The organism is Azospirillum sp. B510 (assembly GCF_000010725.1).
GTDB lineage: Bacteria > Pseudomonadota > Alphaproteobacteria > Azospirillales > Azospirillaceae > Azospirillum > Azospirillum lipoferum_B.
Genome location: NC_013857.1, coordinates 286,848 through 344,518, shown reverse-complemented (window position 1 = coordinate 344,518; position 57,671 = coordinate 286,848). Strand labels below are relative to the sequence as shown.

Sequence of the window (57,671 nt, the reverse complement as noted above, 5' to 3'; positions counted from 1 at the left end):
CTGGCTTGCGTGCTATCCGGTCTTTGGTGTCGCGCCGGTCAAACCGCCTTCGGTTTGATCAGAGATTCAATCGGCACGCGATTTGCCAACCGTATCGTCGTATGGAAACATGCCGTTTTCCGCCAGTCCACTTGGGAGTGGACTGCCGCACAGCCTTGCTTCTGCCTAAAGACTGTGCGGGCTTGAATAAAAAACAACCACTCATCCCGCAGCTGCCGTGAAACCGAAGAGGCGAGCCGCCGTGTCGCCAGGGTAAGCTCGCGCGAATTTTTCAGATTTTTAATAGGGTCATGGATTTCTACCCTTTGATATCAATAGCTTGATGGGAATCAGCCTGAACGCAAATGGCGGTTGGTCAGTGTCGGTTACCTTTTTGTTATATTTTCGCTTCGCACTATGAGACAGTATCGACGATGGTGCTTGACGGCGCTTATCGAACCAGCGTCTACTTTGCCGCATTGCGGAAAGGTGGCAGTTTCACAATCGTTGTTTGAGTTGTGCGCTTATGTTGTTTCCAGGCGGCATTGGATCGGCGTCGGATGAGGCGCGTGGCATGAGTTATGAGACGGAAGAGCAATATCGCAGCATCTTCGAAAATGCTGTCGAGGGCATTTATCAGACCACCGTCGACGGTCGTTACCTTCGTGTCAATCCGGCGCTCGCCGAAATCTATGGCTATGCTTCGCCCGAAGATCTGATCGCCAACCTTACTGACATCGCCTGTCAGCTTTATGTCGATCCGGGCAAGCGCGAGGCCTTCGCCGACTTGATGGCCCGGCAGGATCGCGTCCTCAGTTTCGAGGCGCGCGTCTTTCGCCGCGACGGATCGATCATCTGGATCTCGGAAAGCGCGCGGTGCGTGCGCGACCCGGCCGGCCGCATCCGCTATTATGAAGGCACCGTCCAGGACATCACCGAACGCAAGCAGCATGAGGAGAAGATCCGGCTGCTCGCCACCGTGTTCGACAGCGTCGCCGACGGCATCCTGATCGTCGATCCCGAACTGACCGTCCAGGCGATCAACCCCGCCTACGAGATCATGACCGGCTTCCAGCGCGAGGAGCTGCTGCGTCGTCCGCTGGTCCTCTTCGCGCCCGGCTCGCACGAGCGTGATTTCATCGATGCGATCTGGACCACGGCGCGGCAGTCCGGGCGCTGGCAGGGGGAGGTCACCAGCTTCCGCCATTCCGGCGACGCCTTCGCCGCCGCCCTGTCGGTGACCTCGGTCCGGGCACCCAACGGCGTGCTGGAACATTATGTCCTGACCATCGCCGACATCAGCCAGCGCAAGTCGCAGGAACACCAGATCCGCTATCAGGCCAGCTTCGACCGGTTGACCGACCTGCCCAACCGCTGGCTGGTCTGCGAACGGCTGGAGGAGGCGATCATCCGGGCCCAGCGCGGCAAGAGCAAGGTCGCCGTCGCCTTCCTCGACCTCAACCGTTTCAAGCAGGTGAACGACACGCTCGGCCATCATGCCGGCGACGAGTTGCTGAAGCTGGTGGCGCGGCGCATGCGCAACTGCACCCGCATGACCGACACCGTCGGCCGGCTGGGCGGGGACGAGTTCCTGATCGTGGCGCCCGACGCTGCCGACCGGTCCGCCGGCGCCCGCTTGGTGGAGAAGGTGCTCTATTCGATGTCGGAGCCGTTCAGCGTCCACAATCAGGAGCTTTTCTGCGGCGCGTCGATCGGCATCGCCTTCTACCCCGACGACGGCGACACCGCCGACCAGCTCCTGCGCAACGCCGATCTCGCCATGTACCATGCCAAGCGCAACCCGGAGCACAAATACGTCTTCTACGACAGCGGGATGCGCGAACGCTCCGGCTTCACCCTGGGGCTGGAAAGCGATCTGCGCCGGGCCAGTGGCGGCGACGAGTTCGAGTTGCATTTCCAGCCGAAGATCGACCTTGCCGGCAACATCACCATCGGAGCGGAGGCGCTGATCCGCTGGCGCCACCCGGTCCGCGGCATGGTGAGCCCGGCGGAATTCATCCCGCTGGCCGAGGAAACCGGCATGATCTGGGAAATCGGCGCCTGGACGCTGATCGAATCCTGCCGCCGGCTGGCCGATTGGATCGAACGCGGCCTGCCGATCCCGTCGGTATCGGTGAACCTGTCGCCGCGCCAGTTCCAGGACGCCCGCCTGGTCGGCTTCGTCCGCAGCGTGGTCGAGGCCGCCGGCATACCGGCCGAACGGCTGGAACTGGAATTGACCGAGGGGGCGATGATCGGCGACATCGAAAAGGCGGTCACCATCCTCAACGGGCTGAAGGATATCGGTGTGCGCCTGTCGATCGACGATTTCGGCACCGGCTACTCCTCGCTGGCCTATCTCAAGCGCTTCCCCATCGACACGCTGAAGATCGACCGCAGCTTCGTCCGCGACATCGTCAAGTCCACCACCGACCCGGCCATTGTCGGCACCATCGTGAATCTGGCCGAAAGCCTGGGCTTCGACACCATCGCCGAAGGGGTGGAGACCCACGAACAAGCCGAAATGCTGCGGCAGCAGCGCTGCACCCGCATCCAGGGCTATCTGATCAGCCGGCCGCTGCCGGTCGACCAGTTCGAAGCCTTCCTCCGCAACAGCGTGGTGCCGGCCTGACGCGGCGGGGACAGGGATGACGATCGTTTCCAGACCGGCGCGGGAGCCCAAGGGCGGGGCCGGCGCCAAGCCGGTGAATGCCCTGGTGCGTGGTCTGCGCGTGCTGGCGGTGGCGAATGAAATCCAGCGGCCGACCGTGGCGGAGCTGGTGCGCCGGTCCCGCCTGCCCAAGGCGACCGTGATCCGTCTGGTGCAGACCCTTGTCCATGAGGGCTATCTGGAGGAGTCGGGGGAGGCGGAAGGCTATCAGGTCACCGCCAAGGTCCGCAACCTGTCCCGCGCCCTGGTCGAGCGAACCCCCATCGCGCAGTTGGTGCAGCCTCTGCTGGACGAGCTGGGGGCGCGGGTGAAATGGCCGTCGGAGTTCTTCCTGGCCGAAGGACGCTCCGTCGTGATCGAGGTGTCCAACCGGTCCGCCGCCCCGATCAAGCTGAACCTGTTCGAAACCCGCCGCTTTCCGATGGTGGCATCGGCCACTGGATTGGCCTATCTGTCCGCCCTGCCGCCCGGCGAGGCGGCGCGCATCGTCGAGGATTCGGTGGCCGACGGTGCCGTCAGCGGCTCGGTGGAGGGGACGCTCGCCCTGATCGCCGCCGCGCGGGAGCGAGGCTATGCCACCTGGGAATATCCAGCCTTGGCGCCGGGGCTGCGCATGGTGTCGATTCCGGTTCCGGCCGTTGGTGGGGCGGCGGGGAAGCTGCCGGTGGGTGGCCTGTCGCTGGTCCATTTCCGTGATCTGGTCCCGGCGGAGCTGATGGACGGCTTTCTGCTGCCGGAGATGCGGGCGGTGGCGGCGCGGATCGGCGCTGTGCTGGATGACGGATGGTTCTGAAAGAGCGTTCCCCCCGTCGGCGCCGGTCTATGGGACCGACCGCTCCAGGAAATACTCCATCTCCTGGATGATCCCGCTTTGCGCGGCCCACAGCGCGGCCTGGGTGCGGTTGCGGACATTGATGGTCTGCATGATGTGGCGGACATGCAGCTTGACCAGATCCTCGGTCATCGCCATCTCGCGGGCGATCTCCTTGTTGCTGCATCCGTCCATGATCAGCTTGAGGATGCGCGCATGGCGCGGATAGAGGCCGGGGTAGCCCAGCAGTTCGGTTTCATGCTGGGGCACCGACCCGTCCTCCGCCCCCCGGCGCAGGGCGCTGGGCGAGAAATAGTCGAAGCATTCCTCCGGCACCACCGGCTCGCCGGCGTGGATCAGGCGCAGCGACAGGACGAAGGCGGCCGGCGCCATCCGGTTCAGAAGATACCCCCGCACGCCGAAGCGCAGGGCCATCCGCATGTGATGGGCGGAAAACTCGTCGGCGATCATCGCCAGCTTCGCTTGCTCGCCATACCAGCTGCGGAAGTTCCAGGCGTCGGTCTTCAGCGAGGCCAGATCGAACAGCACGATGTCCGCCGGCCGCTCGGCGCCATGGCCGCCGTCTGGCGGTTCCAGCGTGACGACGGCCCCGCCCGTCGAATGGCGGTCTCCGCTTGCGTTGACCCGTCCGCTCCAGAGCGTCTTCGGTGAAAGCCCACTGACCAGCCTGCGTTGCGGGTCGATGACCTCGAAGCAATCGTCGAGGATGTTCAGGATCGATTCGCGTAACAATCGGCTTTGATTGTGAACAATAACCCGAATACGGTCGGACATGTCGTCTCCCCCAATATAGACGAAAGGACCTGCGACATCGCTTGGTTGGAGGTCGAGTATTATCCCCCTGGACGCTCCTCGGCCCCCCGTTCGAGCGGTAGCCTCCGCGGTCGGCATACCGCCGTACGGTCCTATGCGATGCCGCGATTTCGATGGACGGGCTCCGTCGTATCGGTGGTTCCGTGCCCGTCCGATCGAATTTAGATCAAACTATGATCCAGCACTCACGGCATTGTCTGCTGCACTTTTGGGATCGCCGCAGGCTCAGTGGGGAATAGGTCCACACTCTCCAGTCGGAAATCTCCGCCAGAAGGCAGGCAATAATATGTCATTTTCACGCGCGACTATGGAAGTGATTACCCGATGAAGGAAGACTCGTTCTCAAGGGAGATTGACGGGTTGGGGTAGGGATGGAAAATGGTTCCAATAGATATCGCTGGGTATAGAGTGAATTATTTTCTTAAAGAACAACTTATAATATTATAGATATTCTCTGATCCTGGCGATCAGGCTCCTTTCCTGTACAAATTAGATAGACTCTTAATCAGAGATCGCCAGAGGGATTTTTCGTTGAACATGGAAACGAAAATGGGGGGGCCGCCGGAACGGCCTCCCCAATGTCATTCCACCGTTCTTTTGCCGTACCCCCGTCCTACGCCGCGATGTCGTGGGTGATGGCGTAGACGCCGGTGTCCCAGCGGGCAATGGTGGTGTCGAAGCCGCCGACGCCGTTTACCACGTCGAAGCCCTGGCTGCCGTTGTGCATCAGGTCCTGGACCGTGTAATGGCCGTCGGCGAGCTGGAGTTCCACATGGGTCGCCACCGCCTTGCGCGCCGCCGTGTCGTTGAAATCGACGCGGTCGGAAGCGACGACGATCAGCCGGTCCTTCTGGTCGTAGAAGCCGTAGCCGGTGATCTGGGCGTCCGGATCCTTGTCGGTGAAGGTCAAGGGGTGATGATAGGTCAACGCCTCGTCGCCGATCAGCACCGGGGCCTTGGCCTTCAGGGCGGCGATCTCGGCATCACTGAACAGGGCGTGGCCCTGATAGGTCGCCTGCGGGATGATCCAGGCGCTGGGGGCGCCGGCCTTGGTCATCGCCGGCAGGGCCGCGTCGCTGACGTAATAGCCGAAGGGTACGCCGGCATCATGCAGCTTGGTGATCGGCTCCAGCAATTCGCCGAGATAGGCGTTGCCGATGGAGTTGCCGGCCGGCTCCAGCGCGTTCATCGCCTTCTCGGCGTTGGCGCTGTAATAGAGCGCCGGGCCGAAGGGGCGGGTCGGCACGATGTCGCGCAGCATGTCGAGCCAGGGTTGCTTCACCTCGCCCCAGTCGTGATAGCTGCGCGACCACTGCTCCGCCGCACGGCGCACCCCGCCCTGGTCGTCGGCGATCATGGTCCAGCCGCTTTGCAGCCAGGTCTGTTCCAACCGGCCCCAGCCCAGCTCGTCGCGCGCCGTGCCGCTGACGCCGGTGTAGAGGCTGTTCACCGCCCCCCAGTAATCATTCTCCGACGAGGACATCATATGGCCGAAATGGGCGTCCGGCGCGCGGGCGGCGTGGATGCCCAGCATCGCCTGCTCGTAGGAGGCCGGCGCCTGCTTGTGCTGCATCTCGAAGCGTTCGAGGGTCTGCACGTTGAACAGGATGTCCTTCGCGTTCATCGTTGCGGCGATCACGCGGGCGTCGACGCCGGCGAACTCGCGCATCGCCGCCGGGGTGAAGGAGACCTGGGTGGTCAGCCAGGCGGCATGGCCGGTGTTCTTGACGATGGCCTCGTCCAGCGCCTTCCAGCCATAGGCCCAACCATCGACGAAATAGTCCAGCCATTGGGTCGGGTGATTATCGACGATGTCCTGCGCCTGCTGCGCCAGCGTGCCGCCGGCGACCTTGATGCCGGTCTTGGCGCTGAACTCCGCGATCATGCGGGTGTTGAAGGAGTTCATCACGCCGGAATGCGGATTGCCGTCGAAGAAGTCGGCCAGCTCGTAACCGCGGGTGCCGGTCAGGGCGGACAGGCGGCCCAGCTTGTCCGCCATCCAGTCGGCGTAATGGGCGGTGCCACCGGTCCAGCCCGCCGGCGCGTCCTCGGCGTCCAGCGGCATCAGCGGGCTGACATAGCCCCAGCCATAGGGGTTGCCGCTGTCGGCGTGCAGGACATTGCCGTCGCTGTCGCGCCCCAGATATTGCGGATGCGCCTTCACCCAGGACACCCAGGCCTGATGACCGCCAAGATTGGCGAACGCGCCGCCATTCTGGGAGGAGACGAAGGTATCCTCCCACAGTTGGAGGCCGATCAATGGCACCACCCCATCCGCCAGATGTCCGGCGGCGATGTCGCGGGTTTCCTTCAGGTGTGCGGCATTGGCGTAGTCGGGCACCGACTCCCAGAACAGATGCTGCGGGGCCAGTCCACGGTCGGCTCCCCAGGAGATGGTCGAAACGTCGGAGGCCAGCGGCGGCCGGTCGCTGCCGACCCCGGCGTTGGCGCCATGTTGGTTTTTCGGCAGAGTGGGAATCGGCGTGCCGGTGACGGGCGGCGTGGCGGCCGGGTTGTCGGCGAGCATGTCCTTGCTGACGGGAATGCTCAAGGTGCCGTTCCACCACAGACCCTGCTGTCCGGCGATGACGTCCTTGCCATCCAGGGCGCCCCGGTCGTAGGTGACCCCGGCGGCGGTCGAGGCGACGCTGTGTCCGTTCACCACCACCGAGCCGACGAAGAGGTTGCGGTCCTGGCCGTTGACCGCCGCGTCATTGTCGTACTGGATCTGGATCTTGTGGGCCGCGGCCGGGTCGAGATCGACGGTGAATTTATAGGCGGTCTGGCTGGTCGCGGCCACCTTCGCCTCGCCCACCGGCTTGCCGTCGACCAGCAGCTTGAAATGCGGCGGCACGCCGCCGGCGCTGGCGCCCCAGGCATTGACCACCACGCTGTAGGGCTTGGTCACCGCCGCGATGGCGGTGATCGTCTCGGCCACAGGCGGCGGCGGGAACAGCGAGGCCGGCAGCGGCATGGTCAGGGCGCCGCCCCAATAGAGACCCTCCTGCCCCTTTACCACATCCTTTCCATCGACCGCGCCCCTGTCGTAGGTGACCGAGGGGTCGGTCGTGGCGATCGATGTGCCGTTCACCGAAACCGCGCGGACGAACAGGTTGCGGTCGGCGCCGCCGGCCGTCCCGTCATTGTCATAGACCAGTTGGAGGTTGTGCGCGTTTCCGGCGGCGACCTTGGCGGTGATGGTGTAGCGACCCGGCGTGCCGCTGTTCACGGTCGCCTGGCCGATGGTCGCGCCATCGAGCTTGAGCGCCAGGTGGGGCCAGACGCCACCCGCCGCCTGTCCCCAGGCATCGATCGCGAAGGTGACATCGATGAGATTTGATCCGGTCAGTGACATCGGCACGACTCCTGTTAATACGATATTAAGGGTTAATCAAAATGGTCTACCCGTATCGGTAGGATTACCCTTCTCGTTGGGAGTAGTGACACGACAGTTTCTGTAATCGAGAGAGTCATTATTGAGACATGACTCCGACTCATCTTTGACTCTCCCCAAAATATCGATATTGGTTTTGCTGATGCTTCAGACACTGAAGGACTGAGTCGGGCACCGGCAGTCTTAAGCCTGTTGCAGGCGGCCGCAATCTTTCGTTTGTTTGGCGCGCGCCCCGGCGCCGTGGTCCACTTCGGCTCGAGCCGTCGGCGATACCGCCGATCAGACCGGGCAGGAGGATTTCCCATGAGCACCGCCCCCCTGCGCATCGCGATCGTCACGCAGAAGATCGTCCATCATGACGGACAGGGGCGCGTGAACGCGGTGGTGACCGACGAGTTGCTGCGCCGCGGACATCAGGTCGTCGCCATCGCGTCCGAACTGGACGATGATCTGGCGCGGCATCCCCGCCTGCGCTGGGTGCCGGTCGGCGGTGGCGGAATGCCGACACAGCTGGCGAAGGACCAGCTGTTCGCATGGCGGACGAGCCGGGCTCTGGCGCGGGAGCGGCGGAGGGGCATCGACCGGGTGATGGTGAACGGCTTCGTCAGCTGGGCGTGGTCGGATGTGAATGCGGTGCATTTCGTCCATTCCGCCTGGATGCGTTCCCCCACCCATCCGATCCGCAAGGGGATTGCGCCGCTGTCGCTCTACCGGCTGCTCTACACGCTGTTGAATGTCGGGTTCGAGCGCTGGAGCTTCCGCCGCGCCGGTCGGTTGGTGGCGGTCTCCGGCACCGTGGCCGACGAATTGCGGCGGGACGGCACCGATCCCGCCCGGCTGCGCGTCATCGACAATGGCGTCGATGTCGGGGAGTTCCGGCCCGGCACCCCCGATCCGGCGGTGTTCGGCCTGCCGCCCGGCCGTCCGGTGGCGCTGTTCGTCGGCGATGCCCGCAGCGACCGCAAGAATCTGGACGGCGTGCTCCGCGCACTGGCCGAGGTGCCGGATCTGGCGCTGGCGGTGGTCGGTGACGAAAGCGGCGGCCCCTTTCCGGCCCTGGCGCGGTCCCTGGGGTTGGAAGCGCGGGTCCGCTTCCTCGGCCATCGCCGCGACGTGGCGGCGCTGATGCGAGCGGCCGATCTGTTCGTCTTTCCAACCCGCTATGAGCCCTTCGGCCTCGTCCTGCTGGAGGCGGCGGCCAGCGGATTGCCGATCGTCACCACCCGGCTGGCCGGCGCCGGCCGGTTGCTGGAGGACGGGGCCGCGATTCTGCTGGACGAGCCGGACGATCACGCCGCGCTGGTGGGGGCGATGCGCCGTCTCGCCGCCGACCCGATGCTTCGCCGTCACATCGGCGATGCCGGCCGCCGGGTCGCCGAACGGCAGGACTGGTCGGTGACGGCCGGGCGATATGCGGATCTGCTGGAGGAGCCGTCCGCTCAGGCGGTCGGGGAATGGCGGCGGTTCGCCGGATCGTTGTCCTGAGCGGCGGCCGTCATCGCAGGTCGAGCCGCAACTCCATCAGCACGCTGTCGCTTCCGGCCGGCGCATCGGTCACGGCGACGCCGACCGGTGCCGTCGGGCCGGAAGCGGGGTCCACCCTGTGCGGGAAGCCGGGGCTGGAGCGCAGGACCGTGCCCATGCGGATGGTGCCGCGCGTCTTGCCGACCGGGGCGGTGCCGCTGGTGGCGACCGGCACGATGCCACCAGCGGCGGCGGTGGTCAGGGCGACGCCATCGGCCGGGTGGTCCTGCTCCAGCCGGCGCACCCGGTCGTAATCGCGCTGGACCAGATTGCCGGCATCGATGCCGCCGGTGCCGACCTTGCGGAACTCGCCGGCGCAGTCCACCGCTTCGAACCGGTTGGCGCGGCAACTGCCGGAAACGGCGAGCGCCGGGGCGAAGCCATCGCGGCCGAGCCGGATCAGCCGTTCCGCATCCTCGAACCGGTTGCCGACGGCGGACGATGCGACGATGGCGGCGGTCTCGATGGCGGCGGCGCGGTCGTTGGTGCCATCGCCGAAGCTGGCGCTGCCGCCGGTGAACCGGTTGCGTTCCAGCACGCGCACCACGAACAGCCCGGTGACCGGCCGGTTCGGCAGGCGGTAGTCGGGCAGCAGCGACCCGCTGCAACCGATCAGGATGTTGCCGTACATCTCCGCCATCGGCCCCTGGATCCAGCCGTTGCCGCAGGCTTCGAAGGCGCAGTCGAGGAATTTGTTGTTGGACAGGAAGGTCCGCGTCGGCGGCCCGTCCTCCGCCAGGATGGCATAGGGCGAGAAGCCGAAATGGCAGGAGATGAAGCTGGATTGGTCGATGCCGTTCTCCGGCGCCACCAGGATGGAGGTCAGCGTGTTGCCGGCGAGATCGGTATCGAGGAACAGATGGTCGCCGAAGCTGTCGGTTCCGGCCGACCAGTGGGCGCCGATGTGGTTCTTGGTCAGCTGGCAGGAGATCAGCGAGGAATGGTCGCGCCAGACATCGACCCCGGCGTGGAAGCCGGACAGCCCGACCCGTTCGAGCAGGAAGCGGGAGGTCAATGCCACCCCGCCCATGCCCGGCGGCGGATCGCCCGGCCGGTTGCCGGGCTTCGGCCCGCGCAGGCTGAGATGGGCGATGCGGCTGCGCTGATACCCCTTGTCGTCGTCGCGCGCCGCCTGCCGGCTGCCGGCACGGATGGCGAAACGGCCCGGCCCCAGATCCTCCGGCCAGGACAGCAGCGAGGCGCGCATGCCGGCGCCGACGATCTCGACCTCGTTGAAGGCGTCGTCATTGCGGTCGAGGTTGGGCAGGACGATCTCGTCATCCAGCCGGTACCGGCCGGGCGGCACCAGCACCGTTCCGCCCCGGCCGGCGCGCGACAGCTCCAGAACGGCGCCTTGCAGAGCCGCCCAGTCGCATTCCTGGGTCAGGGAACGGACATGCGGATGGACCCGCCGGGCCGCCTCCAGGCTTTTGTGGCGTTCCGACAGCGGATGGCTGCGTCCGTCGCCGATGGCGCCACGGTCACGGATCGACAGGGCCGGACCATTCCCCGGCGGCGGATCGGCAGGCGCGCGCGCGGGCTTGTCCTGGGCGCTGCCGGCGGCGGCCCTGGCGGCGGCGCTGGTCCCGGCCGTTGCCGGCAGGGCCAGCGCCGCCGCCAACAGCGCCCGCCTGCCGAGGCGATGGCCGGCCCCGTCCTTCACGGCGCACAAGCCCGCAGCGGATGGTCGGGCTCCGCCAGCGCGCCCATGCCGCCGCGAAGTGCGGCACGATAGACCTCCTCCAACCGGTCGAGATGGCGGTCCAGCGTGAAGGGGGCCTGCCAGTAGAGCCCATACGCGCGGTGTCCCATCCGCTCGACCTCCGGATCTTGGGAAAGCAGGCGGAGGCAGCGGGCGAGGTCGGCGGCGTCGCCGCTGCGGAACAGCAGACCGTTTTCGCCCGGCCGCACCGCCTCCGCCGCCGCGCAATTGTCGCTGACGATCACGGGAACGCCATTCGCCAGCGCTTCATAGGCGGCGAGGCCGAAGGTCTCGTACCACAGCGATGGAACCACCAGCGCCCGCGCCCGCCTGATCTCGCCCTGCACGGCATCGGGCGGCAGCCAGCCGGCAAGCTCCGCCCGCGGATTCAGGCGGCGGACCGTTTCCGCCTCGTCGCCGTCGCCGATCAAGCGCAGCGGGCAATCGGCTTGCGCCGCCGCCGCCGCCAGCAGGGCCGCCCCCTTCTCGCGCGACAGGCGGCCGACGAACAGAACGGGGCGGTTGCCGGAAACCCCGGCGGGGCCGCGGTCCCGAACCTCGACCGGATTGGGGATGGACAGGGTGATGGCGCCGGGAGCCAGATGGGGGGCGATCACCGCGCGCTGGCGGTCGCTGAGCGTCACCAGCGCCATGCCGCCGGTGAAGCCGCCGGCCAGCGCCCCCGCCGCATGGCGGGCCGCCCGCCACCATTTGTGATGCCGGGCGCGGGCGTCGCAGTCGGTGGCGAGACAGCCGGCGGACAGCGCCCGGTGGGCGCAGTTGACGCCGTCGGGAAAGATGAAGAAGGCGCCGTTGGGGCAGAGCGGGAAATAATCATGCAGGGTCAACAGCACCGGCAGCCCCGATTTCCGGCAGACCGGGAAGATGCTGGGCGACAGCGCCTTCGCCCAGCCATGGATATGGATCACCGTGTCGTTGGCCGGGCAACCGGCGAGCAGGCCTTCCAGGGCGCGCGCCGCCTCGCGGTTCCAGATGCCGCGCAGCGCCGCCTGCACCCGGTCGGCATTTCCCCTCAGGTCTGGCTGTTCCAGGCAATGGACGATGATGCCCTCGGTCAGCAGGGCGGGATCGATGGGTGGCACGGCGGTGAAGAAATGGACCCGGTGGCCGCGCCGGGCGAGACCGGCCGCTCCGGCGATGGCGACCTTGGCCAGCCCGCCGCCGGGATGGGCGTGATCGCAGAGAATGACGGCCGTGCTCATTGGATGGCGTCCCGGTAAACCGCCGCGGTGCGGGCGGCGATGACCGGCCAGTCGAAGCGGCTGCGCACCAGCATCCGGCAGGCGTCGGCATCGGGCAGCCGGCGGGCACCGGTCAGCGCCTCGGCAAGGCCGGCGGCGATGGAGCGGGCATCGGTCCCGGCCAGCACGAGGTCGCCGTCCAGCCCCTCCACCACCTCCGGCAGGCCGCCGACGGGCGTGACCATTACCGGCGTGCCGGCGGCCAGAGCTTCCAGTGTGGTCAGGCCGAAGCCCTCCAGGGCCTGCGACGGCATCACGCACAGATCGGCGGCGCGGTAGGCGAGCGGCAGATGGGCGTCGGGAACGAAGCCTAGCAGCCGCACATGCTCCTCCAGCCCCAGCGCCCCGATGCGGTCCCGCAGTGCCGCCGCCTCCGGCCCGCGCCCGGCGACGACCAGCAGCGCGTCCGGCACCCGGCGGCGGAGCTCCGCCATCGCGTCCAGCAGGGCGGTGAGCCCCATGCGTTTCACCAGCCGGCGCACCGTCAGCAGGATGGGCCTCCCCTGTGGCCAGCCCAGGCGGGCGCGCGCCTGTTGCCGGCTGTCGGGCAGGTCGTAACGGTCGGCGTCGACTCCCCCCGGCACAGGGTGGATGCGGTCGGGCGGCACGCCGTAATGCTCGGCCAGGATGGTGGCGAAGGCGCGCGACAGCACGATGAAACGGTCGGCACGATGATAGACCAGCCGTTCCACCAGGAATTTCAGCCGCACCGCCAGTGGCCCGGCTCCCTCGGCGGCGCTTTCCAGCGCCCAGGGGCCGTGGAAATGGACGACCATCGGCCGGTTGCGCAGAGCCGGCAGGGCGCCCACCGTGGTCAGCGCGAAATGGGAGGCGACGAGGTCGGGGGAATGCCGGCGCAGCGCCTCGGCGATGGCGCGCCGCGCCGCCGCCAGCCGGCGCGGCAGCGGGGCGGTCGGCGGCGCGAAGCTGGCGATGCGGGCGCCGTTGTCCAGCGTCCCGGATATCTCGCCCAGCACCAGACCGGAGAAGGCGAAGCCTTGTTGCGGCAAATGGCGGGCGAGGTTGTAGAACATGTTCTCCGCCCCGCCATGGGTTTCCGGGAACCAGCCGAGCCCGAGTTGCAGCACGCTGGCATCCCGCATCTCCCCCGGCAAGGTGCCGGGTGGGATCAGGCTTCCGTCCATCGCTTGTCCTCTCGGAAATGGGGGGATGTGGGAGTGGAGGGCAAGGCGTTCCGCCGGCCGGCGAGCCCATGATTCTTCGCCGCCATCGCCATCCCCAGGAAGAACCAGAAGCCGACGCCGGTGACCTTCACCAGCGTGTGTTCGAACACCATGCAGCCGAGGATCGTCAGCGCCGCCGCTTCGGCGCAGCGGGCGAACGGGTCGGGCGGGGCGCCGCCCCGGCGCAGCATGCCCACGGTCAGCGCGATGATGCCCGCGACATAGCCGAGGGTGCCGGGCCAGCCCAGCTCATAGGGCACGCGCAGCAGGCCGCTGTCGAAGAAGGCCATCGCGCCAAGCTGTCCGTCCTCGTTGGTCAGCTTGGTCGCGGTGTCGATGGTGCCGAGCCCGGCGCCGCGCACCTCGGTCAGCGCCTGGATCAGGAAGCGGTCGTAGAACTCTTGCCGCTCCTGATAGCTGCGGTCGTTCTCCATCGAATTCAGCGAGTCGAAACGCGAGGCGATGGCCTGACCGATCATCGGCACGCTCAAAAGCGGCAGGGAGCACAGCGCCAGCGTGAGACCGACCGCGATCAGCCGCAGACGATGCCGGCCGGGCATGGTCAGCAGCAGCCAGCCGAAGGCGAACAGCCCGGCCAGCCACGCCGCCCGCACGAGGCTGAGCAGCAGCGATCCCAGCGCCAACGCGCCGGCGAGCGGGACCAGGACGCCGCGCGCCGTCGGCAGCAGGACCAGCCCGGTCACCAGCAGGAAGGCGAGCGGGCCGGAGGAGTTCAACGTGCTGAAGACCCGCACCTGCATCGGCAGCGGCATGCCCTGGTTGGTCATGCCGACATTGATCAGCCAGCGCGCGTCCCAGGCCGGCATCACGAAATACTGGATCAGGCCATAGCCGCCGACCAGCGTCAGCCCCAGCACGAAGGCGCGCAGCACCGCGTCGCGCATCCGCGGATAGAGCGGCCAGTGCAGGGCGACATAGAGCCCCAGCGTCACCGGCACCAGCCAGTTCAGCAGGGCGAAGGTCGCCGCCGCCGCGCCGGCCTGGGTGATGCCGTTGAGATAGGCGTAGAGGATGCCCAGCATCACCGGCACGAAACCGAAATAGGCGCGGTAGCGCAGCATCGGCAGATGGTGCGCTATCACCAGCCAGCTCATGGCGCCGACGGCGAAGGGTGTCACCATGACCGGGCTGATGACGCTCCAGCCGGCCTGGTAATCGACCAGCCGGCGGACTTCCGGCGTGAGGAACCACAGCCACCAGGTGAAGGCGGCGAAGCGGGCGGGATCGCGCGTCACCGTCAGCGCGCCGACGGCCAGCGCCCCGACCGGGAAGATGATTTCCAGCAGGCCGGCCTTGCCCATCAGCACCGGCATCGCCACCAGGAACCAGAAGACCGGCGCCGCCAGCCGGCCGAGCGACGGCAGGCCGTGATGGCTCCGCTCCGGACCGGTGGCGGCGAGGCCGTTGGCGAGGTTGGCGGCGAGGGTCATGCCGGCGTCTCCCGCCAGTCGCGCATGCCGGCCAGCCGGCCGCGCAGCGTGGCGCGCAGCTTCGCCCCGGCATGGCGGTCGCCGCGCAGCGCCAGCCGCGCCCATTGCGCCAATCCCGGAAACTCGCCGGTTCCCACCAGCATGGCCCAGGCGGCGAAGACGGCGCGGTTGAACGGCCCGAAATGCCCCATCAGCGCCAGCGTGTCGTTGAAGGTCGCGTTCTCCTGCGCCAGCGGATGGAAATGGTCGGAGCCGCGCTGGTCGATGTCGAAGCGGACGGCCGGGAAGTGATCGACCGCCACCAGCGGGTCATAGACCAGCCGCCAGCCTTCACGGGAAATGCGCAGGCAGAAATCGACCTCGTTGTGGACCTGGGCGCCGCTGCCGCGCAGCCGGGTGTTCAGCCGCCGGCCCGCGATGGCCGCCCCACGGAAGCTCCAGTTGACGCCCTTCAGCACGTCCACGTCCCGGGCGGGGCCGGTGCCCAGATGATGGTTGCCGATGACGCGGCCGAACCATTGCAGCCGGCCGACGACATCCGCCTCCCCGGTCTCAGGCACGCCGTCGTGATAGACATGGTCGCGGCCGCCGACGCCGCCGATGCGGGGATCGGTGCGATACCAGGCCTCGATCCGCTCGATCCAGTCGGGATGGGGGACGGCGTCGTCGTCGGTGATGGCGATGATGTCGCCGTGGGCATGGTCCATGCCGCGGTTGATGGCGGCAACCACTCCCGGCACCTCGATGCCGACGATCCGGATCGGCAGGGCGGGAACATAACGGCCGGCGACTTCGGCGGAGGCCGGATCGGTGTCGCGGACGGTGACGATCACCTCGACCGGCGCCAGCGTCTGGCGGCGCAGCCCGTCCAGGCAACCGGCCAGCCGGTCCGGCCGGCGGTAGGTCGGAACGATGACGCTGACGCCGAGCCGGGACGGGGAGGGGGAAGGGGTTGCGTCGCTCATGCCGGGGCCAGTTCCCGCCCGCGGGCGTCGTTGGAAAAAGCGCGGGCGGGGACCAGGGACGCCTCCTCGCCGGTCATCCAGCCGTCGATGGTCTCGTGCAGCCGTGCCTTGAAGACGTCGCCATCGAAGCGGGCGGCATGGGCGCGGATGGCGGCCGGGGTGAAGCGGTGTTCCTGCGCCTCGAACCGCTCCACCGCCTCGATCAGGGCTTCCGGCGTCTGCTGGTCGAAGAATAGGCCGGACAGGCCGTCCCGCACCGTTTCGGTGGCGCCGCCGCGGTTGAGCGCGATCACCGGCCGTCCGGCGGCCATCGCCTCCACCGGGACGATGCCGAAATCCTCGTTGGCGGTGAAGACCAGCGCCCGGCAGGCGGCATAGTGGCGGTCCAGCTCGGCCGGGGAGCAATGGCCGACCAGTTCGACCGTCGGCCCGGCCATCTGTTTCAGCCGCCGGAACTCCTCGCCCTCGCCGACGACGACCAGCTTGCGGCCCATGCGGTTGAAGGCCTCGATGGCGATGTCGGCGCGCTTGTAGGCGACCAGTTGGCTGACGAACAGGTAGTGGCCGCTCCTGTCGCCGCCGTCGGGCGCGCTTAGGCCGGCGAAGCGTCGCGTCTCCACCGGCGGGTGGATGACGGTGGCGTCGCGGCGATAGACCCGCCAGATGCGCTGCGCCACCGTGTGCGAATTGGCGATGAAGCGGTCGACCCGCGCCGCCGTGGCCAGATCCCATTGCCGCAGCCGATGGATGGCATAGGGCATCAGCGGCCGCACCATCGGACCCGCCGAGGACAGGTAATCGTGATAGCCGCTCCACACGTAGCGCATCGGCGTGTGGCAGTAGCAGACATGCAGCGCGTCGGGCCGCGTCAGCACGCCCTTGGCCGGTCCGGACTCGCTGCTGATGACGAGGTCGTAGGCGCTGAGATCGAGCTGTTCCAGCGCCAGCGGCATCAGCGGCAGGTATTTCTGATACATCCGGTGCGCCATCGGCAGCCGGTCGATGAAGGTCGTCGTGACCCGATGGCTGCGGATGATGGGGGAGATGCGTTCCGGCCGGTAGACATGGGTGAAGATGTCGGCCTCCGGATACAGCTCGCACAGGGCTTCGATGACCTTCTCTCCCCCGCGCATCCCGACGAGCCAGTAATGGACGATCGCGACTTTCATGATGGGTCCTCCCGGAAGGGACAGGTGCTCGCTTGCAGCCAGGAACCGGGCTCAGGCGATGCGGCGCAGACGGTAGGAGCGGCCGCCGGTCGGGCGGACGCCATATTCGAGGTTCGCGTGATCACGGGCGTTGACCATCGACAGCACCGCCCCGCCGATCCGGCCGCCGACCTGCCGCACCTGCTTGATGCCGGCGTTGGCCAGGCTGGAGGCGGTGCGTGCCCAGCGCACGACATAGAGGATCCGGTCGGCCAGCGGCGCCAGGATCAGCGCATCCGAAACCGACAGCACAGGCGGCGTGTCGAGGACGACGACGTCGTAGCGTTCGGCAAGCTCCACCAGCAGCGACAGCATGCCCTTCGAGCCGAGCAGGATCTGCGGCCGGTCGACCGGCCGGCCGGCGGCGATCACGGCCACCCGGCGGCGCTCGTCGACATGCACCACCTGATCCAGCGTCGCGTCGCCTTCCAGCAGATCGGTCAGCCCCTTGGGCGGGCCGCCGCCACCCAGAAACCGGTGCACGGCCGGGCGGCGGGTGTCGCAATCGACGATGACGACCCGGCGGCCGGTATCGGCCAGGAAGGCGGACAACGCCACCGCCAGGGTCGTCTTGCCCTCGCCCGCGACGGAGGAGGTCAGCATCACCACCTCGCCGCCCTTGACGGTGGCGGATTGGGCCCCGGCGCGGACCAGATGGAGCCGGGCGCAGAGCCGCCAGACCCCCTCGGCGAAATCACCGCCGCCGGTGTCGGAATAGGGATCGCGGGTGGCGTCGCCACCGGTGGAGCGCCTGGCCCGGCCCAGCAGCGGTACGATGCCGACCGCCGGCAGGCCAAGCAGCGCCTCCACTTGATGGGAGCTGTGGACGCCGCGCTGGCGCATGCTCCGCAGCAGGGCGACGCCGGTGGCGATGGCACCGCAGACGACGGCGGCCAGTCCGGCCATCACCGTCTTGCCCGGCCCGACCGGTCCGGTTGGAACGGCGGCGGCCGAGACGATGCGCACGTCCGGCGCCATCTCCATCGCTTGCAGCACCTGGGTCTCCTTCAGGCGGCTGACGGCGCGGCGGTAATTGTCGTCGGAGGCGTCCGCCTGGCGTTGAAGATCGCGCAGCCGGACGTCGGCTTGCAGGGTATCGAAGGTTTCGGTGCGCAGCGCCTCCAGCCGGCGCGACAGATCCTGGATCTTGGCGACCTGCTGTTCCACCTCGCCCCGCAAGCTGCGGACCAAGCGGTCCAGCTCGGTGGCGAGGGTGGCGTTCAGTTCGCGCAATTCGGCGGTGGGCCGGTTCAGCGCCGGGTGGCGGTCGCCATACTGGGCGCGCAGTTCGGCCAGCTGGGCGTTCAACGCCGCCTGACGCTGGCGCAGGCCGGTGATCAGCGGATCGCCGCCGATGTCGGTGCCGGTCAGGGATTCCGGATTGCCGGGCCGGACCGACTGGAGCTGACGCAGCCGGGCCTGGGCGTTGGCCTGGGCGGTGCGCGCCTCCGCCAGCTGGGCGTTGAGGGCCGACATCTCCTCGTTCACCAGCGGGGCGTCGCGGCCCTTGACCATACCGGTCTCCGACCGCATCGCCTCGACCGCGGCGCGGCCGGTGACGGTCATGTCCTGGCGCAACTCGTCGAGGCGGCTTTGCAGCCATTCGCTGGCGTTCTGTGTGGCGGTCCGCTTCGCCTCCACCTGGATGGCGATGTAGGCGTCGGCGACCGCGTTGGCGGCGCGGGCGGCGAGCTGCGGGTCCTTGGCATCGACCGTGATACGGATCGCCCGCGATTGCACGCCGGGGCTGATGCGCAGGGTCTTCTGGAAGGCGTCGATCAGGCGGGCGCTTTCCATCTCCTGGGTGGTGCCGCCCGCCGGACGTGGCGGTGGCGTCACCTGGGCGGCCAGCGGTGCTGGCAGCATCGCCGCTCCCTCCGTCAGCAGGGCGCGGCCTTCCTCCAGCCATGACGTCAGCAGGCCGGGCTTGCCGGTGGGGGCGGCATATTCCGGCTCCTGCCCCAGGTTCAGCATCTCCACCACACGGCGGGCGAGATCGCGGGAGCGCAGGATCTCCACCTCGGTGTTGACGGTGTCGAGATAGATCCCCATCGGTTCGGACACGGAGGGGATATTGATGACGCGGTTCGGGTGCGGGTCGATCACCACGACAGTGGAGGCGCTGTAGAGCGGCGTCATGGCGTTGATCAGAAGCAGCGCCGGCAGCCACAGCAGTGCGGTCAATCCGAGGATCAGCCATTTCCGGCGCCAGAGCATCTGGACCAGCCGGCCGACATCGACCTTGTCGGCGCCCATTCCGACCGGCGGGGCGATGAAGCCGGCGGGGAAACCGGCCGAGCCTGACGGCAATCGGTGTTCCGGTGTGTCCATGGGCTGAACTCCTTCCTCTCGGGCGAACGATGCGCGGTATTGCCGGGCAGCGTGGATCAGGCGACCTCCGCCGGGTCGCGGGTGGGTTGGCGGGCGGGTGGGAGCGACTGCGGAACCGGTGCGCCGCCGATCAGCGCGGGTTGCGCGGTCGCGAAGACGGCCTTGGTCCACATGTCCGCGCTTTCCCCGGTGTCTGAGGTTCTTCCTGGGGGGCGGTCATTCGCCCACCGGGCCGGCCGGAGCGGCGGCGACCGCGGACGGCTTTTCAAGCAGGCGACGCAGCAGGGTCGTCAGCATCGCCGGGTCGGGCAGGAAGACGCGCCAGGGCAACCCGGTCGCATGGCGGTACAGCGTCGCCGCGGTGGCGAAAACCAGCGTGTAGGCCACCGTCGAGACGATGGCCGCGGCCAGGATGCCGCCGCTGCGCAGGAACAGCAGCAGGCCGCCCAGCGTGACCACCATTCCCAGAAGATTGGCCAGGGTGGCGGTGAAGGGCCGGTTCTCCGCGTACAGCCCATTCAGCAGGATCGACGCGGCCGCATACAGGACCGCACCCGGCAGCAGCAGCCGCAACGGCAGCGCGCTGTCGGCGAAGGACGGGCCATAGACCAGGCGAATGGCGATGTCGGCGAAGACGAACAGGCCGCCGCCGAGCAGGCCGCCGATGGCGAAGGTGGCCTGCAAACTGTTCAGCACGAGCTCGCGCCCCGAGCGGCCCCGCCGGGTGGCGGCCGGCATCACCACGGTGGCGAGCGCGCTGGACAGGCTGACGATCACCCAGGACAGGCTGGTCGCGAGCGCATAGAGCCCGACCTGGGCCGCCGGGAGAAAGGCGGGGATGACGAGCAGATCCAGCCGTTGGGTGATGACGCCGCCAACCACGTCGCCATGGGTGCGCAAGGCGTACCAGACGGTTTTCCGGGCGAGCACCGGGTCGGGCCGGCCGATGCCGTGACGGCCGACCAGCAGAACGGTCGCCAGCACCAGCACCAGCGTGCTCATCGCCGCCTGGATGATGACGGCGGACTCCACCGTGAAATGGCCGGCGACCCACAGCGCGGCATAGGCGACGGCGACACCGGCTGGTTGCAGGAAGTTGAGCGCGTTGAAGCTGCGGAAATCCTGGTCGCCCAGGATCAGTCCGAGCATCAGTTCCGACAGCAGGGCCATGGCGATCATCGGAAGATAGAGCCGCGCCAGTTCCAGCGTCTCCGGCGGTTGCGCCGCCAGCAGCAGCGGCAACAGCAGAGACCCGGTGCCGATCGCCAGCGCCGCCAGCGGCAGCAGCATCAATGCCCATGTGCTCAACAGCCGTCCGCCCGCCGCCGGATCCCGCGACAGCGCATAGGTGACCGCCTTGCCGCAGCCCATCCCGAACAGCCAGCCGAGCAGCTGGACGGTGGTGAGGACGGCGGTCAGCGCCCCCCGTCCTTCCGGACCGATGGTGCGGGCGACGAGGACCCCGGTCACAAGCCCGAGCGCCATCGTGGCGGCGGTAACCAGCACCGTCGTCACGCCGTTCCGCGCGAAGCCGTCAGCCTTGGTCACCAAGGCGGTCCGTCCGGTCAGATCTTTCAGCATGGCGCCGTCACCCCCGTTGGCATCCGTGAAGCGTGGGCATGCGTGGCTCCCCGAATTGTCGGTCGATTCTTCGATTTCCGGTCAACTCGATCTTGAATCGGCCGTTGGACGCAGGATCACGCCCAAAAAATCGTTTGAAGCTCCAACAAAACGAAAATCTCAGGAATATCCCTGACCAGTAATTATCAAGAAAAGCCGCAATTTGTTGTCAGCGCCGATCATTTTTGTTGTGCACTGCAAACCGGACGGTAGTTGGGTGCCGGACGATGGTCAACGCCGCTTTCGGAACTGTTCTTCCCGCACACCGGGAGAGTGGCTTCGCTTAAACGTCCGGGGCCAGGAATCGGGGAATCTAGCGTAACTTTCGGGTGTCGGTTATCGGTGTCGTCCATGGTCCGGCATCGGGATTAATCCGTTGCCTGAACGCTCACACACGGAGGGGTAAGGAGGAGGGCCCTTGCGCCCCGGCGACCGGGATTATCAGCGGGCCAGTCAGCCGGCGTCGGCCATCCGCGCGGCGGTGGAGCCGCGGACGATGCAGGTACCGCCCAGGACGAGGCGGCGGCTGGGCCGGTCGGGGGCGTCCAGCCGTTCGAACAGCAGGGACATGGCGGATTGGCCGATGTCCTGCACCGGCTGTTCGATCACGGTCAGGCCGGGGCCGACCAACTCGGTCCAGGGCTCATTGTCGAAGCCGGCGACCGCCAGACCATCGGGAATCGACAGCTTCAGCCGGTGGGCCGCCTTCACCACCCCCATCAGGAACAGGCTGTTGCTGACGATGAAGGCTTCCGGACGGTCGGGCTCCGCCATCCAGGCCACCACCGCCTCCTCCGCCGCGTCGGCATAGGGAGCGACGAAACGGGCCGCCGGGGCCAGGCCATGCGCGGCCATGGCGGCGCGGTAGCCCTCGTGCCGCTCCTGGCCGGTGGTGCTGGTGTTGCCGAACAGGCCGGCGATCCGGCGATAGCCCTGGGCATGCAAATGCTCCACCAGCATCGCCGCGGCGCGCGGATTGTCCAGAACCACGGCGTCATGGCCGCCGGTCGGCGCGTTGCGGTCGATCAGCACGACGGGAAAATCAAGGTCGAGATCATCCAGCCGGTCCAGCGTGGCGCGGGTGGGGGCGAAGATCAGCCCGGTGATCCGCTCCTCCTGCATCAGGCGGAGATACAGTTCCTCCCGCTCCGGATTCTCGTCGCTGTTGCACAGGATCACCCGCATGCCGGCGCGATAGGCCGCATCCTCCACCGCGCGGCTGACGGCGGTGAAGAAGGGGTTGCGGATGTCCGACACCACCAGCCCGATGGTCTGGGAATGCTGCGAACGCAGCCGCCGCGCTGACAGGTTGGGGCGGTAGCCGGTGGCGCGCACCGCATCCTCCACCCGCTTGCGCAGGGCTTCGCTGACCGGGCCGTTGCTCAGCACGCGCGACACGGTGGCGACCGACACGCCGGCGGCCAGGGCCACGTCCTTGATGCTGGCGGTTTTTCCCGTGACGCTCATGTCCAGACCGATCCTGTGGAGGGTGCCCCCCGGTCGGGGCGGCGACCTTGGCGCGCCGGATAGACCCCGGCCGGGGCACGGGCCATATCTGAAAACGTTTCCAATCGCTTCCTCGAAACATCCCCCATTTTTGTGTGCCTGACAAGCGATTCATCAAGAAAAACCGTTATGTTGCAATGCAACAAGCGTTGACAGACGCACTGTAATCGTTTTCACTTGATTCAAGAGGACAGACAAGAACACGCGGAGGAGACGGTCGCCATGGCCACCGACACGCACCCCTTGAGCCTTCCCCCGGACCTGATCCGCCTGGGCGCCGCCCCGGCTGGGAAGGAGGCGGCGATCCGCGAGGCGGCGCAGCTGCTGATCGCCGCGGGCTGCATCGATCCCGCCTACGCCGACAGCATGATCCGCCGGGAAACGGTGGCGAACACCTTCCTCGGCCACGGCGTCGCGATTCCGCACGGCATGGTGGACGACCGCGATCTGGTCCGCCGCAACGGCATCGCCATCCTACAGGTGCCGGCCGGCGTGGTCTGGAACGAGGGTCAGACGGCCCGCCTGATCGTCGCCATCGCGGCCCAGTCCGATGCCCATATCGCCATCCTGCGCCGACTGACCCGCCTGATGCAGGACGAGGAGCGGCTGAACGTCCTGTTCACCACCGGTGACGCCGCCGACCTGATCGCCGCCCTGTCGGACGAAGCCGCCGCTCCGGCCGCACCCGTCACCGACGCCGCCGACCTTGCCGAGAGCTTCGAGTGGGTGGTCGATTACCCGACCGGCCTGCATGCCCGTCCCGCCGCCGCCTGGGTCGAGACCGCCCGCGCCGCCGCCGGCCGGGTGCGTGTCCGCCATGGCGGGGAGGTGGCGGACGGCAAGACCCTGGTCGCCCTGCTGCAACTCGGCCTGCGTGCCGGCGACCGCGTCACCGTTTCCACGGACGGCCCCGACGCGCGCGCCGCGCTGAACCGGCTGCGCGCGACCATCAGCGGCCTGACCGCGCGTGAGAAGGCGGACGCCGCCGCCGCGGCGCGCAAGGCGAAGGCCGTGGTGCAGGGCTGGACCCCGCCGGCCGCCACCGGGCGTGAGATGCCGGTGATCGCCGGCATCGGCGCCAGCCCCGGCCTCGCCATCGGTCCGATCCATGTGATGCCCAAGGCCGAGCTGACGGTTCCCGACCGTCCGGCCCCGCTGCTGGAGGGCGGCAACCGCCTGCATGAGGCGCTGAATCTGACCCGCCAGCAGTTGAAGGCGCTGGCCGACGACACCGCCCGCCGTCTTGGACCGGCCGAGGCCGGCATCTTCGCCGCCCAGGCGGAGCTGTTGAACGATACCGATGTCATAACGCTGGCCTGCCAGCTGATGGTGGAGGGGCATGGACCCGGCTGGTCGTGGAACGAGGCGGTCGAGCGCAACGCCGCGACGCTGGCCGCCAACCCTAATCCGGTGCTGGCCGGGCGCGCCGCCGACCTGCGCGACGTCGGCCGCCGCGTGTTGACCCGCATCGATCCGGACCTGCATGGCGGCTCGATCCGCGACCTGCCAGAGACCCCCTGCATCCTGGTCGCCGACGACCTGTCGCCGTCCGACACCGCCGCGCTCGACATGGGCCGGGTCATCGGTCTGGCGACGGCGCAAGGCGGCCCGACCTCCCACACCGCGATCCTGGCCCGCACGCTGGGGCTGCCGGCGGTGGTGGCGGGCGGTGGTGCTCTGACCGGGATCGCCAACGGCACCATCGCCATCCTCGACGGCCAATCCGGCCGCCTGTATCTGGAGCCCGCCGAAAGCGACCTTTTCGCCGCCCATGGCTGGATCGAGGAACAGAGCGTCAAGAAGGCCCAGCAGGAGGAGCGGCGCGGCCTGCCCGCCCGCACTCGCGACGGCCACATGGTGGAGATCGGCGCCAACGTCAACCGCCCGGATCAGGTGCCGATGGCCCTGTCCCAGGGGGCCGAGGGCGTCGGGCTGATGCGCACCGAGTTCCTGTTCCTGGAGCGCGGCGACGCCCCCGGCGAGGAGGAGCAGTATCAGACCTACAGCGCCATGCTGGCGGCGCTGGACGGCCGTCCGCTGATCGTCCGCGCGCTCGACATCGGCGGTGACAAGCAGGTGCCGCATCTGCACCTGCCGCATGAGGAGAACCCCTTCCTCGGCGTGCGCGGCGCCCGGCTTCTGCTGCGCCATCCGGAATTGCTGGAGCCGCAGCTGCGCGCCCTCTACCGCGCCGCCAAGGACGCCAAGCCGGGTGCGCTGCTGATCATGTTCCCGATGATCACCACGCTGCGTGAAATCGAAGCGCTGCGGGCGGTCTGCGACCGCATCCAGGCGGAACTCGACGCTCCGGCGGTGCCGTTGGGCATCATGGTCGAGGTGCCCGCCGCCGCGATCCAGGCCGACGTCCTGGCCCGCCATGTCGATTTCTTCTCCATCGGCACCAACGACCTGACGCAATACGCGCTGGCCATCGACCGCCAGCATCCGGAACTGGCGGCGGAGGCCGACAGCCTGCATCCGTCGGTGCTGCGCCTGATCCGCCTGACGGTGGAAGGGGCGGAGAAGCATGGCCGCTGGGTCGGTGTCTGCGGCGGCATCGCCGGCGACCCGTTCGGCGCCGCCCTGCTGGCCGGCCTCGGCGTGCGCGAGCTGTCGATGACCCCGCGGGACATTCCCGGCGTCAAGGACCGCCTGCGCGACAGCAGCCTTGCCGATCTGCGCGCGCTCGCCCAGCGCGCCCTGGACTGCGAGTCGTCCGACGAGGTGCGGGCGCTGGAGGGGGAAGCGTCATGACCGCTCCGACCGGGACGGGCATGCCCGTCGTCACCGTCACGCTCAACCCGGCCATCGACCAGACCATCACGGTCGAGGCGCTGAAGCCGGGCAGCGTCCACCGCGCCAAGGCCGTGCGCCACAATGCCGGCGGCAAGGGCGTGAACGTCGCCAGCTGCCTCGCCGACTGGGGCGTGCCGGTGGTCGCCACCGGCCTGCTCGGCGCCGGCAATGCCGCGCCGTTCGAGGCGCTGTTCCAGGCCAAGGGCATCGCCGACGCCTTCCTGCGCCAGCCGGGCGAGACGCGCGTCAACATCAAGATCGCCGATCTCGCCGCCAACGACACCACCGACATCAATCTGCCGGGCCTGAGCGCCGAAGCCGGCGCGCTGGCGAAGGTGCGGGAGACGGTGCGGAGCCTGGCGGAACCGGGAACGCTGGTCCTGCTCGCCGGCAGTCTGCCCGAAGGGCTGTCCAACGATGCCTATGCCGTCCTGACCGCCGAATTCGCCGCCGCCGGCGCCCGCGTGGTGCTGGACAGCAGCGGAGCGCCGCTGGCGGCGGCGCTGGCCTCCACCGGCGCGCTGCCCTTCTGCATCAAGCCCAACCGGCACGAGCTGGAGGATTGGGCGGGCCGACCGCTGCCGACCGATACGGACCTGCTGGAGGCCGCGCGCGGGCTTCAGCGACGTGGCGTGGCGGTGGTGGTGGTGTCGCTGGGGGCGGACGGTGCGCTGTTCGTCGATGGCACCCGCGCCCTGCATGGCCGGCTGCCGCCGGTCAACGCGCTCAGCACCGTCGGGGCGGGCGACGCGATGGTCGCCGGGCTGATCGCCGCCTTCCAGCAGGGGGGCGATCTCGACGAGGTGGCCCGGCTGTCGGTGGCCTTCGCCGCCGCCAAGCTCGGCTGCTTCGGGCCCAACCTGCCCGATCCTGCGATTGTTCGGTCGCTTGCCGCCGAAGTGGTGCTGAGATGGTGTTGACCCGGACTTGACTGATTGCGCCGATGGTATCGGACTTGGCTTCAACACAGTGACAGGCGCGGGACGAACCCGCCAGGAGGAAACAATGGCGAACCTGTTGGCCGTGATCGCGGCTGGTGACCTCACCACCCAGGCCGTTCTGGCGGCCGAGGCCCTGCGAAAGGCGGCGGCGGCATCCGGCCACCGCATCCAGGTGGAGATCCGCACCAGCCTCGGCATCCAGTCCCCGCTCGACTCCGCGGCGCTGCCCGCCGCGAACGGGGTGATCCTCGTCGGCGGCGGGGATCTGGATGACGGACGATTCGGGACGCTGAAGCGCGTCCCCGCCTCGCTGGACGAGGTGCTGGGCAATGCCGGCGCCGTGCTGGACAAGCTGCTGGCCGCCGCACCGGTCCCGTCCGCCGCGGCATTGGCGCCGCGCCGGATCGTCGCGATCACCTCCTGTCCGACCGGCATCGCCCACACCTTCATGGCGGCCGAGGGCATCCAGCAGGCGGCGACCGCCCTGGGGCACAAGGTCCGGGTCGAGACGCAGGGTTCCGTCGGTGCGCGCGACACGCTGACCGACGAGGAAATCCGCGAGGCCGACATCGTCCTGATCGCCGCCGACACCCAGATCGACCTGTCCCGCTTCGCCGGCAAGCGCGTATTCCTGAGCGGCACCAAGCCCGCCATCAACGACGGCAAGGCCCTGGTCAACCGCGCCCTGGCCGAGGCGAGGATGCATGGCGCCGCTGTTCCGCTGGCCGATGCCGTCGCCGCCGGCAAGGCGGAGCGGGCCGCCCAGCGCACCGGCCCCTATAAGCACCTGATGACCGGCGTGTCCTTCATGCTGCCCTTCGTGGTGACCGGCGGCCTGCTGATCGCACTGGCCTTCGCGCTTGGCGGCATCTACGTCTATGATGACGCCCATGCCGGCACGCTGGGCAACGCCCTGTTCGTGATCGGCGCCAAGGGGGCCTTCGCCCTTATGGTTCCGGCGCTGGCCGGCTACATCGCCTATTCCATCGCCGACCGCCCCGGTATCGCCCCCGGCATGGTGGGCGGCATGCTGGCCGGCAGCATCGGCGCCGGTTTCCTCGGCGGCATCGTCGCCGGCTTCATCGCCGGCTACGGCACCGACTTCCTCAACCGCAACATCAAGCTGCACCGCAACCTCGAAGGCCTGAAGCCGGTGTTGATCCTGCCGCTGCTGGGCTCCCTGCTGACCGGCCTGCTGATGATCTATGTCGTCGGCACCCCCGTCGCCGAGGCGCTGGCCTGGCTCAGCAACTGGCTGAAGGGCATGCAGGGCAGCAGCGCCATCCTGCTCGGCCTGCTGATCGGGGCGATGATGGCCTTCGACATGGGCGGCCCGGTCAACAAGGCGGCCTATGCCTTCTCCACCGGCCTGATCGCCTCCCAGGTCTACACCCCGATGGCCGCCGCCATGGCCGCCGGCATGGTGCCGCCGCTCGGTCTGGCACTCGCCACCAAGCTGTTCGCCGACCGTTTCACCCCTGAGGAGCGCGAGGCCGGCAACGCCGCCGCCGTGCTCGGCATCGCCTTCATCACCGAAGGCGCCATCCCCTTCGCCGCCCGCGACCCTCTGCGCGTCATCCCGTCGCTGATGATCGGCGGTGCCTTGACCGGCGCCCTGTCGATGGCGGTCGGGGCCGAGTTGAAGGTTCCCCATGGCGGCATCTTCGTCCTGCCGATCCCCAACGCGGTCAGCCATCTGCTGGGCTATGTCGTGGCCCTGGTGGTCGGCACCGTGGTGACGGCGGTCGCCCTGCGCATCCTGAAAAAGCCGATCACCGCCGCCGCCGCGCCGAAGACCTCGGTCCAGGGAGCCGGCGCGCACGCCTGATCCTCTCTCCCTTTTCCTCTCGGGACGTCCTCCCGACCTTGCCCCCTCTCCGCCCCCGCGGGGAGGGGGGCCTTTTTTCTGGGAGAAGTCCGCGCCGGCCTTCACCGGTATTCCGCCCGCCGCGCCAGCCCGTCCTTCAGGTGGCGGATCGCCGCGTGGACCTTCGCCGGCACATGCCGCTTCTGCGGATAGACCGCCCACACCGCCGTGTTGGGCGGCTGGTGGCGGTCGAGCAGGGACACCAGCCGTCCCTCGGCGACCGGCCCGCGCACGTAATAGTCCGGCAACTGGCACAATCCGAAGCCGCGCAGCGCGGCGTCCAGCACCGAGAAGCCGCTGTTGCAGCGCCACCGGCCGCGCGGGCGGAACAGCCAATCAGTGCCGTTGTCGTCGAACAGCCAATGGTCGGAGGTGCCGATCAGGCATTGATGGGTGGCGAGGCTGGCCAGGCTGTCGGGAACGCCGTGGCGCTCCAGATAGGCCGGAGCGGCGCACAGATGCATGGCCCGCGGCGCGATGCGCGTCGCCACCAGGCTCGATTCGCTGAGGCGGCCGAGGCGGATCGCCAGATCATAGCCCTCCTGCACCAGATCGAGCTGCCGGTTGGTCAACTCCACCTCGATGCTCAGCTGCGGGTGACACTCCATCAGGTCGTTGATCAGCGGCATGACGAACTGCTCGCCATACGCCGTGGCGCAGGTCATGCGCAGCAGACCCTTCACCTCGCTGTCGCCGCCGCCCTGCAAGGCCCCGACCGCCAGAAAGGCGTCGTCGCGCTGCTCCGCCAACCGCTGGCAACGGTCAAGGAAGGCGCGGCCGCTTTCGGTCAGGCTGACCTTGCGGGTGGTGCGGTAGAACAGCCGGGCTTGCAACCGGTCCTCCAGCCGCGCCACCGCGCGGCTGACATGGGAGGAGGAGACGCGCAGCCGCTCCGCCGCGCGGGAGAAGCTGCCGCTTTCCGCCACCGCGACGAACTCGTCGATGCCGTCCCAGCCACTCATGGCGATCCGCCCCTGTCCCGACCAATTATCCCCATACGGCAGAAATCTATTCCGGAAATCGCCGTTCTGGCAATGACCGGTGGCGTCTATACTATTGCTCCTAAAAGCCATTCGACTTGGGGAAGGAAACCCACATGGTTCTGTCGCGCGCCGCCGTCGCCTGGGAAGCCAACCGTCCGCTGGAGATCGAAGAGGTCGAGGTGGCCGCTCCCAAGGCCGGCGAGGTGATGGTCCGCATCGTCGCCACCGGCGTTTGCCACACCGATGCCTACACGCTGTCCGGCAAGGATTCCGAAGGCGTCTTCCCCTGCATCCTCGGCCATGAGGGCGGCGGCGTGGTGGTGGAGGTCGGCCCCGGCGTTACCTCCGTCGCCGTCGGCGACCATGTCATCCCGCTCTACACCCCGGAATGCGGCAAGTGCAAATTCTGCCTGTCCGGCAAGACCAACCTGTGCCAGGCGATCCGCGCCACCCAGGGCAAGGGTCTGATGCCGGACGGCACCAGCCGCTTCTCGCTGAAGGGCAAGGAGATCGCCCATTATATGGGTACCTCGACCTTCTCCGAATACACGGTGCTGCCGGAGATCGCGCTCGCCAAGATCAACAAGGCGGCCCCGCTGGAGAAGGTCTGCCTGCTCGGCTGCGGCGTCACCACCGGCATGGGTGCGGTGATGAACACGGCGAAGGTGGAGCCGGGCTCGACCGTCGCCATTTTCGGCCTGGGCGGCATCGGCCTGTCGGCCATCATCGGCGCCACCATGGCGAAGGCCAGCCGCATCATCGGCATCGACGTCAACCCGTCGAAGTTCGAGATCGCCAAGCAGCTCGGCGCCACCGACGTCGTCAACCCGATGGACTTCGACCGCCCGATCCAGGAGGTTCTGGTCGAGATGACCGATGGCGGCGTTGACTACAGCTTCGAATGCATCGGCAACGTCAAGGTGATGCGGGCCGCACTGGAATGCTGCCACAAGGGCTGGGGCGAGTCGGTCATCATCGGCGTCGCCGGCGCCGGGGAGGAGATCGCCACCCGTCCGTTCCAGCTGGTCACCGGCCGCGTCTGGCGCGGTTCCGCCTTCGGCGGCGTCAAGGGCCGGTCGGAACTGCCGGAGTATGTGGAGCGCTACCTGCGCGGCGAGTTCGAGCTGGATACCTTCATCACCCACACCATGGGGCTGGAGGAGATCAACCACGCCTTCGACCTGATGCATGAAGGCAAGAGCATCCGCTCGGTCATCCTCTACAATCAGTAAGGCGGCCAGCAACGCGGAACGCTCCCTCCTCCGGTTCCGGGGGGAGGGAGCGTTCCCGCCATCGGCCGTAAAGGTTATCGACAATCAAAAGGCGTGTTCATGTCCGAATCCCTCACCACCCTGTCGGAAACCCGCGTCTTCGGCGGCTGGCTGAAACGGGTGCGGCACCAGTCGGCGGCGGTGGATTGCGCGATGACCTTCGCCGTCTTTCTGCCGCCGCAGGTGGAATCCGGTGCCAAGGTGCCGGTGGTCTATTGGCTGTCAGGATTGACCTGCACCGACGAGAACTTCACCCAGAAGGCCGGCGCCTTTCGCGTGGCGGCGGAGTTGGGGCTGGCGATCGTCGCCCCCGACACCAGCCCGCGCGGGGAAGGGGTGCCGGGCGATCCTGACGGGGCGTGGGATTTCGGGCTCGGCGCCGGATTCTATGTCGATGCCACCGAACGGCCCTGGGCGGGCCACTACCGCATGCATGATTATGTGACGCGGGAACTGCCGGCGCTGGTCGAGGCGAATTTCCCGGTCACCGGCAAGCGTTCCATCGCCGGCCATTCGATGGGTGGCCATGGCGCGCTGGTCTGCGCGCTGAAGCATCCGGGCTTCTACAAGGCGGTGTCGGCCTTCGCCCCCATCGTCAACCCGGCGGCGGTTCCCTGGGGCGAGAAGGCCTTCGGCCGCTATCTGGGGCCGGATCGGGAGCGCTGGCTGGAGTGGGATGCCTGCGCCCTGATGCGCAAGGCGACGGAACGGCTGCCGATCCTGATCGACCAGGGCGACCGCGACGGCTTTCTGGAGGCGCAGTTGAAGCCCCAGGCCCTGGTCTCCGTGGCCGAGGAGATCGGGCACCCGGTCACGCTGCGGATGCAGCCGGGCTACGACCACAGCTATTTCTTCATCAGCAGCTTCATCGAGGACCATCTGCGCCACCACGCGGCGGCACTGGCGGGGTAGGGGCTGATCGGCGACCGGAAGGGTGGCTGGAGGCTCAAACCACCCGCCGCGTCAGGTGGTTGTCCCAGCGGAAGGCCGGCGACTTGCGCTCCGGCCCCGCTTCGGCGCTGGTCGATAGCGGTTCGATCACGCCGAGCCCGCTGGACGCCAGATATCCCTCGCCATTCGGCGCCAAACCGCAGCCGTCGGCCAGGGCGGTGGCGCCCAGCCAGGCTCCATCGGTGGCATTCCACAGCCCGATGACACCGCCCATCGGCGAACTGGCCGCCACAGTCCTGCCATCGGACGCGACACTGCCGATATAGCCCTGCATGCGCGACAGCACATCCTCCGGCGCGTCGAACAGGCGGACGGCACCGCTGCCGGGGCGGTGGGCGCCGGTCAGGGGCTGGAGCATGCCGATGGGCCGCTCGTCCTGCACCCCGAAGCAGACGCCGCCGTCATCCAGCAAGGCGATATGGCGGATGCCGAGGTTGGCGTGCTCCTCCGGCAGGCGGACCTTGTCGAGCAGTCTGCCGCTGGCCGCCTCGACATAGGTCAGCGAGCTGTCCATGCTGTCGAGATTCAGCTTGGCGCGACCGGTGTCGGGGTGGGTGATGACCCCGCCATTGGCGACCGCCAGCGTCGTGCCGTCGCGCATCAGGATCAGTTCATGCGGTCCCAGCCCATGGGTGGGGATCACGCCGACGCGGCGGTAGCCGTCGGTGGCGTCATAGACGCCGATGGCGCCCTCCTCGCGCGGGACATCATCCTCGGCGACGTAGAGGAGGCGGCCATCGGCGGAATAATCACCATGGCCGGTGAAACGCCGGTCGTCGGGCGCCCGCACCACCGGGCCTGGGGTGCCGTCCGCCAGCGACAGGGTCTGGAACCAGCGGCCGGGCCGGCGGGCGAAGACCACGGCCTCCGCCATGCCGGGGCGCGGCATGATGGCGTGGGCGCGGCCGGGAGTGGCGGTGGTGAACAGCAGTCTGCCGGTGGGATCCAGCGCCGCGACGCCGAAGCTCGGCTCCGCCCCGGCGGTGGCGTAGGCGTTGAGGTAGATCGTGCCCGCGTTCCCCGCATGGGCCTTGCCGGTCAGCACCGCCAGCAATCCACTGAGAATGCGTCCGCCGGCGACCCGTCCGCTCACGATCCGGCCGGCGAAAAGCCCCAGGATGTTCCTGCGATCGACCGTGCCGGTCCTGACCGCCCCAGCCTTGACCGCCCCAGCCTTGACCGCCATCGTCAGTCTCCGTCCAGTTCGTTGAAGCCCAGCGTGATGTCGAGCAGCGGGGCCAGCGTGCCGAGCATCTCGACCCGCGCCGCCTTGACCAGCCGCAGCGCGCCTTCGGTCTTCTTGCGGGCGGCGGGGTCGGTCACCGCCTTGTTCAACGGGCCGGGGATCGCCTCCACCGCGCCGACGGCGGCGGCGAAGCTCTCGTCGATCGCCTGTTTGGCGGTGGCGCCGTCATCATTGGCGGGCAGCAGCGAGACGAAGCCCGGCCCGCCATGTTCGCCCATCAGCAGGGCGCGCAAGCTTTCCAGGTTCAGCACGATGTTGCGCAGCGACCGGCCGCTGCGCAGCGCCTCCACCACCATCGGCTTGGCATCCTCGATGCCGGTGCCGAGCGGGGCCAGCAGCTTCTGGTCGATCACCACCTGCATGGCGGTGATGGCGGAGGCATAGAGCGTGTTGACCGCCTCCGATGCGGTCTGGCCGAGCGCGGTCGGCCGCCCGGTGGCGAGCGGCGCCTCCAGCTCCTTCCAGCCGTCACGGGCTTCGGTCGCGATGACGAGGATGTTGCGGGCGGCGGCGGCGGCCAGCTGGGCGCGGTACTGCTTGGCGTCGCTGCCGGTGAAGCCGTCGGCGGTGACGCCCTCGTCGAACAGCAGCCGCTCCAGCACGGTCAGCCCCTGCACCGCGGCGCTTTGGCGGGCGAGAGCGCCCGGCTGCAACAGCTTCGGATCATGGTCGCGCAGGATCTGGCCGATCTGGCGCTGGACCACACCCGGCCGCTCCGGCCAGAAGGACATGCGGTCAGCACGCAGATTCATGGTCAGCGGCCCCGGCCGCAGATGCTGCACGCGGGCCCAGCCATCGGTGACCTTGGTGTGGGCCGTGCGTGCCTCCTCCAGCCCAGCGGGGGTGGGGCCGGCGGCGAAACGGTCGAGCGTGTCGGCATAGGCGGCGGCGGCGGCAACCAGCGCATCGAAGCGCGGCAGGGCGTGGGTGCCGACCATGCCGCCCAGGAAGGCGGCGTCCTTGTCCGACTGGCGGGCGGCGAAGGCCGGGCTGCGGGGCAGCAGGGCCGCCACGGCGGCGGCGGCCGACATCAGTCCAAGCACTATGCGGCGTCGCATACGATCAAATCCCTTCTGCCTCTGGCATGGATCGAAGCCCCCACCCTTCCTTTACAAACCCAGCACGTAACGCACCAGTTGTTTCCGTTCGTCCCCCGGCAGCGCCATGAAGCGGTCCCTGGCCTGCTGGGCCTCACCGCCATGCCACAGGATCGCTTCGGTCACGCTGCGGGCGCGCCCGTCATGCAGGAGCGACAACTCGCCGTCCTTCGCCGCCAGCCGGTTCAGGCCCCACAGTGGCGTGGTGCGCCAGTCCGACCCGTTGGCCTCGCCCATCGGCACCTGGTCGCCAAGTCCGGGACCAAGATCATGCAGGAGCATGTCGCTGTGCGGGAAGATGTCGCGGTTGGACAGGGCCGGCTGCGCCGGATCCTCCGCCGTGCGCCAGGACGGCCGATGGCAGGCGGCGCAACCGGTATCGGCGAACAGGGCCGTGCCGGCCTTGTCCTTCGGCGCCTCCAGGCCGCCGTCCGGGGCGAGGTCGCGCAGATAGCCGTCGATCAGGCCGATGATGGTGCTGGGAATCTCCAGCCCTTCGAACTGCTTGGAATCGCCATGGGGCGCGCTGCGGCAGGCGGTCTGCGCCGGGGTGCAGTCGCCCCAGGGCTCCGGATAGGCCGGGGTCGACATGCCGATGTCCAGGCTGAAGGCTTCCGAATCCTGGTGGTTCAGCGTGGGGTGCATCGCCTTCCAGCCGAAGCGGCCGATCTGGCGCACGCCATCGACCGTCACATGATTGACCCGGCCGGCGGCGGGACCGCCGCCCGCGGCTTGCCGGGCGGCCTCGGCCTCGATGGCCTCCGCCGGGATGCGTTCCAGCAGCCCCATGCCGTGGACGCGCGGCGGCACGCGGGCGGACATCGCCGTCGCCTCGGCGAACGGGCCATAGCCGAGATCCTCGACGACGGGCGTCGGGCGGCGCAGGCGCACCGTCCCGCCATCGGGGAAGCGCACCGTCTCCTCACGATAGGTGACGCGGGGACGGCCCTCGATCACCTGCCCGAGGATGGCGTTGGACTGGATCTGCCGGCCATAGACCGGATCGTTGTTCAGCTTGATCGCATAGCCGACGCCCTGGTCCCCCTTCACCGCCGGATCGGGCGGGCGGCCGCCGAAACCCCTTGGATGGCAGGTCGCGCAGGATCGCGCATTGTAGAGGGGGCCGAGCCCGTCGGCCGCCTGGGTCGCCGTGGGGGCCGCCACCCACATGCGGCGGAACAGCGCCTCGCCGATGCGGTTGTCGAGGCTGTCGGCGGCCTGGGCGGCGGGGGCGATGAAAAGGAAAAGAGCGGCCAGGGTGGCGGGGAGCGGATTAAGCAACGCGGATATATCCCATCATGCCGGTGTCCTGATGTTCGATGATGTGGCAGTGGAACATCCAGTCGCCGGGATTGTCGGCCTTGATGGCGACGCGCAGCCGTTCCTTCGGTTCCAGCAGCACCGTGTCGGCATGGTGGGGAACCACCTTGCGGCTGTCGGAGGACAGCACCTTGAAAGTGTAGCCGTGGATGTGGATCGGATGCAGGTGCGGCGTCAGGTTGGCCAGTTCGAAGATGTAGCTGCGGCCCTTCTCCAGCGTCGCCATCGGCGGCGGCAGACGCTCATGTCCGCCTTCCGGCCAGCTCTGCTGGTTGATCGCCCAGAAGGTCTTCGTCGACAGGCAGAGCGCGTCGGCATAAGGCAGGCCAGCCAGCACCGGCGCATCGAAGCTCTGCGCCACCGCCGTGGCGGAAAAGGCCATCGGGATGATCGGCGCGTCCTTCAGGTCCGGCTCGGGAATGGCGGCGGCGGGCAGGGCGCGCGGCTTGAAGCGCTTGTTCGGCCGGGCGGGGCCGACGGAGCGGAAAATGGCGAGCGGCCGGGGTTCCGCCGCATAGACGTTGGTCAGCTGCAGAGTCTGACCGGCCTTGGCCGGGGCGCGGAACAGCACGTCGATGCGCATCGCCGGTCCCATCTGCCAGCCGTCGAGCGGGCGCGGCGGCAACGGGTTGCCGTCGACCGCGATGATCCAGGCATCCGCTCCCTCGACCCGCAGGTCGACGACACGGGTGCTGTCGATGTTGTAGAGGCGGGCGCGGATGTCGCCGTTGGCGGGAACCTCGAACACCGGCTCGATGGCGCCGTTCACGGTGGAGACGCTGCCGAAGGTGCCGGCGCGCGAGGCGCCGCGGTCGGTCATGAAGGCGCCGAACTTGCCGGTCTTGTCCAACTGCCAGTCCTTGATCAGACAGACGAGGTCGGCGTCGAATTTCGGCGCGTCCGGCTCCTCGACGATCAGCACGCCGGCAAGGCCACGGCCCAGCAGTTCCACCGTGTTGCAATGGGGATGGAAGAAGAAGGACCCGGCATCGGGCGGGGTGAATTCATAGACATGGCGCTCGCCCGGCTTGGTCGGCGGCTGGGTCAGATAGGGGACGCCGTCCTCGAGGTTGGGCAGGCGGATGCCGTGCCAGTGGATCGAGGTGTGCTCGTCCAACCCGTTCACCAGGGTGGCGCGCAACCGCTGGCCCTTGCGCATGCGGATGATCGGGCCGGGGAACTGGTCGGCGTAGGTGATCAGCGGCGATGGTTCGGCCGGCTCCGGCAAGATGCGCAGCATCCGCTGCTTGGCGACCAGCTCGACCTCGACGAGGTCGCCGGGGGCGGTGACGGCCGCCGGGAGGGCAAGGCCGGGTTTCAGCGCGCCGGCATCGGGCGCCCTGAGGCCGGTTCCACCGAGCGCCGTCGCCGCGATGGCGGCACCCCCGGCCTGAAGGAGGACGCGGCGGGACAGCGGGGCGGCGGGGTGATGCGGCATGACGGTGGTCCGGAAAGACATAAGGCAGGAAAGGAGCCGGCTCCGGCCCCGCCGCCCTTCCGCGCCGGATCGGCCCGGAAGGGAAGCTCGGGGGCAATGGCCATGCGCGGCAGGGCGCGGGACCGGAGCCGGATGACTGTGGCCTGTCGAACGGTCTTACTTGCCGACCTTCGACGGGTTGTCGAGGCTGTCGGAACCCTTGACCTCGACCGAGACGCCCAGGGCGGCGACGGCGCCTTCCAGCGCCTTCTTCTGCGCGACCAGCCGGTCGATGCCGTCGGAGACCAGCTTGTTGCCCTCCGGATTGTCGGCGCCGATCATCTGGTCATAGGCCATCTTGCCGCTGTCGGCGGTGTCCTTGATCGCCTGCATCGCCTTCATGGTGTCGGCCATGGCGGCCTTGACGGCGGCGTCGGCATCGGCGGACTTGGCGGCGACCAGCTGCGACAGCGAGGCGCCGGAGACGGTCTTGCCGTCGGTGCGCTTGTAGCTGCCGTTGTAGACGTTCACCATGCCGACTTCGTCATAATAGTGCGAGTTGTGGGTGTTGTCGGAGAAGCAGTCATGCTCCTCCTCCGGATCGTGCAGCATGAGGCCGAGCTTCATGCGCTCGCCCGCCAGTTCGCCATAGCTGAGCGAGCCCAGGCCGGTCAGCATGCGGGCGACGCCCTCGCTTTCCGGGGCCTTGGCGATGGAGACGCGGGCCTTGCCCTTGGCGGACCAGTCGGCGGTCATCTCGGCCAGATCATCCACCAGCATCTGGGTGGCGACCTTCAGATACTGGGCGCGGCGGTCGCAATGGTCGTTGGTGCAGGCCTTGCCCTTGGCGTAGTCGGTGGCCTTGCGCTCGCCCGCCCCCGGACCGGTGCCGTGCAGATCCTGGCCCCACAGCAGGAATTCAATGGCATGGTAGCCGGTGGCGACGTTCGCCTCGACCTTGCCGGCCTCGTGCAGCTTTTCGGCCAGCAGTTCCTTGGTGATCTTGGTCGCGTCGATGGTCTTGCCACCGGCCGTGATCTTCGGGTTGGCGATCACGTTGGCCTTGGCGTAGGGGTTGCTCTCGCCGCCGGCATAGCTTTCATCGACATAGTCGATCAGCCCCTCGTCCAGCGGCCAGGCATTCACCTTGCCTTCCCATTCATCGACGATCGGATTGCCGAAACGGAAGGCTTCCGTCTGCATGTAGGGCACGCGGGCGGCCTTCCAGACGTCGCGCGCCTTGGTGAGATTCTCCTCGGTCGGGTTCGCGATCAGGGCGTCCACCGCCTTCTTCAGCGCCTTGGCGCCGTTGGTGGCGTCCTCATAGGCGGCATGTGCGATGTCGGCGTAATTCTTCGCCACGTCCTTGTAGGCCGGGGCCGCCGCCTGGGCGGCGAACGGCAGCAGAGCAACGACGGCTACGGCGGCAAAGCCGGCAGCGCGCTTCGACATGGAGGTCTCCTCGAACGTCGGTGGTCGATTATGAGAGCAAGTGCGACTTATTCTCAGGGAATAACGTCGCGAATCATTCTCACTGTCAAGCCCTAACCGCGTTGGGGGTACTCGGAAAGCGTTGCGCAGCCAATGCTGCGTCGATATGCCCCGCCTCTCAGCCCTGTCCCGCGGCGCGGCGCAGCGCCTGATCCAGGTCCTCATAAAGATCTTCGGGCGACTCCAGCCCGACCGACAGGCGCAGCAGGTCGCCCGGCACCGGGGAGGTTGGACCTTCGATGCTGGCGCGATGCTCGATCAGGCTTTCCACTCCGCCGAGCGAGGTGGCGCGGCGCCAGATGCCGACGCGGGCGGCGGTGTCGATGGCGGCCGGTCTGCCGCCCGTCACCCGGATGGACAGCATGCCGCCATAGCCGCCGCTCATCTGCCGCGACGCGATGCCGTGGCCGGGGAAGCTGGCAAGGCCGGGATAGAGCACCTCCGACACCAGCGGGTGGGCCGCCAGCCGCTCCGCCAGAGTCATGGCGGCGGCACTCTGCCAGCGGACTCGGGCGAACAGGGTGCGCAGGCCGCGTTGCAGCAGCCATGCCTCGAAACTGCCGAGGATGCCGCCCTGCTGGGACTGCACCGCCTTGATGCGGCCCCAGAATTCATCCTTGCGGGCGGCGGTCAGGGTGCCGGCGACGACATCGGAATGACCGTTCAGGTATTTGGTCGCCGAATGCATCACGATGTCGGCGCCCAGTTCCAGCGGACGGGTCAGCACCGGGGTGGCGACCGTGCTGTCCACGGCCAGCCAGGCTCCCGCCTCATGCGCCAATTCGGCGACGGCGGCGATGTCGGTGACGGTCCATAGCGGGTTGGCCGGCGTCTCCACCCAGACCAGCCGCGTCTGGCCGGGGCGCAGCGACGCGCGCACCGCGTCGGTGTCGCTGGTGTCGACACCCTCGACCTTCAGCCCCCAGCGGGTGGCGGGGCCATGGACCCAGTTGCGGAAGGCCCAATACATCACGTCGGGCACCAGCACGTGGTCGCCCGGATCCAGCGCCTGGAACACCGCGGTCGCCGCCGCCATGCCGGAGGCGAACAGCAGGGTGTCGACGCCCTTTTCAAGTTCGGTGATCGTCCGCGCCGGCGTGTCGAAGGTGGGATTGTCGGCGCGGGCATAGACCCGGCCGCGGCCATAGCCGTTGTCGGGATCGCGGACATAGGTGGTGGATGGGTGGATCGGCGGGATGACCGCGCCGCTGGCCGCGTCCTCGAAGCCCAGGGCGCCGGCGGCGATGGTTTCAGGACGGTGGGGACGGTCGGTCATCGCCGGGGCACTCCGGAATCGGACGAATGGGAAGCCGAGGATACGTCCGCCGCAAGCCGGGGCGCAATGTCGCCGCGGGCATAAAAAGCCCCGGCGGGAGCGGATCCGGCCGGGGCGACGAGGCAGTTCGAGACGACGACTGAGGAAAGAAAGCGGTTACCGCGAACGGACGGCCGGGGCGGTCACGAGGCGTGGCGCAGATCGGCGGACCCGGGGGAGGTCGGCCGCCGTTGCGCCGCGGTTGCGGGGAAGGCCAGAACCGACGGGGTGCGATCGGACACCCGCAGGGCATCCGTCGGCTCCCGACCGTTCAGCAGCCATTGATAGGCGGCGGCGATGGCGACCCGGTCGCGTCCGTCCGCGGACAGGATGCGCAGGCCGGCGGCCGTTTCCCCGATCATTCCCCCGGACGTTCCGCCGCGGCGCACCGCATCGCACAGCGCATGACCGAACCGGAGGTCCGGCACGAGAACCGCGCTGACACCGGCCTGAACGATGACCGACGCCAATGCTCCGAGATGCGAGGGCGGCAAGGGGGAAAAACCGACCTCGCGCAAATCCAGGAACAGGCGCCGGCCGTTGCAGGCGCCGGACAGCGCGTTGCGCAACGTCCCGAGCCACGCGGAGGGAGATGTGTCACGAAGGCCGCAGCAGGCGACGGCGTGGAGACCCCAGTCGGTGGCTGCGACGGTGATGTCCTTCATGCTCTTCCCCTTCCATGAAAGCCCGGGCTTCTCAAGCGGGCCAGCTCCTTCGATCCTGCCGGCTTGGAGGGCCGGTCGGGTGCGGTGGAGAGTCCCTGGGGAAAGAGTATACGATAGATTCCCAACAATCAGTAACAGAAACGAGTTTCCGCTTTGTAATCCGCATTCCGAATTCAGCATCCAAGGGCGCGGCCCTCCGCCCCGCATTGCAGAAGCGAAGCCGATGGACGCCATTGCGGGCCGCCGATGTCGCTATGGTAACGCCGCACCGTTTCGGCGATCCTGCCCAGCCCCTTCCGGCAGGGTGGGCGGGGCGGATAGCCGGCCGAACTCCCGGATGTCCGCGCCGGCCATGAAGGTCCGGCCGGCGCGGACCAGCAGCAGCATCTCCGCTCCGCCGTCGGCCAGCCTGCCATCAGTCCAGCAGATGGTTCCGTCAACGCGAATTTCCGGAGTATAATTTCGTACTAAGGAATTTGGATCGGTCAATCCGATGCCGGATCGTGGAATTCCCGGCACCATTCGGACGGGAAGCGCTTGAATCGGCGTGGGTGTCCGCCGATTATCCGGATGGCTCGCTCCCACGATCACCGAAGGCGAACATCACCATGAGCTTGAACGAACAGGTGCGGGACAACCCGGATCTCGGCCGCTATGAGCTGACGGTCGGCGGTGCCACCGCACTGGTGGCCTATGACCGCCGCGACGGCAAGATCGCCCTCACCCACACCGTGGTGCCGGACGAGATGGCGGGCCAGGGGGTCGGGTCGGCGTTGGCGAAGGGCACGCTGGACGACATCCGCGCCAGGGGCCTGAAGATTCTGCCGCTTTGCAGCTTCATCGCCGCCTATATCAAGCGTCACCCGGAATACCAGGATCTGGTCGGTTAGAGTCTGTCCGGTGCTTATCGAAGCATTGGACAGACTCTAATCTTCTGATTTTTAGTGTGATTCATGTTTCAAGCGATACCGCTTTAAACGATCACCTTCTAAAGCGGGTTTCCGTCCCCGTCGAGGAAGATCAGGTCGCCATCCAGCAGGAAGAGGCATATGCAGTCCTCTTCGCTGGCGCCGAAGGCGTGATGATCGGTGGCGGCGACATAGTGGGCGACATCCCCAAGTCCGTAGCTGCCATATTCATCGACGAAGGCGCCGCGCAGAACCAGCAGCAGTTCGTCGGCGGTGTGGCGATGTGCCGGTACGGGCGCCCCCGACGCCATGCGAAGCAGACGGATCGTCGTGCCGGACAGGGTGCGCTCCCACTTCGACAGCCAGACCCCCTGCGAGATTTCCCGCCACGATCCGTTATCGACCGGCGTGTCGATCGGCTCCGGCAGCCAGCCGCGCAATGGTTCCGGCACAGGGCGGCAGCCGGCCGGATCGATGGCGACGATCCTGGCCGCCACCTCGGCAGCCGCCCCGGCAGCCTCGGTATCCGCCGGCAACCGCGCGGCGGCGAGCAGATCGTCCATCCGCTCCAGCAGCACATCCAGACCAAGGTCGTCCGCGCCGGGCAATTCCTCGAACCAGTTGCCGCACATGGCTTCATAGGAGGCGACGCGCTGCCGGCAGTCGGGACAATAGGCGAGATGGGTCGCCAAAAGCAGGGACTTGCCTGCCCACTCCCGCCCGCTGGCATAGCCGAGCAGAAGCTGGTCTTGCGGATGGTGGAACGGCACCGTCACGCCTTGTCCCTCATGCTGCGTTTCAGATGGCCGAGCGCAAGGCGCAGCCGGGTCTTGACCGTTCCCAGGGGGACCTCCGTCTCCTCGGCGATCTCTTCATGGGTCTGTTCAAGGAAATACGAGCGGCGCAGAACATCGGATTGGTTGGCCGTCAAAGTGTCCATCGCGTCCTGAAGCTGACGGCTGCTCTGGAGGAGTTGGGCGGTCTCCTCCGGGGTGGCGAGGGAGGCGGGAGTCATCGCCGGATCGTTCGGATCGGGTGCCGGACGCGTTTCCCTGCGCAGACGGTCGATGCGCCGGTTGCGCGCGATGGTGAAGATCCAGGTGCCGACCGATGCCTGCATGGGATCGAAGCTGCCCGCTTTCAGCCATACCGTCAACATCACGTCCTGAACCAGCTCCTCCGCTGAGGCGCGGTCGGCACCGAGCCTCAGGCAATAACCAAGAATCCTGGGTGCGAAATAATGGAACAACGCGGCGAACGCCTTCCGGTCGCGATCCTCGGCAACCGCCTGGACCAACATCGCGAAGCGGCGGGTTTCCAGGCTTTGCTGCGACGGCTCCTGGTTCGACGGCCCTTGCAAGGGGGGCTTTTGCGAAAACGGCATGCACCACCAGCCAACGTTCCACCGTCCGGCAACTTACCCCGAACTCCTTAACGGGTCATTTGTTCGAACACTATCAAATTTGCGAATGTCACAGCCGATCACCGGGGAATGACAAGTCAGTTTTTTCATTGAACGATCAATCAAAATAAAAATGCGAACCGGGTGCGGCCAATTGCGCTACGGCGCCATAAAAATGCAGGTTTCATGAACGCAGCTATCGACCGCGCCCCTCGTCTCAGGGCAATCTACGGCCCGATCACCTTAATCATACCGTTCTGTTGCGTTCCGAAAGCCTCAGTCATGACGATGTTCGTGCCGACGCCCGCCGATCCTTCCTCGACAATGATTGGACAGGTGCGTCTGGCGGTCCGCGGCCTGCGCAAGGTCTTCGCGGATGATCCCCGCCCGGCGCTGGAGATGCTGCGCCGCGGGGCGGGCAAGGCGGAGGTGCTGCGGCGACTGAACGTCAATGTTGGCGTGGTCGAGGCCAGCTTCGACATCCGGGCCGGCGAGATCTTCGTCATCATGGGCCTGTCCGGATCCGGCAAATCAACCATCCTGCGACTGCTGAACCGCCTGATCGAACCATCGGACGGGGAGATCCGTCTGGACGGGCGCGACCTGACCAGCCTGTCCCGTTCCGATCTGGTCGAGGTGCTCCGGCGCGACATGAGCATGGTCTTCCAGTCCTTCGCCCTGCTGCCCAACCGCACCGCGCTGGAGAATGCCGCCTTCGGGCTGGAGGTCGCCGGGGTGAAGCGGGGAGAGCGGCGCGAGACGGCCTTGGCAGCCCTGGGGCGTGTCGGTCTGGCCGACTATGCCGATCGCTATCCGAACGAGCTGTCCGGCGGGATGCAGCAGCGGGTCGGTCTGGCCCGCGCGCTCGCCAAGAATCCGACGATCATGCTGATGGACGAGGCGTTCTCGGCGCTCGACCCGCTGATCCGCAGCGACATGCAGGGCGAGCTTCTGCGACTCCAGCGCGAGGATGCCCGCACCATCGTCTTCATCTCCCATGATGCGGAGGAGGCGATGCGGATCGCCGACCGCATCGCGGTGATGGAGGATGGGCGGATCGCCCAGATCGGCACCCCGGCGGAGATCATGCTGGCGCCGGCCGACGAGTATGTCCGCGCCTTCTTCCGTGGCGTCGACGCCTCGCGGCTGCTGCGTGCCCGCGATCTCGCGCGACCGCCGGACGATGGCAATGCCGGCGAGCCTGGGCGATTCCGCTACCGCACCGATGACGCCGGCCATTTCCGCGGCGTGCTGGCCGGCGATGGCGCGTCGGCCCTGTTCGGGCTGGATCCGGTGCCGGCGGACACGCCGCTCCAGGCTCTGTTCGGCCGGGTCGCCGCCGCCACCTGCCCATTGCCGGTGGTGGAAGCGGATGGCCGCTTCATCGGGGTGATCTCGCGCGCGACGTTGCTGGCGGCGCTCGACCGCGGCCAAGCCGTTGAACGCGAGGTGCGGCATGGCTGATGTCGCGGTCCTCGACATCGAGTGGCTGAACAAGACCATCGGCGGCGGGATCGCCCGCGGTTCTGAATGGCTGGTCACGACGATCCTCGATCATGGGCAGCCGGCCCTCGACGTCATCGCGACGCTGGTCGATGGGCTGGGCGGCGGGTTGGACGGGCTGCTGCTGGGAATTCCGCCCTGGCTGCTGGCGTTGCTGCTGTCGGCGGCGGCGCTCTGGCGGGTCGGACGGGGATTCGCCCTGTTCACCCTGCTGGCATTGGCCGGGATCTTCGTGATGGGATTGTGGGAGTCGACGGTCTCGACCCTCGGGCTCGTGCTCGCCTCCACCATGCTCAGCCTTGTCGGCGGGGTGCCGCTCGGCATCTGGATGACGCGCAGCAGGATCGCCGATGCGGTGGGCAGGACGCTGCTCGACCTGATGCAGACGATGCCGGCCTTCGTCTATCTGATCCCGGCGGTGCTGTTTTTCGGGCTGGGCCGGGTGCCCGGCATCATCGCCACCGTGGTCTTCGCCATGCCGCCGGCGGTGCGGTTGACGGTGCTGGGCATCCGGCAGGTGCCGGCGGAACTGGTCGAGGCCGGCCGGGCCTTCGGCTGCCGCGATCACCAGCTTCTGTTCAAGGTGCAGCTTCCCAACGCCTTGCCCTCGATCATGGCCGGCGTGAACCAGACCATGATGATGGCGCTGTCGATGATCGTCGTCGCCTCGATGATCGGGGCCGGGGGGCTGGGCAACGTGGTGCTCCAGGGCATCCAGCGCCTGGACATCGGGCTGGGGGTGCAGAGCGGGCTGGCCGTCGTGCTGCTGGCCGTCGTGCTCGACCGCATCACCCAGAGTTTCGGGCGGAGCGCCGCCGACACAACGCGGAAACGGCGCTGGTGGCGGCGGTGAGATCAGGCGTTCAGTTCGGAATCGAGATAGCCCAGTGCCACGGCGCGCGCGGCGCTGCCGTCGATCGCGCCGGTCAGGGCGAAGCGCAGCCACAGCCCGTCGATCATTGCCGCCAAACCGACGGCCACCCGCTCCGCCCGCTCCGGCGGCAGCAGCGGACGCAGGGCGTGCAGCAGGTTGGAATGCAGCCGGCGGGCATTGATCCGCTGCAACCTGGACAGGGCCGGATTGTGCGGTGCCTGGGCCCAGAAACCCAGCCAGGCCGCCACCACCCGCGGCTCGAACTGGCCGGGCGCGAAATTGCAGTCGACGATGGCCTCCAGCCGGGCGCGCGGCGAGTCGGCGGTGGCCAGCCGCTGGGTCGCGTCGTCGCGCAGCTGTTGCAGCATGCTGCGCATGGTGGCGGCCAGCAATTCGTCCTTGCCGCCGAAATAATGATGGATGATGCCCGGCGACACGCCGGCCCCGCGGCTGATCGTCTGGACCGTGGTGTCCGCCAGACCGTGCTCTCCCATCGAGGTGATGGTGGCGTCGATCAACTGGCGGCGGCGGATCGGTTCCATTCCGACTTTGGGCATGGGGCTGACGGTCTCCTCTCCATCTCCTCCAAGGCCGCCCGCAACCGGGACCTTGGCTTGTACCGTAACAATTGCGCCATTTTCACCGCTCCGTCGATGATGAAAACGGCGGAAACCCCAACAATAAGAAACAGGAGTTGACGATATGAACGGATGGAAGGCTCTGACCAAGGCTATCGCGGGCGCCGGCATCGCGGCGGCCATGGCGATGGCAGCGGCAATGGGAGGGGCGGCACAGGCCGCGGAGCCCGCCTCCTGCAAGACGGTGCGCTTCGGCGATGTCGGCTGGACCGATATCGCGGCGACGACGGCGCTCGCCTCCGTCACGCTGGACGCGCTGGGCTACAAGCCGACCACCACCATGTCCTCCGTCCCGCTCGTCTATACCGGGCTGAAGACCAAGTCGCTCGATGTCTTCCTCGGCAACTGGATGCCGACGATGGAACCCTTCGTGAAGCCGGTGCTGGAGGACGGTTCGGTCGAGGTGACGCGGGTCAACCTGGAAGGTGCCAAATACACGCTGGCCGTGCCGAAATACGCCGCCGACGCCGGGCTGAAGAGCTTCGCCGACATTGCGAAGTTCAAGGACAAGCTGGGCGGCAGGATCTACGGCATCGAGGCCGGCAACGACGGCAACCTGATCATCGACAAGATGTTGAAGGCCGACGCCTTTGGACTGAAAGATTTCAAGCTGGTGGAATCCAGCGAGGCCGGCATGCTGGCCGAGGTCAAGCGGGCGACGCGCAACAAGGGATGGGTGGTGTTCCTTGGTTGGGAGCCGCATCCGATGAACAAGAGCTTCGAGCTGACCTACCTCGAGGGCGGCGACGACTGGTTCGGCCCCAACCTCGGCGGCGCCACCGTCGCCACCAATGTGCGCAAGGGCTATGCCGCCGAATGCCCGAATGTCGGCAAGCTGCTGTCCAACCTGTCCTTCACGCTGGGCATGGAAAATGCCGTGATGGACGACATCATGAATGGCAACAAGAAGCCGGACGCCGCCGCCAAGGCCTGGCTCAAGAAGAATCCCGAGGTGCTGAAAAATTGGCTCTCCGGCGTCACCACCATCGACGGGAAGGATGGTCTGGCGGCCGTGCAGGCCAAGCTGGGGGTGGCGACCAAGTCGTGATCCGGCGACCGGTGGGGCGGGCGATGCCGCCCGGCCCCAGGGCAATCGCATATCAGATTTGGGCGAGCAGTTTTCGGAGGAAGGCGGAATTCCAGGCGGCTCGCAGCAGCTTGACGCGGGTAGACCCCTTGGAAGCATCCTTTGAGACGAGGTTGATGGCGAGGTGCCGGAGGACGGCGAGGTTTTCGGGGCCGTTGTCCTTGCGGTTACGGGCTTGATCCTCGTTCATGGTGACGTCGAGGCGCCAATGCAGGCTGTTCTCCACGCCCCAATGGGCGCGGACGACCTCACCGCAGCGTTCGGCGGAGAGCGGCGTGCTGAACAGGTAGTAGGCGGTCTCCGTCGTCGTCTTGGCCGGGGTTTCGCGGGTACGGACCACCTTGCCGATGGCCGCCAGCCCAGGCCATTGGTGAATGGCCTGGAGCCAGGTAATGTCGGTGGAGACGACGCTGGTACGGGTCTCAATGCGGCCATGATCGCCATCAACGGTGGTGTGGCTGGTGGTGGTCGTGGTCTCGGGATCGTCGAGAAACAGGCTCACGTCAGCATGGAGCGTGCCCTGATTGCCTTTGAGCGCCAAGGCGTAGTCGCCCTTCCGATCGATGATTTTCTGGGCGATGTCGCGCTGGCAGTTGAGCGCGTCGACGGTCACGATGGTCCCTTTGAGCGCCAGCATCTCCAACAACGTGGGCACGGCGGTGATTTCGTTGGACTTGGCGTCGGTGGCGATCTGAGCGAGCACCAGACGCTGCTCGCACCCCCAGGCGCTGACCATGTGCAGGGGCGACTTAGCACTCGCCGTATCGAAGGAGCGCCGCAGCGCCTTGCCGTCGATGGCGATGACGCCCTGGCAGGTCTCGGCAAAGCGGTCCATGAAGGTGCGGAAACAGGCCTGAAACTGCTTGGGATCAAGGAGACGAAACAGCCGGCTGAAGGTATCGTGCGATGGCGGACCGCCCTTTAAGGTGAGGAATTCGCCCAGAAACTCCTGACGTTCGTCAGCGAACTCCGCCATGTCGATGCAGGTTCGCCCACCGCACAGGAACGTGCAGAGAGCGATCATCAGCATTTCATGAAGGTCGTGTTGACGAGCATTGCCCCGTCGTGGATCGTCCAGCGCTCCAAAGCACGCTTTGAACCCTTCCATCTCGTTCCCCCAACGCCCAAATCGGTCCGCCGGGTAGAATCAAATCCGATAGGAATGGCAAGGCTTTTCCGTATGCGATTCCCCTGCGCCCGGCCCCCTCCGCTCTCGCCTTTTCTTTCAGGACTCGTTATCTCTTTTTACACGATCATTGCTCTGTTAAGGCCCCTCATGTCCTGATCGCGGAGCACTCGTGGCGGTTCGCCCATCACCCCGGCCCCTGGCCTCTCGTCCGTCCCGGCCATTTTTCAGGACGGCCGGCGCGTGCGACGATCTGGCGGGGTGGTCATGAGGATTCGCTCGCGCATCGCCATGGTCGGTGGCGTGCCGGTGGTGGTTGCGGCGGTGATCGCCGTGGCCGGCGGCCTGTTGCTGGCGCGGAGCGAGCGGGTGTATGAATCGGCTGTGCTCGCCGGTTCCGTTTATCGTGACGTGCTGGCGGCGACGGCGGCGCGAATCGATTATCTTCAGGTGGCGCCGGCCGATCGCGCCGGTCGTGCCCTTCAGTTCGAGAAGATGTCGGAATCGGCCGCTGTCGAATTGCGTCGGCTGGAAGGGGCGGGATCGGCCGGCGCTCACCGGCCGGAGGTCGAACGGGCGACCGGCGTGCTGGCGCGTTATATCGACCAGATGCGCAGTTTCATCCAGGTCACCGCGGCGAATGATTCCGCGGTCGCAGACATGGGGCTCCATGCCGCGAGGTTGATGGCGCTGACCGATCGCGCCCGTGAACGGCAGCATGCCGCGAACGTCGATTCCCTCGGTTCGCTGACCGAGGCGGACCGGCGACTGCGGGACAGCCGCGACGTGGTCGACGGTTCCCATGAACTGCGCGAGGCGATGCTGGACCTCCAGCGGGCGGAGGCCCAGCATGTCGCCGGCCTCGGTTTCGGCATCGGCATGGCGGCCGGAGGGCGGCCGCTGACCGCCGCCGATTTCAGCATCGCCATCGACCGGCTGACAAGGACCGCCGAACAGTTGCAAACGGCGCTGGGGCGAACCGACCCCTTGGCCGACCGTTATCCGGCCAAGGTGGCGGCGGACCGCTATGCGGCCACGGTCAACGACCTGCAGCGCGCCGTCGCCGAACTACGCGCGGCGCAGGCGGGCCGTGACGTGGCGCTGGACGGATTCGAGGCGGCGGCGCGGGAGCTGGCGGGACTGTCCGGCGGCGATCCCGCAGCCCCGGGAAAGGGAGGTGGCGTCGGCACCTTGGGCGAGCGGATGCTGGCGGAGCAGGTCATCCGCACGCTGCCGGTGGTGCGGGCGCTGGTTTTGACCGGGACGCTGGACCGGCAGCCGGATGTGACGTTCCTGTCCTCCTTCCTGCCGGCCCTGCAACCGCCGCTGGAGAGGCTGTATCAGGCCCAGGCCCAGGTCGCGGAGGCGCGGCGGACACTCGAAGCGGCCCAGCGCGCCGGTGCCGCGGCGGCCTCGATTATCGAGGCGCTGACCTCGCGTATCCTGGTGGTGAAGACCACGGGCTACACTGCGCTCCAGGACGAGGTTGTCCAGCTGATCGCCTATGCGATCCAGGCCAACGATACGGAACAGGAAACACAGAACGTCGCCGTCGTCGCCCTGCGTCTGGGGCGGCGCGCGGCCGAAGCGGTGGCCATGCGCAACGCCGAGGAGGCCGACCGCATCATCGCCGATGCCGGCTCCCTGCTCGAGACGGTGCGCGGCCTGCCGATGTCGCCGTTGTTGCAGGATGAGGTTCTGTCGGCGATCCGCAACTGGCGTGACAGTCTGAGCCGTACGGCGGAGGGGCTGCGCCGTTTGAACCAGCTGCTGATCGCCATGGATCGCGATACCGGAACCCTGGTCGAAACCGCCAGGGAACTGGACGAGACCTTCCGTGACGAGGCCGCGCGCATCGGTGAGCTGCTGACCCGGATTCTGATCGTCGGCGCCACCATCGGCCTGCTTCTGGGGGCGGGGGCCGCGGCGGTGGTCGCGCGCTCCATCAGCCGGCCGGTGTTGCGCCTTCAAAAGCAGATGACGCGGCTCGCCGAGGACCCGCTGGCCGGGCCCATCGACGGCACCCGCCGGCAGGACGAGTTCGGCGCCATGGCGCGCGCCGCCGCATTCTTCATCCGGGAGATCGGTCTGCGTGAGCAGGCCGCCCGTCAGGCGAAGGATCGCGCCGACCGCGCGCTGGAGGATTTGCGCCTGACCCAGGCCGACCTGATCCAGGCTGAGAAGATGGCGTCGCTGGGGGGATTGGTCGCCGGGGTGGCGCATGAGATCAACACCCCGCTCGGCAACGCCCTGATGGGGGCGACCCATCTTCAGGATCGGCTTGCCGAGCTGGCGAAGCTGGCGAGCCAGGGCAATCTGCGCCGCAGTGCCTTTGCCGAGTTTCAGGAGACGGCGGATGAACTGGCCAAGCTGCTGGTGCTGAATCTGGGGCAGGCCTGTGATCTGGTGCAGAGCTTCAAGCAGGTCGCGGCCGACCAGACCAGTGGCGAAGGGCGCCAGTTCATGTTGAAACCCTATCTGGAGGATCTGGCGACCAGTCTGAGCCCGTCCTGGCGCCGGGCGGGGCATAGTCTGCGGGTGAAGTGTCCCGAGTCCATCGAGGTCGACGGCTATCCCGGCGTGCTGGCGCAGATTCTGACCAATCTGGTGATGAACTCGATCATCCACGCCTATGACGAGGGGCAGCAGGGGGAACTGCTGATCGAGGCCAGTACCGCCGGCCCGGACATGGTGACGCTGGTCTATACCGACAATGGCAGAGGCATCGCATTGCCCGATCAGGGGCGGGTGTTCGATCCATTCTTCACTACTAAGCGTGGAGGCGGAAGCACCGGGCTCGGACTTCACATTGTTTACAATCTTGTGGTGAACAGATTGGGTGGCAAGGTTGCAGTGGAAAGCTATCCCGGCCAAGGCGTGCGCTTCACCATTCGCTTTCCACGGCGATTTGCTACTGATAACATGATGTCGGCCGTCGCCTTACCATCGCCGCAGGAGCAGTGAATGGCTTTTCCATTAAAGACATTGACACTGAACCTTGCAAAAGGAGCGGCTGTCTTCGTCGGGTTCGTTGGAATGTCGGGAGTAGCGCTGGCAGAGAAATCACTCGTCTATTGCACCGAAGGAAATCCTCAAAGCTTCAATCCACAGGTCTCCACTTCAGGAACAAGCGTGAACGCGGCGACACCATTGTTTAACAATCTGGTTGAGATCGCGCCAACTGGGAAAATTACCGATACGGGCCTTGCCGAATCCTACACGGTTTCGGAAGATGGGCTGGTTTATGAATTTCGTTTGCGCCGGAATGTCCGTTTCCATTCCAACGATGTGTTCATCCCGAGTCGACCGCTGAATGCCGATGACGTGCTGTTCACCATAGAGCGGCAATGGCGGACGGATCATCCATATCATGATGTCGGCCCCGCAACCTATGATTACTTCCGGGATATGGGATTGCCGACCTTGCTCAAGTCCGTGGAGAAGTTGGATGACCACACCGTCCGCTTCACCCTGACTCATCCGGAGGCACCCTTCGTGGCCGATCTGGCCATGCCGTTCCTGTCCATCCAGTCAGCCGAATATGCCGACGCCCTGATCAAGGCCGGCCAGAAGAACCTGTTCGATGAGAAGCCCATCGGAACGGGCCCGTTTCAACTGGTGTCCTATCAAAAGGACGCGACGATCCGCTACAAGGCCTTCGATGGCTATTGGCGCGGCCGTCAGCCGCTGGACAATCTGATCTACTCGATCACCCCCAATATCGCGGTTCGCCTGAACAAGCTGCGGTCCGGTGAATGCCACGTGATGATATTTCCCAACCCGGCCGAATTGGGAAGTATCGCGAAGGACCCTAATCTGGTGATCGAGCAGCGTGATGGACAGAACGTCGCCTATATGGCGTTCAACACCAGCAAGCCGCCTCTCGACGATGTGCGCGTAAGGCGGGCGGTCACGCTCGCGATCGACAAGCGTACCCTGGTCGACGCGGTCTATCAGAGTGGCGGACGACCGGCAAAAAACCCGATCCCGCCCGCCATGTGGTCCTATGAGGACGGCATCGAGGACTACCCGTTCGATCCCGTGGAAGCGCGCAATCTGTTGGTCGAAGCGGGATATCCCACCGGCTTCGACCTCGATCTCTGGTATACGCCCGTCACCCGTCCCTATCTGCCCAACGGCAAGCGCGCCGCCGAAATGATCCGCGACAATCTGGAGCGCATCGGAATCCGCGTCACCCTTAAGACGGACGGCTGGAACAATTATCGTCAGCAGGTGACGCAGGGCCAGCCGGACATGGTGATGTATGGCTGGACCGGCGACAACGGCGATCCCGACAACTTCCTGTATTTTCTGCTGAGCTGCGGCGCTGTGCGTCCAGGCGGGGCCAACGTTGCCAGATGGTGCAATACCGACTTTGAAGAGCAGATCACGAAGGCGAAGGTAACCACGGATTTGGAACGGCGCACCGCCTACTATCGGGAAGCGCAACGCATCTTCCATCGGGAAGCCCCATGGTTTCCCATCGCCAATTCCATTATCGCCGTGGTTCATCGCAAAGAGGTGAAGAACTATACGAACAATATTTTCAATCAGGACTTTTCCGGCGTTGACATCGATCCCCAGTGAGTGACAGAGATATGCAAACCTCATCTGGGCGTTCCTTGATCGAAAACCTTTCCCCCGATGACCTGATGTTTCAGGACGATGACACGGCGATGCCGCCGGAAAGGTCGTCGCCGTCTGTTTCGCCTTGGCCGGTCCTGGTGGTCGACGACGATGAGCAGGTGCATGCGATGACCCGCGTGCTGCTGAACGATTTCGAGTTCGAGGGCCGTCGCTTCTCTGTGATCAGCGCTTTTTCGGCGGCGGAAGCGCGGACGATCCTGGCCGAACGGAATGATCTGCCGGTGGTTCTGCTCGACGTGGTGATGGAAACCCAGGATGCCGGGTTGCGTCTGGTCCATCACATCCGCCGCGATCTGGGCAATCGCCACATCCGCATCATCCTGCGCACCGGCCAGCCCGGACAGGCGCCGGAACGGGATGCCATCATCGCCTACGACATCAACGACTATAAGAGCAAATCGGAACTGACCGCTCAGAAGCTGTTCACCAGCCTGATCGGTGCCGTGCGCGGTTGGCGGGATCTCGTCACCATCGAAACGCTGAACCAGTCGCTGGAGCGGCGTGTCGCCGAACGTACCGCCGAACTGGAACGGCAGACCACCCTCGCCGATGAACAGCGCCGCTTCATCGAGAATCTCGTTGAAATGATGCCGAGCCCCGTCTGGTACAAGGATGCCGCGGGTCGTTACGCCCTGTGCAACCGGGCTTTCCGTGAGCTGTTTCCCAATGCCTTCAACGGAGAGGCCGCCACCATCGATGGCCTTGTTGTCGGCGATGGCGGCCATGACGGGTTGGAGCAGGCGACGGCCGGTACGGATTCCTTCTCGTTCGAGATCAGTGTCGGGGGGCCGGACGGGGAGCCGCGCGAACTCCTGGTGGTGAAGCGTCCACTCACCGCGTCGGATGGGGAGGTGACCGGGGTCATCGGCATCGCCACCGACATCACCGAACGTCGGCGGATGGAGCACGAACTGCATCGGCTCGCCACCACCGACCCGCTGAGCGGAGCCCACAACCGCCGTCATATCCTGGATCTGCTGGACCGGCTGCTGACCGGACAGGGGGGCGGGGCCGAGACACGGCAGACTGTTGGCGCGGCCTGTCTCATCATGCTCGACATCGACCATTTCAAGCGCATCAACGATGATCTGGGCCATGCCGCCGGCGACGTCGCGATTCGGAGCACGGTCGAGGAGATTCGCAATCATCTGCGCGCCACCGACCAGATCGGCCGCATTGGTGGCGAGGAGTTCGCCATCCTGCTGCCCGAGACATCGGGCACCGACGGTGCGGTCATCGCGGAGCGGCTGCGCAAAGGTCTGGCCGCACTTGTCATCGTGTTGTCCGACGGCCGGCGTTTCCAGATGACCGGCAGTTTCGGGCTGACAGAGGTGCGGCCGCTGGGGGATACGGTTGAAAGCGTGCTGGGCCGGGCCGATCAGGCGCTCTACCGGGCGAAGGCGCTGGGGCGGAACCGGGTCGAAGCCAATTGAAGGGGCCGCCGTCGCGGGACAGTCGCGGGGCAAATCGTGAGATGACGGCTTGACCGTCCTTTCCGGAACGGCTACTCAGGTGAAATGAAAGCCACCGACACCATGCGAATGCGAATTTCCACCCCGGCGCTCTAAGAAGGCGCCGGAACAGTTCGTGTTCGTGTCAATTGGTCGTGTGGAGTGTGTGGCGTGCCGCTGCACCCTGTGGTCTCCGGAACCCCTAATCCGGTTCGTGACAAGGTCGATGCCCTGATCGCTGCTGCGGCGTCCAATGACGGCGTCCGCTTTGGCGAGCGAATGTGTGGCTCGGCGCGAATTATTCTCCCGGTCCGCTGAGGCGGTCCGGGGCAAGCCCGTCTTACCCGAAAATTCGTTCGCTGGGGATCTTCGCGATGTTCACCGCGCATGCCGATGCCGCGCGCACTCCGTCCGTCTGCACGCCCGCCCAATTCTCAAACATTGAAGCCAGCCTTGAGGACCATCTGCCGGCATGGCTGCCGCTTTCGGCGATGACCGATGCCGCCCGACGGTTGTCCGGCCAGATCGTCCGCACCCCCTTGCTGCAGGCGACCGCGCTCGGTCGGGATTTGTGGTTGAAAGCGGAGGTGTTCCAGGCCACCGGTGCCTTCAAGGAGCGCGGCGCCCTGAACCGCCTGCTGCAACTGACCGCACCCGAACGGGCTGGTGGGGTCGTTGCGATGTCGGCCGGCAACCATGCCCAGGGAGTGGCGCTGCATGCCGCCCGGCTCGGGGTGAGGACGACCATCGTAATGCCGGAGACGGCTCCCCGCTGCAAGGTGGAGCGCACGGCGGAACTGGGGGCAGAGGTGGTGCTGTACGGCGCCACCGTGGGGGAGGCCAAGGGCAAGGCGCTGGAACTGGCGGTGGAGCGGCGGCTTACCTTCCTTCATCCCTATGACGATCCCGATGTGATCGCCGGACAGGGGACCGTCGGTTTGGAAATTTTGGCCGACCGTCCGGATGTCGACACGGTGGTCGTGCCGGTCGGCGGCGGTGGGCTGCTGGCCGGGGTGACCGCCGCGGTGAAGGCCCGGCATCCCCGCGTGCGGGTGATCGGCGTACGCCTTGCCCGGCGCGGAGGCCCCACGCTGGCCGACGGGATCAATGTCCATGCGCTGGGGAAGCTGCCTCAGGCCATCGTCGATAGCCTCGTCGACAAGATCGTCGAGGTTGAAGAGGCGGAGATCGCCGCCGCGATGCGCGCGCTGCACCGCTCCTTCGGCGTGGTGGCGGAAGGGGCGGGAGCGGCCGGAGTCGCGGCCGTGCTGGGAGGCCAACTGGGTCGGACCGGCAGAACCGTGACGGTTCTGTCCGGCCGCAACGTCGATGGCGACACGCTCGCCCGGACATTGGCCGCGTGAGGCCCAGGCGAAAGCTCCAATCTTGTTCGGCGGGAGGGAGGCGCATCCGGGACCAAAGGGCCGTCTCGCCGGCCTCTCCCCCGCAAACCGCATAGCTCATTTTCCTGCCGAAGCGAAGTATGGATAGGTCAGTGAAAATGACCTATATTGCTGGTCGCGTGTAAAAACCCAGGCGGCACCGAGAAGATGATTGGCATGACGAACAATTCCGCTTCGACTATCCCGTCATCTCTTGAACAAGCCTCCAGCGAACGTCGGCGGGCGGCGCACAGTGTCTTTGACAATGTACAGGGGCAACTGTTCGGTGTTGTCATGACATCGTTCGGCATTGCCATTCTTCATGCCGCCGGGCTGGTCACCGGTCAGGCGGCGGGGCTGACCTTTGTGATTTCCTACGCGACGGGCGTCGATTTTGGAATTCTGTTCTTCCTAGTCAACCTTCCCTTCTATTTTCTTGCGTTGGCCCGCATCGGCGTCCGCTTCACGATCAAATCGCTGATCGCGGTCACCGGAATCTCCGTGTTGTCCGGCCTGCTGCCGCGGATGATGATTTTCAGCACCATCGACCCCTATGTCGCCGCGGTGCTGGCGGGATTCTGCATCGGCATCGGCGTGATCGGGTTGTTCCGCCATGGGGCCAGCGGCGGCGGCGTCGGCATTCTGGCCTATTATCTTCAGGAAAAGACCGGTTTCCGCGCCGGCTGGTTGCAAGCGCTGTTCGATGTCGCGGTCTTTTCCGCCGCCGCCTTCGTGTTGGACTGGCCGGCGCTGCTGGCGTCGATGCTGGGTGCCGCGGTATTGAACGGCTTCGTCGCCTTCAATCACCGCGCCGACTGGTACGTCGCCCGCTGAGGCTGGCGGGCCGCGCTATTCGCGGCCCAGCACCCGGTCGACCACGGCATCGGCCCATTCGCGCGAGCGGAAGCTCGCCTTGGCCTCCACCGGATCATAGACGCGTTCGACCCAATCCCAGAAGTCGATCGGACGCTTCTGGTTGTAGGCGGCATACAGCTCGAAGAAGTAATCAAGGATGCCAGTCTTCGCCTGTTTGAAATGACCATATTTCCAGGACAGCTGTTTCATCGCCCGCTCAAGCGGCTGGCCTTCATGAGCGAACAGATACAACGTCGCCATGAAGCCGGCACGGTCGGCGCCGGACTTGCAATGCATCAGCGCCGGATAGTTCATGCCTTTGAACAGCTCGCGCGCTTTCAGAAGGGTTTCCTTCCTCGGCATGTCGCGCGAGTTAACCGGGAAATCGATCAGTTGCAGCCCATGGGCGCGGCAGGCCTCCGCCTCCAGGATGTAGGAGGCGCAATCGCGCGATCCGCGCAGGTTCAGGATCGTCTTCACCCCGCTGCGCGCCGCCGCGGCGATGTGCGACGGCGAGGGCTGGCTCGCCCGGACCATGTTGGCGGAGACGCGGTGGGTGTTGGAATAGACCAGCCGGAAACAGGCATGATCGATGAACACGCTTTCCAGATGGCCGAGCGCGCGCTGCCACGGAGTCGTCATGCGGCTTCGGCCGCGCTTGATCGCATCGGCCAGCGCGGTGGTGGTGACCGCCCGAAGGGTGCTTTTCTTCGCCAACTCAGACCTTCCGACTCTGACAGAACGCCAACATAGGCATGGTGGAGGGTCCGTCAAGGCGCGCCGTCATGCCGCCCTGTCCTGCAACCGCCCATAGATGCCGTATTGCGCGGCGAGCGTCAGGACGATCTCCATGTACAGGTTGATCAGGCCATTGGCGTAGAAGGCGGGGCAACCGGTGTAATGGTGCTCCCCGGCCATCGCCGTCGGCTCGATCAGATCGGCGTTCAGGACGATCAGGTCCTTTTCCGGATCATGGAGGAAGGCCGACTGGTCGGAGCGCAGCGGGTGGATGGCCTGATGGTCGTCGGCCTCGATCCTGCCCGCCGCCATGAACTGGCACAGCATTCCCAGGCTGCCCATGGCGAGCGGCAGCACCTGCTTCAGGCTGCGGCGGGCGAGGTCGTCATAGGCGGAGGCCTCCAGCCCCGGACGCAGCAGCGGCGCCGCCTCCACCAGATTCCAGCAGACATGGAGCGCCGTGTGGCTGCCGGTCTTGGTGATCGACAGCATGTCGTAGCCCGACGGCCCGTGCAGGACGGATTTCTGCAACTCCCGCCCCAGCACATAGCCGGCGGCGGCCATGTCGGTGATCGTCCCCTCGGTCCGGCAGCGGTCCTCCTCCACCATCACCTTGATCGCCCAATCCTTGATGATGGCGTCCAGCAGATGGCAGACGGCATCGCGCAGAAAGCCGACCATGCGGTCGGGATCGGCGGCGGCCAGACCGGCGGGGTCGGCGAAATCCAGCCCGTGCGGCGACTGCGGCGGAGTCGGCAGCAGCAGATGGCCGTCCTCGTCCAGCGGCATGCGGGCGATGATGTGTTCCCGCAGGTCGGCATAGAGGAAACCGAGCAGCGTGTTGATCGCGACCTTCTCGTAATCCTCCTTGCGGGTGCCGGCATGGGCCGGGCAATGGCCGGCCAGCGTCAGCAGCTCCTCGCTGAGCAGATAATCGGGTTCCTCGGCGATGCGGTGCAGGATCGGCGCGAGGTTGATCCGGGTCATCCCGGCCGCCTCATGCGCGGAGGCGTAGGTGAGGGCGAAATCGTTGGTGCGGGCCATCGGGCTCAACCCTCCTGCAAGCGGTCATAGACGGAATAGTCGAGGGCCAGCCCGGCGACGATGTCGAGATACAGCTTGATCAGATTGGTCGTGTAGAAGGCCGGGCAGCCGGTGTAGTATCGCTCCCCCGGCTTGGCGAAGGTGACGATGGGCTCGGCGTTCAGCCGGATCAGCCCGTTGCCGTCCAGCACGAAGGCGGCCTGGTTCTTCGGCA

General features: G+C 67.0%; 44 protein-coding genes (1 of these 44 only partly in view). 17 read left to right on the top strand and 27 right to left on the bottom strand.

Features of this window, described 5'->3' with window-relative positions; all coding sequences use genetic code 11:
• Nucleotides 1-553: 553 nt before the first annotated feature.
• Both AZL_RS25980 and AZL_RS25975 read left to right on the top strand, forming a co-directional pair.
• On the top strand, nt 554-2,611 hold the full coding sequence (locus tag AZL_RS25980; RefSeq protein WP_042445660.1) for a sensor domain-containing protein: 2,058 nt from the start codon (nt 554-556) through the stop codon (nt 2,609-2,611).
• 16 nt (nt 2,612-2,627) lie between these two features.
• Entirely contained in the window at nt 2,628-3,443 is an 816-nt protein-coding gene (locus tag AZL_RS25975) for an IclR family transcriptional regulator (protein WP_012977399.1), read from the top strand.
• Nucleotides 3,444-3,470: 27 nt separating this feature from the next.
• Here the strand turns inward: AZL_RS25975 and AZL_RS25970 are convergent, their stop codons facing one another.
• Both AZL_RS25970 and AZL_RS25965 read right to left on the bottom strand, forming a co-directional pair.
• Complete coding sequence (locus tag AZL_RS25970) at nt 3,471-4,214, bottom strand: LuxR C-terminal-related transcriptional regulator (RefSeq protein WP_247894499.1); 744 nt, start codon at nt 4,212-4,214, stop codon at nt 3,471-3,473.
• A gap of 694 nt (nt 4,215-4,908) precedes the next feature.
• Entirely contained in the window at nt 4,909-7,650 is a 2,742-nt protein-coding gene (locus AZL_RS25965) for a carbohydrate-binding domain-containing protein (RefSeq protein ID WP_042445654.1), read from the bottom strand.
• A 342-nt stretch (nt 7,651-7,992) separates the two neighbouring features.
• Between AZL_RS25965 and AZL_RS25960 the strand changes: the two genes are divergently transcribed.
• On the top strand, nt 7,993-9,174 hold the full coding sequence (locus tag AZL_RS25960; RefSeq protein ID WP_012977396.1) for a glycosyltransferase family 4 protein: 1,182 nt from the start codon (nt 7,993-7,995) through the stop codon (nt 9,172-9,174).
• A gap of 10 nt (nt 9,175-9,184) precedes the next feature.
• Here AZL_RS25960 and AZL_RS25955 read toward each other — a convergent pair whose 3' ends face one another.
• The 9 genes from AZL_RS25955 to AZL_RS25915 all read right to left on the bottom strand — a co-directional run bounded on the left by AZL_RS25955 (nt 9,185) and on the right by AZL_RS25915 (nt 22,403).
• Complete coding sequence (locus tag AZL_RS25955; protein WP_012977395.1) at nt 9,185-10,876, bottom strand: DUF2190 family protein; 1,692 nt, start codon at nt 10,874-10,876, stop codon at nt 9,185-9,187.
• Entirely contained in the window at nt 10,873-12,138 is a 1,266-nt protein-coding gene (locus AZL_RS25950) for a glycosyltransferase family 4 protein (RefSeq protein WP_012977394.1), read from the bottom strand. Before AZL_RS25950 ends, AZL_RS25955 begins: the two co-directional genes overlap by 4 nt.
• Entirely contained in the window at nt 12,135-13,280 is a 1,146-nt protein-coding gene (locus tag AZL_RS25945) for a glycosyltransferase family 4 protein (RefSeq protein ID WP_012977393.1), read from the bottom strand. Before AZL_RS25945 ends, AZL_RS25950 begins: the two co-directional genes overlap by 4 nt.
• 26 nt (nt 13,281-13,306) lie before the next feature.
• Nucleotides 13,307-14,812 (bottom strand): O-antigen ligase family protein, encoded by a 1,506-nt coding sequence (locus AZL_RS25940; protein WP_012977392.1) that lies wholly within the window; start codon nt 14,810-14,812, stop codon nt 13,307-13,309.
• Nucleotides 14,809-15,777, bottom strand: coding sequence for a glycosyltransferase family 2 protein (locus AZL_RS25935; protein WP_012977391.1), 969 nt, complete (start codon nt 15,775-15,777; stop codon nt 14,809-14,811). The genes AZL_RS25940 and AZL_RS25935 overlap by 4 nt, the downstream gene beginning before the upstream one ends.
• Nucleotides 15,774-16,946 carry a glycosyltransferase gene (locus AZL_RS25930; RefSeq protein WP_012977390.1) on the bottom strand — a complete coding sequence of 391 codons (1,173 nt, stop codon included), beginning with the start codon at nt 16,944-16,946 and terminating at the stop codon, nt 15,774-15,776. The genes AZL_RS25935 and AZL_RS25930 overlap by 4 nt, the downstream gene beginning before the upstream one ends.
• Before the next feature lie 51 nt (nt 16,947-16,997).
• Nucleotides 16,998-19,316, bottom strand: coding sequence for a GumC family protein (locus tag AZL_RS25925; RefSeq protein ID WP_148219646.1), 2,319 nt, complete (start codon nt 19,314-19,316; stop codon nt 16,998-17,000).
• A gap of 216 nt (nt 19,317-19,532) precedes the next feature.
• Nucleotides 19,533-20,897, bottom strand: coding sequence for a lipopolysaccharide biosynthesis protein (locus AZL_RS25920; RefSeq protein WP_012977388.1), 1,365 nt, complete (start codon nt 20,895-20,897; stop codon nt 19,533-19,535).
• A gap of 492 nt (nt 20,898-21,389) precedes the next feature.
• Entirely contained in the window at nt 21,390-22,403 is a 1,014-nt protein-coding gene (locus AZL_RS25915) for a LacI family DNA-binding transcriptional regulator (protein ID WP_012977387.1), read from the bottom strand.
• Between the two features lie 261 nt (nt 22,404-22,664).
• On the opposite strand from AZL_RS25915, the gene ptsP reads away from it, so the two are divergent.
• The 3 genes from ptsP to AZL_RS25900 all read left to right on the top strand — a co-directional run bounded on the left by ptsP (nt 22,665) and on the right by AZL_RS25900 (nt 28,007).
• Complete coding sequence (ptsP, locus tag AZL_RS25910) at nt 22,665-25,196, top strand: phosphoenolpyruvate--protein phosphotransferase (RefSeq protein WP_012977386.1); 2,532 nt, start codon at nt 22,665-22,667, stop codon at nt 25,194-25,196.
• Nucleotides 25,193-26,158 (top strand): 1-phosphofructokinase, encoded by a 966-nt coding sequence (gene pfkB, locus AZL_RS25905; protein ID WP_173380525.1) that lies wholly within the window; start codon nt 25,193-25,195, stop codon nt 26,156-26,158. Before ptsP ends, pfkB begins: the two co-directional genes overlap by 4 nt.
• 85 nt (nt 26,159-26,243) lie before the next feature.
• Entirely contained in the window at nt 26,244-28,007 is a 1,764-nt protein-coding gene (locus AZL_RS25900) for a fructose-specific PTS transporter subunit EIIC (protein ID WP_012977384.1), read from the top strand.
• A gap of 101 nt (nt 28,008-28,108) precedes the next feature.
• Here the strand turns inward: AZL_RS25900 and AZL_RS25895 are convergent, their stop codons facing one another.
• Nucleotides 28,109-29,008, bottom strand: coding sequence for a LysR family transcriptional regulator (locus AZL_RS25895; protein WP_012977383.1), 900 nt, complete (start codon nt 29,006-29,008; stop codon nt 28,109-28,111).
• 134 nt (nt 29,009-29,142) lie between these two features.
• Between AZL_RS25895 and AZL_RS25890 the strand changes: the two genes are divergently transcribed.
• Both AZL_RS25890 and fghA read left to right on the top strand, forming a co-directional pair.
• Entirely contained in the window at nt 29,143-30,261 is a 1,119-nt protein-coding gene (locus tag AZL_RS25890) for an S-(hydroxymethyl)glutathione dehydrogenase/class III alcohol dehydrogenase (RefSeq protein ID WP_012977382.1), read from the top strand.
• Nucleotides 30,262-30,360: 99 nt separating this feature from the next.
• Nucleotides 30,361-31,212, top strand: a complete 852-nt coding sequence (gene fghA, locus AZL_RS25885) for an S-formylglutathione hydrolase (RefSeq protein ID WP_012977381.1) — start codon at nt 30,361-30,363, stop codon at nt 31,210-31,212.
• A gap of 34 nt (nt 31,213-31,246) precedes the next feature.
• Here fghA and AZL_RS25880 read toward each other — a convergent pair whose 3' ends face one another.
• The 8 genes from AZL_RS25880 to AZL_RS37440 all read right to left on the bottom strand — a co-directional run bounded on the left by AZL_RS25880 (nt 31,247) and on the right by AZL_RS37440 (nt 40,189).
• A complete protein-coding gene (locus tag AZL_RS25880) occupies nt 31,247-32,437 on the bottom strand; it encodes a DUF1513 domain-containing protein (protein WP_012977380.1) in 1,191 nt (396 codons plus the stop codon).
• Between the two features lie 2 nt (nt 32,438-32,439).
• Nucleotides 32,440-33,555, bottom strand: a complete 1,116-nt coding sequence (locus AZL_RS25875; RefSeq protein ID WP_012977379.1) for an imelysin family protein — start codon at nt 33,553-33,555, stop codon at nt 32,440-32,442.
• A 51-nt stretch (nt 33,556-33,606) separates the two neighbouring features.
• Complete coding sequence (locus tag AZL_RS25870; protein WP_247894497.1) at nt 33,607-34,875, bottom strand: di-heme oxidoredictase family protein; 1,269 nt, start codon at nt 34,873-34,875, stop codon at nt 33,607-33,609.
• Nucleotides 34,868-36,352: a multicopper oxidase family protein gene (locus tag AZL_RS25865; protein WP_148219645.1), complete on the bottom strand. Its 1,485-nt coding sequence runs from the start codon at nt 36,350-36,352 to the stop codon at nt 34,868-34,870. Before AZL_RS25865 ends, AZL_RS25870 begins: the two co-directional genes overlap by 8 nt.
• 156 nt (nt 36,353-36,508) lie before the next feature.
• A complete protein-coding gene (locus AZL_RS25860; RefSeq protein WP_012977376.1) occupies nt 36,509-37,783 on the bottom strand; it encodes an imelysin family protein in 1,275 nt (424 codons plus the stop codon).
• 157 nt (nt 37,784-37,940) lie between these two features.
• Entirely contained in the window at nt 37,941-39,098 is a 1,158-nt protein-coding gene (locus AZL_RS25855) for a trans-sulfuration enzyme family protein (RefSeq protein ID WP_012977375.1), read from the bottom strand.
• 182 nt (nt 39,099-39,280) lie between these two features.
• A complete protein-coding gene (locus tag AZL_RS25850; protein WP_042445647.1) occupies nt 39,281-39,802 on the bottom strand; it encodes a hypothetical protein in 522 nt (173 codons plus the stop codon).
• A gap of 252 nt (nt 39,803-40,054) precedes the next feature.
• Nucleotides 40,055-40,189 carry a hypothetical protein gene (locus AZL_RS37440; RefSeq protein ID WP_256373239.1) on the bottom strand — a complete coding sequence of 45 codons (135 nt, stop codon included), beginning with the start codon at nt 40,187-40,189 and terminating at the stop codon, nt 40,055-40,057.
• A 221-nt stretch (nt 40,190-40,410) separates the two neighbouring features.
• Between AZL_RS37440 and AZL_RS25845 the strand changes: the two genes are divergently transcribed.
• Nucleotides 40,411-40,692 (top strand): GNAT family N-acetyltransferase, encoded by a 282-nt coding sequence (locus tag AZL_RS25845; protein ID WP_012977373.1) that lies wholly within the window; start codon nt 40,411-40,413, stop codon nt 40,690-40,692.
• Between the two features lie 98 nt (nt 40,693-40,790).
• Here AZL_RS25845 and AZL_RS25840 read toward each other — a convergent pair whose 3' ends face one another.
• Both AZL_RS25840 and AZL_RS25835 read right to left on the bottom strand, forming a co-directional pair.
• The gene (locus AZL_RS25840; protein ID WP_012977372.1) at nt 40,791-41,486 is read right to left on the bottom strand and encodes a cupin domain-containing protein; all 696 of its coding nucleotides are present in this window, start codon (nt 41,484-41,486) and stop codon (nt 40,791-40,793) included.
• Nucleotides 41,483-42,094, bottom strand: coding sequence for a sigma-70 family RNA polymerase sigma factor (locus tag AZL_RS25835; RefSeq protein ID WP_012977371.1), 612 nt, complete (start codon nt 42,092-42,094; stop codon nt 41,483-41,485). The genes AZL_RS25840 and AZL_RS25835 overlap by 4 nt, the downstream gene beginning before the upstream one ends.
• Before the next feature lie 306 nt (nt 42,095-42,400).
• On the opposite strand from AZL_RS25835, the gene AZL_RS25830 reads away from it, so the two are divergent.
• Together AZL_RS25830 and AZL_RS25825 are read left to right on the top strand one after the other, a co-directional pair.
• Nucleotides 42,401-43,576: a quaternary amine ABC transporter ATP-binding protein gene (locus AZL_RS25830; protein ID WP_063828256.1), complete on the top strand. Its 1,176-nt coding sequence runs from the start codon at nt 42,401-42,403 to the stop codon at nt 43,574-43,576.
• On the top strand, nt 43,569-44,468 hold the full coding sequence (locus AZL_RS25825) for an ABC transporter permease (RefSeq protein WP_012977369.1): 900 nt from the start codon (nt 43,569-43,571) through the stop codon (nt 44,466-44,468). The genes AZL_RS25830 and AZL_RS25825 overlap by 8 nt, the downstream gene beginning before the upstream one ends.
• Nucleotides 44,469-44,470: 2 nt before the next feature.
• Here AZL_RS25825 and betI read toward each other — a convergent pair whose 3' ends face one another.
• Nucleotides 44,471-45,046: a transcriptional regulator BetI gene (betI, locus tag AZL_RS25820; RefSeq protein ID WP_012977368.1), complete on the bottom strand. Its 576-nt coding sequence runs from the start codon at nt 45,044-45,046 to the stop codon at nt 44,471-44,473.
• A 145-nt stretch (nt 45,047-45,191) separates the two neighbouring features.
• Between betI and AZL_RS25815 the strand changes: the two genes are divergently transcribed.
• Nucleotides 45,192-46,175, top strand: a complete 984-nt coding sequence (locus AZL_RS25815) for a choline ABC transporter substrate-binding protein (RefSeq protein ID WP_012977367.1) — start codon at nt 45,192-45,194, stop codon at nt 46,173-46,175.
• A gap of 52 nt (nt 46,176-46,227) precedes the next feature.
• Here AZL_RS25815 and AZL_RS25810 read toward each other — a convergent pair whose 3' ends face one another.
• Nucleotides 46,228-47,322, bottom strand: coding sequence for an ISAs1-like element ISAzs12 family transposase (locus AZL_RS25810; RefSeq protein WP_012974334.1), 1,095 nt, complete (start codon nt 47,320-47,322; stop codon nt 46,228-46,230).
• 285 nt (nt 47,323-47,607) lie between these two features.
• On the opposite strand from AZL_RS25810, the gene AZL_RS25805 reads away from it, so the two are divergent.
• The 5 genes from AZL_RS25805 to AZL_RS25785 all read left to right on the top strand — a co-directional run bounded on the left by AZL_RS25805 (nt 47,608) and on the right by AZL_RS25785 (nt 55,654).
• On the top strand, nt 47,608-50,304 hold the full coding sequence (locus tag AZL_RS25805; RefSeq protein WP_247894495.1) for a sensor histidine kinase: 2,697 nt from the start codon (nt 47,608-47,610) through the stop codon (nt 50,302-50,304).
• Nucleotides 50,305-51,927 (top strand): ABC transporter substrate-binding protein, encoded by a 1,623-nt coding sequence (locus AZL_RS25800; protein ID WP_012977365.1) that lies wholly within the window; start codon nt 50,305-50,307, stop codon nt 51,925-51,927.
• Nucleotides 51,928-51,992: 65 nt separating this feature from the next.
• Complete coding sequence (locus tag AZL_RS25795; protein ID WP_042445851.1) at nt 51,993-53,420, top strand: GGDEF domain-containing response regulator; 1,428 nt, start codon at nt 51,993-51,995, stop codon at nt 53,418-53,420.
• Nucleotides 53,421-53,812: 392 nt separating this feature from the next.
• A complete protein-coding gene (locus AZL_RS25790; RefSeq protein ID WP_012977363.1) occupies nt 53,813-54,802 on the top strand; it encodes a pyridoxal-phosphate dependent enzyme in 990 nt (329 codons plus the stop codon).
• A gap of 186 nt (nt 54,803-54,988) precedes the next feature.
• Nucleotides 54,989-55,654: a YitT family protein gene (locus tag AZL_RS25785; RefSeq protein WP_012977362.1), complete on the top strand. Its 666-nt coding sequence runs from the start codon at nt 54,989-54,991 to the stop codon at nt 55,652-55,654.
• 15 nt (nt 55,655-55,669) lie between these two features.
• On the opposite strand, the gene AZL_RS25780 is transcribed toward AZL_RS25785, so the two are convergent.
• The 3 genes from AZL_RS25780 to AZL_RS25770 all read right to left on the bottom strand — a co-directional run.
• On the bottom strand, nt 55,670-56,392 hold the full coding sequence (locus AZL_RS25780) for a fused DSP-PTPase phosphatase/NAD kinase-like protein (RefSeq protein WP_042445636.1): 723 nt from the start codon (nt 56,390-56,392) through the stop codon (nt 55,670-55,672).
• Nucleotides 56,393-56,458: 66 nt separating this feature from the next.
• Complete coding sequence (locus tag AZL_RS25775) at nt 56,459-57,457, bottom strand: hypothetical protein (RefSeq protein WP_012977360.1); 999 nt, start codon at nt 57,455-57,457, stop codon at nt 56,459-56,461.
• Nucleotides 57,458-57,462: 5 nt separating this feature from the next.
• Nucleotides 57,463-57,671 carry the 3' end of a hypothetical protein gene (locus AZL_RS25770; RefSeq protein ID WP_012977359.1) on the bottom strand. 859 nt of this gene lie beyond the right edge of the window, so 209 of the gene's 1,068 nt are visible here — the last part of the coding sequence; the start codon falls outside the window, past its right edge; its stop codon occupies nt 57,463-57,465.

What these genes read in the sequence shown, in the direction of transcription:
- AZL_RS25960 (WP_012977396.1), top strand. Translation starts at nt 7,993, where the DNA reads ATGAGCACCGCCCCCCTGCGCATCGCGATCGTCACGCAGAAGATCGTC.
- AZL_RS25845 (WP_012977373.1), top strand. Translation starts at nt 40,411, where the DNA reads ATGAGCTTGAACGAACAGGTGCGGGACAACCCGGATCTCGGCCGCTAT.
- AZL_RS25855 (WP_012977375.1), bottom strand. Translation starts at nt 39,098, where the DNA reads ATGACCGACCGTCCCCACCGTCCTGAAACCATCGCCGCCGGCGCCCTG.
- pfkB (WP_173380525.1), top strand. Translation starts at nt 25,193, where the DNA reads ATGACCGCTCCGACCGGGACGGGCATGCCCGTCGTCACCGTCACGCTC.
- AZL_RS25795 (WP_042445851.1), top strand. Translation starts at nt 51,993, where the DNA reads ATGTTTCAGGACGATGACACGGCGATGCCGCCGGAAAGGTCGTCGCCG.
- AZL_RS25945 (WP_012977393.1), bottom strand. Translation starts at nt 13,280, where the DNA reads ATGCGGGATGCCAGCGTGCTGCAACTCGGGCTCGGCTGGTTCCCGGAA.
- AZL_RS25805 (WP_247894495.1), top strand. Translation starts at nt 47,608, where the DNA reads ATGAGGATTCGCTCGCGCATCGCCATGGTCGGTGGCGTGCCGGTGGTG.
- AZL_RS25850 (WP_042445647.1), bottom strand. Translation starts at nt 39,802, where the DNA reads ATGAAGGACATCACCGTCGCAGCCACCGACTGGGGTCTCCACGCCGTC.
- AZL_RS25925 (WP_148219646.1), bottom strand. Translation starts at nt 19,316, where the DNA reads ATGGACACACCGGAACACCGATTGCCGTCAGGCTCGGCCGGTTTCCCC.
- AZL_RS25800 (WP_012977365.1), top strand. Translation starts at nt 50,305, where the DNA reads ATGGCTTTTCCATTAAAGACATTGACACTGAACCTTGCAAAAGGAGCG.
- AZL_RS25890 (WP_012977382.1), top strand. Translation starts at nt 29,143, where the DNA reads ATGGTTCTGTCGCGCGCCGCCGTCGCCTGGGAAGCCAACCGTCCGCTG.
- AZL_RS25790 (WP_012977363.1), top strand. Translation starts at nt 53,813, where the DNA reads ATGTTCACCGCGCATGCCGATGCCGCGCGCACTCCGTCCGTCTGCACG.
- AZL_RS25915 (WP_012977387.1), bottom strand. Translation starts at nt 22,403, where the DNA reads ATGAGCGTCACGGGAAAAACCGCCAGCATCAAGGACGTGGCCCTGGCC.
- AZL_RS25875 (WP_012977379.1), bottom strand. Translation starts at nt 33,555, where the DNA reads ATGCGACGCCGCATAGTGCTTGGACTGATGTCGGCCGCCGCCGCCGTG.
- AZL_RS25815 (WP_012977367.1), top strand. Translation starts at nt 45,192, where the DNA reads ATGAACGGATGGAAGGCTCTGACCAAGGCTATCGCGGGCGCCGGCATC.
- AZL_RS37440 (WP_256373239.1), bottom strand. Translation starts at nt 40,189, where the DNA reads ATGCTGCTGCTGGTCCGCGCCGGCCGGACCTTCATGGCCGGCGCGGAC.
- AZL_RS25950 (WP_012977394.1), bottom strand. Translation starts at nt 12,138, where the DNA reads ATGAGCACGGCCGTCATTCTCTGCGATCACGCCCATCCCGGCGGCGGG.
- AZL_RS25775 (WP_012977360.1), bottom strand. Translation starts at nt 57,457, where the DNA reads ATGGCCCGCACCAACGATTTCGCCCTCACCTACGCCTCCGCGCATGAG.
- AZL_RS25980 (WP_042445660.1), top strand. Translation starts at nt 554, where the DNA reads ATGAGTTATGAGACGGAAGAGCAATATCGCAGCATCTTCGAAAATGCT.
- AZL_RS25825 (WP_012977369.1), top strand. Translation starts at nt 43,569, where the DNA reads ATGGCTGATGTCGCGGTCCTCGACATCGAGTGGCTGAACAAGACCATC.
- AZL_RS25810 (WP_012974334.1), bottom strand. Translation starts at nt 47,322, where the DNA reads ATGGAAGGGTTCAAAGCGTGCTTTGGAGCGCTGGACGATCCACGACGG.
- ptsP (WP_012977386.1), top strand. Translation starts at nt 22,665, where the DNA reads ATGGCCACCGACACGCACCCCTTGAGCCTTCCCCCGGACCTGATCCGC.
- AZL_RS25920 (WP_012977388.1), bottom strand. Translation starts at nt 20,897, where the DNA reads ATGCTGAAAGATCTGACCGGACGGACCGCCTTGGTGACCAAGGCTGAC.
- AZL_RS25900 (WP_012977384.1), top strand. Translation starts at nt 26,244, where the DNA reads ATGGCGAACCTGTTGGCCGTGATCGCGGCTGGTGACCTCACCACCCAG.
- AZL_RS25785 (WP_012977362.1), top strand. Translation starts at nt 54,989, where the DNA reads ATGATTGGCATGACGAACAATTCCGCTTCGACTATCCCGTCATCTCTT.
- AZL_RS25965 (WP_042445654.1), bottom strand. Translation starts at nt 7,650, where the DNA reads ATGTCACTGACCGGATCAAATCTCATCGATGTCACCTTCGCGATCGAT.
- AZL_RS25865 (WP_148219645.1), bottom strand. Translation starts at nt 36,352, where the DNA reads ATGCCGCATCACCCCGCCGCCCCGCTGTCCCGCCGCGTCCTCCTTCAG.
- AZL_RS25860 (WP_012977376.1), bottom strand. Translation starts at nt 37,783, where the DNA reads ATGTCGAAGCGCGCTGCCGGCTTTGCCGCCGTAGCCGTCGTTGCTCTG.
- AZL_RS25830 (WP_063828256.1), top strand. Translation starts at nt 42,401, where the DNA reads ATGTTCGTGCCGACGCCCGCCGATCCTTCCTCGACAATGATTGGACAG.
- fghA (WP_012977381.1), top strand. Translation starts at nt 30,361, where the DNA reads ATGTCCGAATCCCTCACCACCCTGTCGGAAACCCGCGTCTTCGGCGGC.
- AZL_RS25940 (WP_012977392.1), bottom strand. Translation starts at nt 14,812, where the DNA reads ATGACCCTCGCCGCCAACCTCGCCAACGGCCTCGCCGCCACCGGTCCG.
- AZL_RS25835 (WP_012977371.1), bottom strand. Translation starts at nt 42,094, where the DNA reads ATGCCGTTTTCGCAAAAGCCCCCCTTGCAAGGGCCGTCGAACCAGGAG.
- AZL_RS25930 (WP_012977390.1), bottom strand. Translation starts at nt 16,946, where the DNA reads ATGAAAGTCGCGATCGTCCATTACTGGCTCGTCGGGATGCGCGGGGGA.
- AZL_RS25975 (WP_012977399.1), top strand. Translation starts at nt 2,628, where the DNA reads ATGACGATCGTTTCCAGACCGGCGCGGGAGCCCAAGGGCGGGGCCGGC.
- AZL_RS25895 (WP_012977383.1), bottom strand. Translation starts at nt 29,008, where the DNA reads ATGAGTGGCTGGGACGGCATCGACGAGTTCGTCGCGGTGGCGGAAAGC.
- AZL_RS25880 (WP_012977380.1), bottom strand. Translation starts at nt 32,437, where the DNA reads ATGGCGGTCAAGGCTGGGGCGGTCAAGGCTGGGGCGGTCAGGACCGGC.
- AZL_RS25935 (WP_012977391.1), bottom strand. Translation starts at nt 15,777, where the DNA reads ATGAGCGACGCAACCCCTTCCCCCTCCCCGTCCCGGCTCGGCGTCAGC.
- betI (WP_012977368.1), bottom strand. Translation starts at nt 45,046, where the DNA reads ATGCCCAAAGTCGGAATGGAACCGATCCGCCGCCGCCAGTTGATCGAC.